Genomic DNA, 54,709 nt, shown 5'->3' with positions numbered 1-54,709 from the left:
CACTCCGGCCGACGCGTTGCGGATCATGGAGCCGCAGCTGCTGCGCTGGCTGTACGCCCGCCGCCGGCCCAACCAGTCCTTCAAGATCGCCTTCGACCAGGAGATCCAGCGGCTGTACGACGAGTGGGACCGCCTGGACGCCAAGGTGGCCGAGGGTTCGGCGCTGCCCGCCGACATCGCCGCGCACTCCCGTGCGGTGCGCACGGCCGCCGGTGACCTGCCGCGCACCCCGCGCCCGCTGCCGTACCGCACGCTGGCCTCGGTCGCCGACATCACCGCCGGCCACGCCGACCAGGCGCTGCGCATCCTCAGCGAGCTGGACCCGGCCGACCCGCTCGGCTCGCTGGACGAGGCCCGGCCCCGGTACGACAAGGCCGAGGCGTGGATCAACACCCACGTCCCGGCCGACCAGCGCACCATCGTGCGCGAGCAGCCGGACACCGAGCTGCTGGCCTCCCTCGACGAGGCGTCGGCGCGGTCGGTACGGCTGCTGCTCGACGGGCTCGCCGACCACTGGTCGCTGGACGGGCTCAGCCACCTCGTCTACGGCGTGCCCAAGGTGCAGGCCGGCTTCCCCGCCGACGCCACGCCCAAGGACCTCCCGCCGGAGATCAAGACCGCCCAGCGGACCTTCTTCGCCCTGCTCTACCGCCTGCTCGTGAGCCGGGACACCGGGCCCCGGCTGCCGACGCTGCTGCTCGCGGTGGGGCAGGAGCGGGTGCGGGCCCTGCTCGGGGAGTAGGGGAGTAAGGGAGTAAGGGAGCAGCACGGGGCGGGGGCCTTCCGCGGAGGGCCCCCTTTCCGCTGCTCAGGCGATGTGGTCCTCCTCCAGTTCCGCGTTGTAGCGGTTGGTGAAGCGGGCGACCATGCGTTTGGCCTCGTCCGGGGGGAGCGCGGTGCCGAACTCGGCCTCCACGTTCTCGCCGAACTCCCGGGGCGTCGGATAGCCGCCGCCGGGCACCGACTTGCGGAAGACCTGGTAGTAGTCGTCCTCGTCCGGCTCGGCGGCCGGGGTGCCGCCGCCCTCGCCCAGCTCGCGGGTGCGGCCCGGCGACACCGGGATGGGGAAGCTGCCGGTCTCCTCCGGGGACGGCTCCAGCGGCGGCGGCTCCTCCTCGTACTGGTCCCGGTACTCCTCCGCCTGCTGCTGCTCCTCGTACCACTGGGCGTACTGCTCGGCCGGGTCGTACTTCGGGTCGTAGCCGCCCTGGTACTCCACCTGGCGCGGGGCCTTGAACCACGGGCTGCTCTCGTCCCCCACCGGCGGCTGCTCGTCCGGGCCGGGCGGTCCGGCGAGCTGGCGGCGCTGCTCGGCGGCCGGGGCGGGCTGCGCCGCCTGGGACGGGGACGGGGACGGGAGCTGCGGGGACTGCTGCTGCGCGGGCGCCGGGGGCAGCAGGGCCGGTTCGATGCCCGCCGCGGCCAGGCCCGAGGGGGCCGTCTCCGCCAGCGGGACGCCGTACTTCGCCAGGCGCAGCGGCATCAGGGACTCGACCGGGGCCTTGCGGCGCCAGGAGCGGCCGAAGCGGGAGCGCAGCCGGGCCTGGTAGACCAGGCGTTCCTGCTCCAGCTTGATGACCTGCTCGTAGGAGCGCAGCTCCCACAGCTTCATCCGGCGCCACAGCAGGAAGGTGGGGAGCGGGGAGAGCAGCCAGCGGGTGAGGCGGACGCCCTCCATGTGCTTGTCGGCGGTGATGTCCGCGATCCGGCCGATCGCGTGCCGGGCGGCCTCCACGGAGACCACGAACAGGATCGGGATCACCGCGTGCATGCCGACGCCCAGCGGGTCCGGCCAGGCCGCCGCGCCGTTGAACGCGATCGTCGCCGCCGTCAGCAGCCACGCCGTCTGGCGCAGCAGCGGGAAGGGTATGCGGATCCAGGTCAGCAGCAGGTCGAGGGCGAGCAGGACGCAGATGCCCGCGTCGATGCCGATCGGGAAGACGTAGCTGAACTTCCCGAAGCCCTTCTGCATGGCCAGGTCCAGCACGGCGGCGTACGAGCCGGCGAAACCGATCCCCGCGATGACGACGGCACCGGAGACGACGACTCCGATGAGAACGCGGTGCATCCGTGTCAGCTGAAGTGGCCCGGCCACCCGTACTCCCCTCCCAGTGCCTGTTGTTGCGCGCTACAGAGTGGCACATGTGTGCGGGCGGGCGGGTGGCCGGTGGGAGAAGGGCGGTTTGTCAGCTCTTGGTCTTCGAGGGCGACGCCGTGCTCTTGGACGGGGCGGCGGAGGTGCTCGCCGAGGCGGTCGCGTCGTTGGCGGCCGACACCGCGGCCACCGCCTCCTTGGCCGCCCGCTTCGCGTCCGTCACCAGGCCCTTGGCGTCCGGGGACGCGTCACCGGCCAGGCCGGCCCCGTTGTAGTCGATGGTGACGACGACGTTCTCGACGCGGGCGACGGCGGTCTGCTGCTTGAAGGTGCCTTCCTTCTTCTTCAGCTGGTACTGCACGATCTGCGCCTCGTCGCCCGCGCCCGCGAAGGGATCCACCTGGACGCTCTTCGCGCCGTCCGCGGCCTGCGCGTCCTTGAGCTGCTTGACCAGGTAGTCGTGCGCCAGGTCGTCGCCCGCGCCGCGCGCGGTGTCGGACTCGAAGCGCAGCAGCGAGACGTTCAGCCAGCGGAACTGCGAGCCCTTGACGCCGTTGTCGTCCAGGCTGTCCCAGGAGCAACTGCCGCGCGTCGCGGTGTCGGAGGACGAGCCCTCCTTGCCGGACTTGGCCTTCGGCACCAGTTCCTTCAGCGTCTTCTTCGCCAGCGCGTCGCACGGCTCCGGCAGTTTCCCGTACGCCGCCGCCCGCACCGTCGGGGACGGGCTCGCGGTCGCCGACGCGGAGGCCGAGGCGCTGTCCCCGGTTTTGGACTTGCCCTCGTCGGAGCCGGAGTCGGAGGAGCAGCCCGCGGCGAACACGATCACGGGGAGGACGGCCGCGCCGGCAAGGACACGGCTCGGACGCTTCGCCTGTCGGTCACGCTGGTCTCGCTGCACTCGTCGCTGCATGGTTCCTTCACTCAGGTCTGGGACGGTCCGGTGGGCCACCGTACGCGGTGCGCACCGCGCGCGGTCCCGCTTCGGACGCTTCACAAACGCGCGGAGCCGGCGCCGAACAGGCGTCAGCCGGCGAGCGAATCGGCCAGCCGGACGGCCAGTTTCCGGGCCTTGTCCTGCATTTCCTTGCTGTCCGGGACGGCCCCGGCCACGGCCGGCTGCTCGGCGTACTCGATGGTCACGATGACGTTCGACGTGCGGAACGCCACAGTCACCGTGCGCCGCTGCGCGGTCGAACCCGAGCTGCTCAGCTCGTCGTCGAGGAACGCCTCGTCGCCCAGTCCGTCCAGCAGCCGGGGCTGGAGATCGGTGGGGGTGGCGTCGGCGGTGGCGTCGGCCGAGGCGTCGGCCGAGGCGTCGGCCGAGGCGGAGTCGGAGGCCGAGGAGGAGGTGGTGGCGGTGGGGGAGGGGGACTTGGAGGCCGACGCGGAGGGGGAGGTGCTCTCCGGGGCCGACTGGGTCTCGGTCTCGGTCGCGGTCGGTTCGGGCAGGTCCGCGGCCTCTTCCTTGTCCGCGAACAGGTCCTCGGCCTGGCTGTCGTCGCTGACCGCGTTGTCGTAGGAGACCACCCGCTCGAAGTCGACGAGCAGATGGTCCGTGGCGTCCGCCGAGTCGACCTTCCAGCCGCAGCCGACCTTGCGGTCATTGTCGTAGGTGGGCGTCGCCTCGCCCTCGTACGCCTTCGCGCGCTGCTCCTCGTCGGTGATCTGCCGGATGCCGGGCAGCAGGGAGTCGAGGGACTCCTCGCCGACCGCCGAGCAGGGCTCCGGGAGGGTGCGGTACCTGCCGGGCTGGGCCGCGGCCGAGGCGGTGCCTGAGCCGCCGGGGTTGGAGTCGTCCGTCGTACCGCCGTCCGAGCCGCCGGTGCAGCCGGCCAGCAGCGCCGCGAGGAGGGCGGCGGCGCCGGATACGTACGCCTTCCGCTGCACGGTCAGGCTCCTCTCGACGGTGGGCCGGGTGATGCGGCCTCCAGTGTCCCCGCTGGTTAATCGCTTGCCGCGCGGGGGTGGGTGCTGGGGACAATGTGTATCGCACGCGCTGCCGCGGACGCCGGTCCGGAATCCCTTTCGTTGTCACTGGCTACGGTTTTGCGCTTTCTGCCTTTTGTCGTTTTCGGGGGAATGGGGACGCTATGTCGTACGTGGAAGTACCGGGCGCGCAGGTGCCGATCCGGATGTGGGCCGACCCGGCGACGGTCGAGGGCGGCGCGATGCAGCAGCTCCGCAACGTCGCCACGCTGCCCTGGATCAAGGGCCTGGCCGTGATGCCGGACGTGCACTACGGCAAGGGCGCGACCGTCGGGTCGGTGATCGCCATGCGGGGCGCGGTGTGCCCGGCGGCGGTGGGGGTGGACATCGGCTGCGGGATGTCGGCGGTACGGACCTCCCTGACCGCGAACGACCTGCCGGGGGACCTGTCCCGGCTGCGGTCGCGGATCGAGCAGGTGATCCCGGTGGGGCGGGGGATGCATGACGAGGCGGTGGATCCGGGGCGGCTGCACGGGTTCCCGACCGGGGGGTGGGGGGAGTTCTGGGGGCGGTTCGACGGGGTCGCGGAGGCGGTCAAGTTCCGTCAGGAGCGGGCCGGGAAGCAGATGGGAACGCTCGGTGGGGGCAATCATTTTGTCGAGGTGTGCACGGATTCGACCGGTGCGGTCTGGCTGATGCTGCACTCCGGGTCCCGGAACATCGGCAAGGAACTGGCCGAGCACCACATCGGCGTCGCCCAGGGGCTGCCGCACAACCAGGGTCTGGTCGACCGCGACCTGGCGGTGTTCGTCGCGGACACGCCGCAGATGGCGGCGTACCGCAACGATCTGTTCTGGGCGCAGGAGTACGCGAAGTACAACCGCTCGATCATGATGGCGCTGCTGAAGGACGTGGTCCGGGGAGAGTTCCGGAAGGCCAAGCCGGTCTTCGAGCAGGAGATCTCGTGCCACCACAACTACGTGGCCGAGGAGCGGTACGAGGGGATGGACCTGCTGGTGACCCGCAAGGGCGCGATCCGCGCGGGCAGCGGGGACTACGGGATCATCCCGGGGTCGATGGGTACCGGGTCGTACATCGTGAAGGGGCTTGGGAACGACAAGTCCTTCAACTCGGCCTCGCACGGCGCCGGCCGGCGGATGAGCCGCAACGCGGCCAAGCGCCGGTTCTCGACCAAGGACCTGGAGGAGCAGACGCGGGGCGTGGAGTGCCGCAAGGACTCCGGCGTCGTGGACGAGATCCCGGGCGCGTACAAGCCGATCGAGCAGGTCATCGACCAGCAGCGGGACCTCGTCGAGGTGGTGGCCAGGCTGAAGCAGGTCGTGTGCGTGAAGGGCTGACGGCCGGCGCGGGTCACACCTCCCGGTGCACCTTGCTGTTCGACGCCTGGGCGCGGGGGCGGACGATCAGCAGGTCGATGTTGACGTGGGCGGGGCGGGTGACCGCCCAGGTGATGGTGTCGGCCACGTCGTCGGCGGTCAGCGGCTCGGCCACGCCCTGGTAGACCTTGGCGGCCTTCTCCGCGTCGCCGGCGAAGCGGGTCAGGGCGAATTCCTCGGTCTTGACCATGCCGGGGGCGATCTCGACGACCCGCACCGGGCGGCCGACGATCTCCAGGCGGAGCGTCTCGGCGAGGACGTGGGCGCCGTGCTTGGCGGCGACGTAGCCGGCGCCGCCCTCGTAGGTGGCGTGGCCGGCGGTGGAGGAGACGACCACGACCGTGCCGTCGCCGCTCGCCTCCAGCTTGGGCAGCAGGGCCTGGGTGAGGTTGAGGGTGCCGATGACGTTCGTCTCGTACATGCGGCGCCAGTCGTCCGGGTCGCCGGTGGCGACCGGGTCGGCGCCGAGGGCTCCGCCGGCGTTGTTGACCAGGACGCCGATGGTCTTGAAGGCCGACGCGAACTCGTCGACGGCGGCGCGGTCGGTGACGTCGAGGGGGTAGGCGGTCGCCTGGTGGCCGGCTGCCCGGATCTCCTCGGCCAGCGCCTCGACGCGGTCCTTGCGGCGGGCGGTGAGGACGACGCGGTGGCCGGCGGCGGCGAGGCGGCGGGCGGTGGCGGCGCCGATGCCGCTGCTGGCTCCCGTGACGATCGCGATGGAAGGCTTGGGAGAGGCGGAGGTCATGCGGGGCTCCTCGGGCGCGGCGGGTTCTGATCAGGATAGAGGGGGCGCTGTTCCGAGGAGGTACCGGTCAGTCGCCCCTCGGGGCGTACATGATCAACGCCATGCCGGCCAGGCAGACCACCGCCCCCGCGATGTCCCAGTGGTCCGGGCGGTAGCCGTCCGCCAGCGCGCCCCACAGGAGTGAGCCGGCCACGAAGACGCCGCCGTACGCGGCGAGGACGCGGCCGAAGGGGGCGTCGGGCTGGAAGGTGGCGACGAAGCCGTACGCGCCGAGGGCCAGGACGCCGCCCGCCATCCACAGCCAGCCGCGGTGTTCGCGTACGCCCTGCCAGACCAGCCAGGCGCCGCCGATCTCCAGGAGCGCGGCGAGGAGGAAGAGGGCGGCGGAGCGGACGATCGGCATGCCCGACAGCATCGCAGCACCCCAGATGCCGGAATAACCGCACGCGGCCCCTCGTTGCAGAGCTATAGTTGAACGGTCAACAACTTGGAGGTTGAGCGACCATGCAGTTCGGCATCTTCACCGTCGGCGATGTCACCCCCGACCCGACCACCGGCCGGACGCCTACCGAGCGCGAGCGCATCAAGGCCATGGTCGCCATCGCGCTGAAGGCCGAGGAGGTCGGCCTGGACGTCTTCGCGACCGGTGAGCACCACAACCCGCCGTTCGTGCCGTCCTCGCCGACCACCATGCTCGGCTACATCGCGGCCCGCACCGAGCGGCTGATCCTCTCCACGTCCACCACTCTGATCACCACCAACGACCCGGTGAAGATCGCCGAGGACTTCGCGATGCTCCAGCACCTGGCCGACGGCCGGATGGACCTGATGATGGGGCGCGGGAACACCGGGCCGGTGTATCCGTGGTTCGGCAAGGACATCCGCGAGGGCATCAACCTCGCCATCGAGAACTACGCCCTGCTGCACCGGCTGTGGCGCGAGGACGTGGTGACCTGGAAGGGCAGGTTCCGCACGCCGCTCCAGCAGTTCACGGCCACGCCGCGGCCGCTGGACGGGGTGCCGCCGTTCGTCTGGCACGGCTCCATCCGCTCCCCGGAGATCGCCGAGCAGGCCGCGTACTACGGCGACGGCTTCTTCCACAACAACATCTTCTGGCCGGCCGACCACACCAAGCAGATGATCGAGCTGTACCGCAACCGGTACGCCCACTACGGGCACGGCACCCCCGAGCAGGCGATCGTCGGGCTCGGCGGGCAGGTGTTCATGCGGAAGAACAGCCAGGACGCGGTGCGCGAGTTCCGGCCGTACTTCGACGTCGCCCCGGTCTACGGGCACGGGCCGTCGCTGGAGGAGTTCACCGCGCAGACCCCGCTGACCGTCGGCTCCCCGCAGCAGGTGATCGAGAAGACCCTCGCGTTCCGCGAGTACGCCGGCGACTACCAGCGCCAGCTGTTCCTGATGGACCACGCCGGACTGCCGCTGAAGACGGTGCTGGAGCAGCTCGACCTGCTCGGCGAGGAGGTCGTGCCGGTGCTGCGCGAGGAGTTCGCCAAGGGGCGGGCGGCCGGTGTGCCGGACGCGCCCACCCACGCGTCCCTGCTCGCCACCGAGGAGAAGGTGATCTCGTCATGAAGCTCGTCGTCGTCTCGGCGGGGCTGAGCGTCCCGTCCTCCACCCGGCTGCTGGGCGACCGGCTGGCCACCGCCGCCGCCTCCGGGGACGCCGCGGCCGACGTCCGGGTGGTCGAGCTGCGCGACCTCGCGGTGCCGATCGCGCACACCTTCACCAGCGGGTTTCCCGAGCCGGAGCTGGCCGATGTGTTCCAGGCGGTGGCCGGGGCGGACGGGCTGATCGTGGTCACGCCGGTGTTCTCCGCGTCGTACAGCGGGCTGTTCAAGTCGTTCTTCGACGCGCTGAGCGTCAACGAACCCGACGCGCTGACCGGCAAGCCGGTGCTGATCGCCGCGACCGGCGGCACCGGTCGGCACTCCCTGGTCCTCGACCACGCGCTGCGGCCGCTGTTCGCCCACCTGAAGGCCGTCGTCGTCCCGACCGGGGTCTACGCCGCTTCCGAGGACTGGGGCGCCGAAGGGCTGGACGCGCGGATCGAGCGGGCCGGGGGTGAGCTGGCGGCGCTGGTGAGCGGGCTGTCGGCCACCGCCCGGCCACGGTCCGGGCGGGACTCGTTCGAGCAGGTCCTGCCGTTCGAGCAGCGGCTGGCCGCACTGCGGGCGGCCGAGTGAGGAAGCGGTAAGAAGCGAGGTCACCGGGGCTAGGGCCTGTCGTTTGGATCAGGACGCAGGGCATCGGCGGCCACTTTTCGACGCCGTGAGCGGGGGCTGGTGCGTGCAGCTGCAAGGCGGAGGAGGGAGTCGACGCGGAGCGTCGGCGAGTGACGACAACGCCGCAGATGCGCGTGCCAGGCCCCGCGTCTGCGGCGTGATCCAAACGACAGGCCCCTAGTGCCCCGGTGCGCCGCGCGGCGGCTTGGCAGACTGGGTGGGTGCCCTCCCAGACAGCTCAGAGCGCCCAGCCGGTCCCGACGCCCCAGACGGTCCTGCTCGCCGAGGACGACCGTGCCATCCGCAACGCCCTGGAACGCGCCCTCACCCTGGAGGGCTACCGGGTCGTCGCGGTCGCCGACGGGGCCGGGGCACTGGCCGAGGCCCACCGCGAGCGGCCCGACGTGCTGGTGCTGGACGTGATGATGCCCGGCGTCGACGGCCTCCAGGTCTGCCGGGCACTGCGCGCCGAGGGCGATCCCACCCCGATCCTGATGCTGACCGCGCTGGTGGAGACCGCCGACCGGATCGCGGGACTGGACGCGGGCGCCGACGACTACGTGGTCAAGCCGTTCGACGTCGAGGAGGTCTTCGCCCGGCTGCGCGCCCTGCTGCGGCGGACGGGCAGCGGCATAGGCCTCAGCGGGGGCGCGGGGGCGGTGAGCGACGCACCGAAGCCCGCGTCCGACGCCCTGACGGCCGTAGGACTGCGGATGGACCCGGGGGCCCGGCGGGCCTGGCGCGGGGAGCGGGAGCTGGAGCTGACCCGGACCGAGTTCGAGCTGCTGGAACTGCTGGTCCGCAACGCCGGCGTGGTCCTCGACCACGCCACCATCTACGACCGCATCTGGGGCTACGACTTCGGCCCCGGCTCCAAGAACCTCGCCGTCTACGTCGGTTATCTGCGCCGCAAGCTCGACGAGCCGGACGCGCCGCCGCTGATCCAGACGGTGCGCGGCGTGGGTTACGTGCTGCGGGAGGGCTGAGCCGTGGCCCAGGACGACCGACCGCGGCCGGTGGCCGTGCGGCGGCCCCGGCTCACCTCGCTGCGGACCACGTTCGCGGTGTCGTTCGCGACCCTCACGGCGGTGGTCACGGTGCTGGTCGGGGTGGTGTCGTACAGCGCCGCCGCCCGGCTGGTGCGGGTCGACCAGGAGACCGTCTTCGACCAGATCGTGCAGGACCTGCGGGACGAGGTCCGACAGCAGCGGATGACACCGGAGGACTTCTCGTCCTCCGCGCCGGGGCACGACATCGTCCGCCCGGCCCGGACGGATGTGCAGGTGCTCGGCGCGGACGGCGCGGTCTGGGACCCGTCCCGGCCCCGGCTGCCGGTGACCGGCGCGGACCGCGAGACGGCCGGGGCCGCGGCGGCCGGGCGGATGGTGCAGCACGAGGACATCGACGTCGGCGACGACGTGTACCGGATCGCGACGGTCGCGCTCGGCGGCGGGCGGGGCGCGGTGCAGGTGGCGCAGGAGTTCAGCGACACCGAGGACCTGCTGCGGGTGCTCCAGCGGCAGTCGCTGATCCTGATGGCGGTGGTGGTGACCCTGGCCGGGCTGTTCGGCTGGTGGCTGGCCCGGCGCATCACCTGGCGCCTGGTGGCGCTGACCTCGGCCGCCGAGGACGTCGCCCGCACCCGCCGGCTCGGCATCCAGGTGCCGGTCAACGGACTCGACGAGGTGGGCCGGCTGGGCCGCGCCTTCGACCGGATGCTGGGCCGGCTCGCCCAGTCGGAGGAGGACCAGCGGCGGCTGGTGCAGGACGCGGGCCATGAACTCCGTACGCCGCTGACCTCCCTGCGGACCAACATCTCGCTGCTGCGCCGGATCGACGAGCTGCCGCCCGCCGCCCGCGAGGAACTGGTCGCGGACCTCGGGCAGGAGGCCCGGGAGCTGACCGACCTGGTCAACGAGCTGGTCGACCTGGCGGCCGGCCAGTCGGACACCGAGCCGCCGCAGCGGGTCGACGTCGCCGAGATCGCCCACGACGCCGCGGCCCTGGCCCGGCGCCGCCTCGGGCGCGAGATCACGGTGCGGGCCTGCGGCGACACCCGTACCGAGGGGCGGCCGGCCATGCTGACCCGGGCGCTGTCCAACCTGGTCGAGAACGCCGCCAAGTTCGATCCGGACGGCGTCGCCCCGATCGAGGTCGTCGTCGCGGGCCCGGCCCGGCCCGGCACCGTCCGCGTCGAGGTCCTGGACCGCGGGCCCGGGATCGCCGACGACGACCTGACCCGGGTCTTCGACCGCTTCTACCGGGCCCCCGCCGCCCGCTCCCGCCCCGGCTCCGGGCTCGGTCTGTCGATCGTGCGGGAGGTGGCCCTGGCGCACGGCGGGGCACCGTTCGCCTACCGGCGGGAGGGGGGCGGGGCGGGGATCGGGTTCACGGTCGGGGGGTGACTGGGGGCTGACTGAGGGCTGACTGGGGGCTGACTGAGGGCTTCGGGGCGAGGGCAGGCGCGGGGCGATGGGGGCGATGGGGGCGGCGGGGGCGACGGAAAGTGAGCTGACTGTCCTGTCTGTTACGGTCCGAACATGCCCCACGGATCCGACCAGCCCGATCATCCCGACGATCCGGTCGTCCCGGCCGATCAGGCCGATCCGGCCGTTCCGGTCGTCCCGGCCGTTCCGGTCGTCCCGGCCGATCCGGTCGGCCTCTGGGAGTGGGACGAGACGCTGTTCGCCGGTGCCGCCGCCTACTACCGGCGCGGGCGGCTCCCGTACGCCCCCGGTCTGGTGGACGTGCTCGCCGGGACGCTGGGGCTCGACGGGCGCGGGCGGCTGCTCGACGTGGGGTGCGGTCCGGGTACCCTCGCGCTGCCGCTGGCGCCGCTGTTCGGGGAGGTCGTCGGGGTGGACCCGGACCCCGGGATGATTGAGGAGGCCGGGCGCGCGGCCGCCGGGCTCGGGGTGGGCGGGAAGACGCGGTGGGTGCGGGCGCGGGCCGAGGAACTGCCCGCGGGGCTCGGCACGTTCACCGTCGCGGTCTTCGCCCAGTCCTTCCACTGGATGGACCGCGACCGGGTGGCGGCCACGGTACGCGACATGCTCCGGCCCGGGGGCGTGCTGCTGCACGTCTCCGACCTGAAGACGGAACCGGAGCCCTTCGGCGCGGAGGGCCTTCCGCACCCCGCCGTGCCGCACGCGGAGATCCGGGAGCTGGTCGCCCGGTATCTCGGGCCGGTCCGGCGGGCCGGGCGGGGCACGCTGCCGCGGGGCACGCCGGGCGGCGAGGCGGAGGTGTTCGCGCGGGCCGGGTTCACCGGGCCCGACCGCCATGTCGTACCCGCCGGGAACGTACTGGAGCGCACGTCGGACGAGGTCGTCGCCGAGGTCTTCTCGATGTCGTTCTCCACGCCGCACCTGTTCGGCCCGCGCCGCGCGGACTTCGAGGCGGACCTGCGCGGGCTGCTGGCGGAGCACTCGGCGCGGGGGCTGTTCGCCGCCCGCGGACCGAGCACCGAGATCTTCGTCTGGCATCCGCCGGTTCCGGCCGGTTGACTTCCGTCTGGCAGCCGGTGCGTCTTCGTCCGGCGCCCGTCCCCTCCCGTCCGTTGACCTTCCCCTTGGGGCAGGCCGCACGATCGTCGTGGCCGGGCACCGCGCCCGGTGGAGGAAGGGGGCAGAGGTGGCCGGTCTGCTGACCATCGGGGCCTTCGCGAAGGCGTCCCGGCTGTCGCCCAAGGCGCTGCGGCTCTACGGCGAACTCGGTCTGCTGGTCCCGGCCCGCGTCGACCCCGGCACCGGCTACCGCCACTACGCCCCGGAGCAGTTGGAGCAGGCCCGGCTGGTCGCCTGGCTCCGCCGGCTCGGCATGCCGCTGGCCCGGGTCCAGGCCGTCGGCGCGCTGCCGGCGGCCGACCCGGAGCGGGCGGTACGCGAACTCGTCGACCGGGCCAACGGGTGCGGCGGCCCCGACAACGTCAGCTGCGTGCTCGCCGACGTCGTGCACGAGGACCTTCCTGACACCCCGTAGGCATCTCGTAGGCACCCGTAAGCACCCGTAGGCACCCGTACGCATTCGGTAGGCACCCGTACGCACCCGTACGCATTCGGTAGGCACCCGTACGCATCCGTACGCACCCCGTTTGATCCGGTGCGGCGCGGACACGCGGAGTCCAGGGATCCGGGGGGCGCCCGCAAGCCGTTCGTCAGTGAAGGGATCAGCCATGCCGGAAGGGAACGCCACGGGACGCGGGCCGCACGAGCGCCCGGCGATGCCGCAGGAGGAGGCGGAGCTGTCGCCGCCGTACCGGTTCCGGCGGCAGCGGCGGCCCGGTATCGAGGCGGAGATGGAGACCCGCCCCCGCTACCTCGCCCCGAACTACCGCGGCTCCGGCAAGCTGACCGGCAAGGTCGCGCTGATCACGGGCGGCGACTCGGGCATCGGCCGCTCGGTGGCCGTGCTCTACGCCCGTGAGGGCGCGGACGTGGCCATCGTGTACCTCCCCGAGGAGCAGCGGGACGCCGACGAGGCGCGGGAAGCGGTGGAGAAGGAGGGCCGTACCTGTCTGCTGCTGCCGGGCGACCTGTGCGACCCGGACTTCTGCGCGGACGCGGTGCGGCGGACGGTGGCGGAGCTGGGCGGGCTGAACGTGCTGGTGCACAACGCCGCGTACCTGAACAGCCAGAACGACCTGTCGGACCTGACCGCCGAGGACTTCGACCGGGTCTTCAAGACGAACGTCTACTCCTACTTCCACCTGGTGATGGCGGCCCTGCCGCACCTCTCGCACGGTGACGCGGTGATCGCCACCGCCTCCGAGGAGGCGCTCAAGGGCAGCGAGATGATGATGGACTACGCCGCCTCGAAGGCCGCCGTGGTCGTCTTCACCAAGTCCATCGCCGCCCACCTGGCCCGGCGCGGGGTCCGCGCCAACGTCGTCTCGCCGGGGCCGACCTGGACCGTGCTCAACGTGGCGGGCCAGCGCTTCCCCGACGACTACCTGACCAACCTGGGCAGCTCCGCCCCGATGGGCCGGGTCGCCCAGCCCGAGGAGGTGGCGCCCGCCTACGTCTACCTGGCCTCGGACGCGGACTCCAGCTTCACGGTCGGCGAGGTGATCGCGGTGACGGGGGGTCTCACGGATACGCGGTGAGCGCGCGGGCCGCCGGCCGCGTCACCGGGGCCAGGGCCGCCCGGTGCGCTGTTCGATGTCGGTGTTGAACCGCTCGAGGTCCGCGACGAACCGGGTCAGCCGGTCGGCGGGCCAGTCGCCGAGGACGTCGGCCAGCCCGGTCACGATGGCGTCCCGGTCGGCGCGCAGCCGGGCGCGGCCCTCGTCGGTGATCCGGAACTTGCGGGCGATGCCGCCGTTGGGGTCCAGCGTGCGTTCCACCAGGCGGTCGCGGAGCAGCGCGGTGGTCTGCCGGGTGAAGGTGGACGGCGCCAGCCCGAACGCCTCGACCAGGTCCGGCACGGACATCGGCCGCTGGCGCCGCCGGGTCGGCAAGTACTTCACCGCCAAGCGGATGACCGCGCTGCGCCCCGGCATGACCCGCCTCGCCGAGGACCTGACGGACGCGATGCTCGCCGCCGGCGCCCCCGCCGACCTGCGGGCGAGCCTCGGCTTCCCGCTCCCCGTCTACGTCATCTGCGACCTGCTCGGCGTCCCCGCCGGCGACCGGGACCGCTTCTCCCACTGGTCCGACACGTTCCTCAGCGTCACCCGCTACACCGCCGACGAGATCCGCACCGCGCACGAGGAGTTCGTCGCCTACATGTCCGGGCACGTCGCCGCCAAGCGCGCCGAACCGTCCGACGACCTCCTCGGCACCCTCATCACCGAAGGCCAGAGTGAGACCGAGGGCGCGGACGAGGACGACGACGGGCTGAGCGACGCCGAACTGGTGGCCACCGGCATGGGTCTGCTGGTCGCCGGCCACGAGACCACCGCCAACATGATCGGCAAGATGGTCGCGATGCTGCTAGTCGACCGCGGCCGCTGGGAACGGCTGCTGGCCGACCCGTCGCTGGTACGCACCGCCGTCGAGGAGTCGCTGCGCTTCGACGCCAACCTCGGCTTCGGCCTGCGGCGCTACGTCGGCGAGGACATCGAGATCGACGGCCGGACCGTGCCCGGGGGCAGCACCGTGGTGTGCAGCATGCCGGCCGCCAACCGGGACGAGCAGGCGTTCACCGGCGCCGCCGACATGGACCTGGCCCGCACCCCCAACCCGCACCTGACCTTCGGCGCGGGCCCGCACTCCTGCCTCGGCCAGGCCCTGGCCCGTACCGAACTCCAGGTCGTCCTGGAGACCCTCCTCACCCGCGTACCCACCCTGCGCCTCGCCGTCCCCGCCCCCGAACTGCGCAAGACGGAGGGCCTGCTGGTCGGCGGCCTGCGCGAAGTCCCGGTCAGCTGGTGACCGGCCACGGCGCCGATCGGCATGTACGCCGGCCACCACCACGACGGTGACCCGGGGCCACCGAGAGTCTGCCGGCGGCGCCGTTCACGGACTGACGGCGGTCAGGGCGTGACGATGGCGAAGTCGGGCACGGGCTGGTCCAGCACCGACAGCAGGGTCCGGAGCATGGCCGGGTCCCCGCTGTGCTCGATGCCGTCGAGGCCGGCCCGGCCCGTCAGCAGGTCCGCCAGCCGGGGCGGCGCGACCAGGCCCCGGTCGGCGTCCTCGAAGTCGCAGAGTTCGGGAGTGGCCGGTTCGGAGGTGGGGGACCGGTCGTCCGCGTCGTTCACATGGGCCTCCTGGACGGGTGGGCGGGCGGTCGGCGCGTCTGCCGTCCATCCTGGCCGGGGCGGCGGGCACCGGCCCGGCGGGCTGGGCCGGGCGGGTGGTGCCGCTCCGCCCGTCCTTACGGAGAGGTGGTCAGCCGGCCGCCTCGTCCGTGCGGCGCGGCGGTCAGCCGGCTGCGGCCGGGCGGGGATCGCCGTGGAAGACCTGCCGGGTGTGCCAGTCGCGGTGCGCGGCGGCGACCGGGCGCACCCCGGGCTGCGGGCCGACGAGCGGGCGGCCCGCGAGGGCTATGACGTGCGTACGGGCGGCGGTGCTGTGGCCGACGAAGCGCTGCGAGACCAGGATGCGGTGATCGTCGCCCACGCCGAGGACCCCCTTGTCGAACAGCTTGTGGTGCAGCGAGCACAGGCACAGCCCGTTCTCGACGTCGTCGGGCCCGTCAAAGGCCCACCAGCGCACATGCGCGGCCTCCAGGCCGACCGGTACCGCGCCGATCCTGCCGTCGTAACCGCAGAAGGCACATTGGTACTCGTAGGCGGTCAGCACTCGTTCCCGCATCCGCGGATCCCGCTGCCTGCGGGCCGGCCGCGCGGGCAGCGGTTCCGTCACTTCCAGGTCCAGGCCGACGGCTTCGCACAGTTCGGTGTGCAGGGAGGGCGGGAAGTGCGTGTCCAGCAGCAGCCGCGCGACCGCGCCGAGCAGCGGCGGTTCGCTCCGCAGTGCCGCGCGCAGCTCCGGCGCGAGCCGGCCGGTGGCCCCGGACGCCCGCAGCTCCCCCGCCCTGCTCCCCGGACTGCCGGTCCCGCGGTCGGTCCGCACCTCCCACACGCCGTCGCTGACGAGGTGGTGAAAGGGATACGCGGGCGTCGTCCGGTTCGGCGGCCCGTACTCGGTCAGCAGCCGCTGGAGATCGCCCTCCACCACGCTGTACCGCAGTCCGTCGTCGACTCCGCCGTCAGGTCTGTCGTCCACTCCGCCGTCGAGTCCGCCGTCGAGTCCGCCGTCGAGTCCGCTTTCCGCGTCCCGCTGGAACCGGCCGAGGGCGTACAGGAGCAGCAGCGGCTTGTGGGGCGCGCGGGTCCCGTTCCTGGTCCATTGCCGCAACGCGGCGATCCGCTCCAGCCAGTCCATGGCGGTTGATCGTAGACGGATGACGGCGAACAGCGGTGCGTCGGCGAAGGGCTGTCGTTCGCCTACTTGTCGAAGGCGGGATGCGGCAGGAGGACGACCTTGCCCAGCGGATGGCCGTGTTCCAGGTGGGCGAAGGCCGCCCGGACCTCGGACAGCGGACAGGTCCGGCTGACCGGCACCTCGATCCGGCCGGTCGCCGCCAGCCCGGCCAGCTCGGTCAGCACCGCCTGGCCGGTGCCCTCGGCACTGCCCCGCGACCGGGTGCCGAGGTCGGCGGCGGCGCGGTGGTCGAGGGTGTTGACCCGGCGGGGCAGCACCCCCAGGGAGAGCGCGATCCGGGGGTAGTCGCCGCCGTGGAAGTCGAGGAAGGCGTGGGCCGTGCCGGCCCCGTCGCCCTCGACCGTCCGGCGGAGGCGTTCGGTGATCCCGCTGCCGTAGCCGACGAGGGTGGCGCCCTGGGACTCCAGCCAGTCCCGGTGCCGGGCGGAGGCGATCGCGACCACGTGTGCCCTGCGCAGGCGCAGGAGTTGGACGGCGAGACTGCCGACCCCGCCGGTGGCCCCGCTGACCACGACGGTCTCGCCGGCCAGCGGGTCGACGCCGGCGATCGCGGCCCAGGCGGTGCTGCCCGCGACGTAGAGGGCGCCGGCGGCGGCCCAGGGCAGAGCGTCGGGCTTGCGGACGAGCTGGTCCTCCGGGACGACGACGTACTCGGCGTGGCTGGAGCGCTCCCAGGACCAGCCGAGGACCGGGTCCCCGGGGGCCCAGCCGGTCACCGCGGCCCCGGTCGCGGTGACGGTGCCGGCCAGATCGCTGCCCTGGCCGGAGGGGAAGACCGCGGGGAACCGCTCGTGCAGGGCCCCGGTGCGGATCTTGGCCTCGCCCGGGTTGATCCCGGCCGCCCGTACCCGGACCAGGACGTCCCGCGGGCCGAGCGGGCGCACGTGGACGTCTTCCACGCCGAGCACGTCGATGTCTCCGTACCGGTGGAAACGTACGGCTTTCACGCGCGTCCCTCCGGCCGGAGCCGGTCGCCGATGAAGGCGGCGACCTGGTTGAGGGCGCGCGCGGCCTCGTCGACCACCGGGGCGAATCCCTGGAAGACGTGCGGCGCCCCGGGGAAGGTCCGCAGGGTGACCGGGACGTCGGCGTGGGCGGCCCGCGCGGCCAGCCGCAGGGCGTCGTCGAGCAGGATCTCCCGGCCGCCGGCCTGGATCAGCAGCGGCGGCAGGCCGCGCAGATCGGCGTGGAGCGGGCTGGCCTGCGGGGTGCGCGGATCCGCGCCGGCGAGGTAGTCGGCGGCCCGGGTCGCAAGGGCCTGCCGGGTGAGCGCCGGATCCGTGTCGGCCCGGGTCGTCATGCTGGCGCCGGACTGGGTGAGGTCCGTCCACGGCGACAGGACGGTGGCGGACGAGGGCTGCGGCAGTCCCGCGTCCCGGACCGCCAGCAGCAGGGCGAGGGCGAGGCCGCCGCCGGCCGACTCGCCGACGACCGCGACCGACCCGGCCGGGGTGCCCTGGTCGAGCAGTGCCCGGTAGGCGGCGAGGACGTCGTCCACGGCGGCCGGGAAGGGATGTTCGGGGGCGAGCCGGTAGTCGACGCAGAGGGCGGTGGCCGCGGTGCGCCGGGCGATCTCGGAGGCCAGGCCGACGCCGGCGGCGGCGGAGCCGAGCGCGTAGGCGCCGCCGTGGAAGTACAGCACGGTGCCGGCGGCCGGCGCGGTGGCGCCGGCCCGCACCTCGACGGCGGGCACCGCGCCCAGCTCGACGGTCCGGGTGCGGACGTCGGCGGGCAGCGGCGCGGAGCCGAGTATCTCGTCGAAGACGCGGCGCATCTTCGGCACGTCGCCGCCCAGGTCCAGCGGTGAGTTCAGCAACAGGTCGGAGATGTGGTCTAGCTGACTGTCAGTCATGTTGTCGTTTCCTTACGGGTCTTTACAGATGTTGCGGCGCGTGGGCGACGTGCAGGACCTCCTCGAAGCCCATCCGCCGGACGAAGTCCGAGCGGGCGTCGAACACCGCGGAGTTGGCCTGCTCGACCAAGGAGCGGGTCAGGTCCACCACACTGCGGAAGGGGCGCTCGCCGAAGGGCAGCGACAGGATCCTGGCGATCTCCTCGGCGACCACCACGGGGTCGGCCCGGGTGCCCGGGGCGAACAGGCCCTCGGTGGCCTCCTCGTTGCGGGCGACCAGCGGGTCCAGGACCCGGTAGCCGGCGCTGACGCCGGCGGCGTCCGCGGGCCGGCCCGCGCTGGGGAAGTGGTCGGTGCCCTGGGTGAAGGCCCCCGGCATGACGATCACCGTCTCGATGCCGAGCGGAGCCACCTCGTAGGAGGTCACCAGGGCCAGCGAGTCCATCGCCGCCTTCGACACGACGTACGGGCCGAGGAACGGCGGCGTGGTCACCGGGATGGTGCTGCCCACGTAGAGGAGGGTGCCGCCGCCCTGCCCGCGCAGGTGCGGCAGCGCGGCGCGGTTGAGCCGCTGGACGCCGAGGGTGTTGACGTCGATCAGGTGGGCGATCTCCTCGGCGCTGAACGCCTCGACATAGCCGGTGACCAGGTGCCCGGCATTGTGGATGACGACGTCCAGTGCTCCGGCGTCGGCGAGTACTTCGGCGACCGCGCGGTCGGCGGACTCCTGGGAGGCGACGTCGAGTTCGACCACGTGCAGGTCGAGCCGCTCGGCCGCGGCCAGGCGGCGCAGCTCCTCGGCGCGGGCGGCGTTGCGGGCGCCGGGGGCGCGCATCGAGGCGTAGACGCGGTGACCGGTCCGGGCGAGGGCCCGCGCGGTCAGGTTGCCGATGCCGGTGGCGGCACCGGTGATGAGTACGGTCGACATGGTGGTTCTCCGATCGAAGAGGGGCCGTGAGGGTGTGCCGTGACGGTGTGCCGTGACGGTGGGCAGGTGGTGCCGCTGTCGCCGTACGGCGATGGCGGGGTCAGGCGATGCCGCCGTTGCTGTACAGCACCTGTCCGTTGATCCACCGGCCGGCCGGGCCGGCCAGGAAGGCGACGGCCTCGGCGATGTCCTCGGGAGTGCCGAGCCGCTCCAGGGGTGCGGCGGCGGCGATCCGGGTGATCAGCTCCTCGCTCTTGCCGTCGAGGAAGAGCGGTGTCGCGGTCGGTCCCGGGGCCACCGCGTTGACGGTGACGTCCCGGCCGCGCAGCTCGCGGGCCAGGATCAGGGTCATGGCCTCCACCGCGCCCTTGGTCGCCGCGTAGCCGCCGTAGCCGGGCTGCTGGAGCCGGGTCACCGAGGTGGAGAAGTTGATCAGCGCACCGCCGGGGCGCAGCCGGCGGGCGGCGAGCCGGGAGACCACGAAGGTCCCGCGGACGTTGACCCGGTGCATCCGGTCGAAGTCGTCCAGCTCCATCTCGGCGAGGGGCGCCAGCAGCATGATCCCCGCGGTGTTCACGACCGCGTCGACGCCGCCGAAGCGTCGTTCCACGGTGTCGAAGAGCCCGGTCATCCCGGCCGGCTCGGCGACGTCGCCGGGCAGGGCCAGCGCCGTGCCGCCCGCCGCGGTGACCGACTCGACGACCGCCTCGGCCCGCGCCGCGCTGCCCGCGTAGTGGACGACGACGGTCATGCCGTCCGCGGCCAGCCGGCGCGCGACCGCGCCGCCGATGCCACCCGAGCCGCCGATCACCACGGCCACCCTGGGCCGACCGGATCCGTTCTGCGACACCGATTCCGCGCCGTTCATGGCTGCTCCTGCGTGTGGGACGTTCCCGGGCGGTCGCCCGGCTCCGGAATCAACCCTCCGCCGCCTGCATTTATTTGTCTAATGAATCATTGAAATGTAAGTTATGCGGATGGTGCATATCGAACGGGTCGACCTCAACCTGCTGGCGCCCCTGGCGGCACTGCTGGAGGAGCGACACGTCTCGCGCGCCGCCGAAGTCGCCGGAATGAGCCAGCCGACGATGAGCCGGGCCCTGGGGCGGCTGCGGCACACGCTCGGCGACGAGCTGCTGGTGCGCACGCCGCGCGGGTACCGGCTCACCCCGCGCGCCGAGCGCGTCCAGCGCCAGCTGCGGGCGGTCCTGCCGCGACTGGAGAGCCTGTTCGCCCCCGAAGGGTTCGACCCCGCCGAGGCCGCCGAGGTCTTCCGGGTGGCGGGGACCGACTTCACCCAGGTCTTCGCGCCCGCGGTGTTTCAGCGGGTCTTCCGTGAGTCGCCGCGCTCCACTCTGCACTTCCGCACCTGGCACGACACCATCTACGAGGATCTCGACCGCGGCGTCGTCGACCTCGTGTTCTTCGCCAGGTCGGGGCCGGCCACCGCACTGCGCACCGAACATCTCCTCGACGACCGGTTCGTGTGCGTGCTCTGCGCGGACCACCCGCTGGCCGCGCAGCCGGACATCGCCCTGCCGCAGTACCTGGACGCCGCCCATGTCGTCGTCGGCACCATCGGCGAACGTCAGACGGCCATCGAGCAACGCCTGGAAGACCTCGGCGAGCACCGCCGGGCCGGACTGACCGTGCCCTACCACTCCCTGGCCCTGCGTTCGGTCCCGGGCACCCGGCTGATCCTCACCCTGCCCGCGCGGCTCCTCGCGGAACAGCCCCCGGATCCCGGCATCCGGATCCTGCCCGCGCCCCCGGAGATCCGCGCCCTGGACTACCGGATGGCCTGGCACCCCCGGCTCGACGGCGACCCGGGACAGCGCTGGCTCCGGGACGCCATCCGCGCCGTCACGGCGGAACTGCCGGAGCCGGGTGCGGAGTTGCCCTGAGGTGGACGGCGGGGCGCCGTCCTGACCAACGTGATTGACGGAGCAGACTCAGCCCCGAAGCTCCCGAAGCTCCTTGACCATGACGGCGAACAACGGCGAGTCGGCGAAGGGCTGCCGTTCGCCCACTTTCTGGTAACCCCACGACTCGTACAGCGCCCGCACCTTCGGATGACCGACCTCGACCAGGAGTACGGCGAGATCCTCGGCGCGTTCCTCCAGCAGCGCGGCGTGCAGCCGCCCGGAGACGCCCTGCTTGCGCCACCGGGGGCGCACCATGATCTCGGATACCGAGTACGTGGCGGTACGGCCGCTGTCCGGTTCGTACCCGCAGTCGCGCCACCACTCCCGTCCGGGCGTGGCCGGGGCACCGTAGGCAAATCCTGTGGGCTCGCCCTCGTCGTACGCCACGACGCAGGTGAACCCCTCCGCACTCGACCAGTGGTCGACGAACCAGTCGAAGCGCTGGTGGAAGGGGTCGTCCATCTGATCGGCATAGGCGTCGGCGTGTACGTCGATGAGCATCTGCCGGAAGCCTTCAGGAAGGTTTCCGTGCTGGAAGTGATGCAGTTCGGTCACGCTCGGCTCCATTCGGTTCGCATGCGGTCTGTCCAGTTTCTTGCGTAGGAGGTGTAGGGGGCCATGGCGAACAGGCCGCGGTGGAAGTCGCCCATGAGCGTGCGCATACGGCCGGGCAGCGGGTCGCCGTCCATGATGGTGAAGACGTCGGTGGCTGAGGCCGTGGCCTGTTCGGCTTCTCCCTGGTGAAGCTGGGTGAGGGCGAGCTGGGCGGTCGCGAGGGCTCTGTTGCGCCGGAAGGCGGTCGGGATCCTGGCCAAGGCTTGGTGTGCCATGGCTTCGGCGTGCGGGTGGCGTCCGCTGTTGAACTGAATGACCGCGCCGAGGTGGTCGAGTTCGGCCTGCCCGTAGAAAGCCGTCCAGCGCGGGCGCTCGCGGTCGACCACTCTGGTGAAGGTGTCCTGGGCCGATCCCAGAGAGCGCAGTCCCGCTCGGCTGTCGCCGAGGGCCGCGTATGCGAGAGCGACGCGGACTCGGCCCAGCGAGTCGAAGAACGGGTCTCGGCGAGCCGCTGACGAGGCTTGTGCGGCCTGAGCCGCCGCGAGTGCTTCGGGCCAATTCCGCCGCTGGTAGGCGAGCATCGCGAGGTTGACCCAGACTCGCATCTCGGTGGGGCCGTCCTGGGACAGGCCGGCGTACGTCGCTGATTCGTTCAGGTAGCTCTGGGCCTGGGTGAGGTTGCGGGCGTCGATGCAGGACCAGGCGGCGATGGTGGTGTACTCGGCGGCCAGTGCGTACAGGGCTCGGCGGACGCGTTCGCCGGCGTTGCGCTGCTGTAGCTCCAGCACCCTGTTGCGGCCCTGGGAGGCGGCCCGCTCCAGTTCGGTGTGTCCGCCTTGGCGGTCGTCGGCTTCGACGAGGGCGTTCATCCCGGCAGCGACCCGGGCCACGTCCGACATGCCGACCGCCCTGCGCTGAGCCACCAAGGGAACCGCGGCGGCCGCGGTCCCGGTCGTTGAGGTGAGGAAAGTGCGACGCCGCACGGGGCCCTCCTGCGGATGTTGCATGGTGCGTGGTGCGCTGAAGCCTAAATCCTCGACGGCAACCGAACACCCGCTCCAAAGCAGCGCACGTGCGTCCAATGGGACGGCGGGAGCTCCCGTTGAGGAGGTTGCGGACGGTGCGGTCGGAGACGTCGCCGGGCCGACCGGTGATCTCTGCCAGCGCGGCGTTCATTCGGCAGGCCAGTTCCTCCTGGGTGAGCCCGAGTTCCTACATCCGGCTCTTGAGGATGGCGTTCGCTCCCATGTGCCCGGCCCCCGCCGCCTGTGGGACGCGGTCGAATCGGCGGTGGCCACCTGGGGGGAGTACGGCGCACCGAACACCGCAGCGTTCGGCGTCACTGCGTTCCGCGATCGGCAGGTGGTCTGGCTCGGGAACCCGAACGGGCCGCAGTGGGGTCTGCCGTCCTGATCCCGTATGTGCCCGTTCCGTTCCACCGCTCGATGACGCGGTACCGGTTCGGCGTTGGCCCGGCCGAGACCGCAGTGCTCCCGTACCGCAAGCATTGCGGACGCCAACGCCAAGCTGGACGATGGCGGCCGGGCACCGAGGTGATCAACGCCGGCGAGCCCATCGCTACGTTGCACGCGTACTCGGTTGTGTCATTACGAACTGGAATCCTCGATGTATTTCGACCGGCCCTTGTCGCCCGCCACCGCTGTTTGAGCCCAGTGCGGATCCGTTCGGCCGCAGGGTTGCCGTGCGAACCTCCCGGAGCCGCCGAACTGCACCGGCGCTGACGTCATGCTTCGAATCCCCAAGCAGCGAGGGACACGGCCAGGACTCACGATCTTCCGCTGAAGCTCAGGAGGTCACGGTCCGCCCCGCGTGCTGGTGCGGATCTCCGGCGCCCGAGTGTGGTCGGCACCGCATGGGCATTGTGGTACCTGCCGCCCGGCAGCGGAGGCTGGGGAAGGTCGCAAGAATCTCATCGCCATGAGAAAAATGGTTCGTGCCTGAATGAGCTGGTGCCGTCCGGTCATGGCCTCACCGGTCGCATACAGCACTGCGGACCGTGCCAGTACGCGCATGACTTCCACAGTTCGGCGCTGCCGCAGTCGCAGACGTAGCAGTTCCGCCTGGAGGATGAGTTCGATTCGGGGAGCGGAATCCGTACGGCTCGCCGATATCGCCTTCATAAGAATGTGCTCGGCACCGGTCTGGTCATTCTGATGGAGGTACCACCGGGCCCATGAGCCTTGTAGCAGGAGAAGTCCGTTGCTGACCTGACCGACTTGCGCAAAGGCGGACTCGGCCATGGACAAATGGTAGGCGGCCTCCGTAGCCGAGCCGTGATCGGTGAGGACTTCCGCCAGGCGTTGGTGGTAGAAACCATGTCGGGTCAGATAACCGTCGGAGAGCTTCTCGCCTTCCACGAAGAGTCGGAGAGCGAGTTGGTGATTTCCGTTGTCTACAGCGATGCGACCGAGGTAGTGCATGGCGCTTGCCGTCGGCTGGGAGACATCAGGATGTCCGTGATGCTGTCTGCCCAGACGCACCGCCAACTCGAAATGGTCGCGGGCGCGTCGCGGATCGGTGTAGTACACGGCCATGCCCGCGGTCGACTCGAGATCGGCTCCGAGTACACCTTGCTGTTGGTCGCCCAGGGCGGCACGGCAGGCGTGCACGTGCTTTCGGGCGCCGCGGTAGTCACTGATGTCCACGTGGAACCGGGCGAGGTGCAGACGCGCAGTGACGTACTCGGCCTGACTCTGAGAATTGGAGACCGCCCGTTCGATGAGATTGAGTCTGACAGGATCCTGGTTTGCCAGACAAGCCTGCAGGCGGGCCGCAGACAGCAGAAGGTACGTGGTCGGGGCACCGCGCTGGGTGAGAACGTCAATGAGCCGAAGAGCGTATTCGAGTAACTCCTCGAAACCGCGGTAGCCGCTCCCCGCACCGATGGTGAGCACGACGTCGAAGGCGAGGTCGAGTAGTGCGTACAGATCGCTGTCGGGCACTGCGGTTGAGAACCCAAGTGCCCCGTCGAGTAGTTGGGCCAATTGCGGAACCTTATCGGTGCGTGAGTAGCGCTCCGGTTCTACGAGGGCCCGCGCGATGAGCAACGGATAACCCTCGGCCGCGACGTCGGCCATGAGGCTCGGCCACTTGAAGGTCTTCTCCTGCTGGGCCGGCATGCTGCTTCACCTGTCGCGGCGGAGGGCGGAGGCGGGGCAGGTGTGCTCGTAGAGGAGGCTGTGGATCGAGTACTTCCGGTTCATGTCGGACGGGCGGAGCAGATTGAGCCGGCAGGCCGAGGAGAGCAGTTCGTCGAAGGACCTCTTGTCCAAGCCGGGACTCATCGCCACGGTCTCGCTCGCCAGGTCCTCGTAAGTCATCGAACCGCCCCGGCCGTTGGCGCAGAAGGCGAACAGCAGACGGAGCGCGTCGTGCGGACTGGAACGCCGGGAGAGCTCGTCCAGAGAACGCTCGAACAACCATCCACGCACGCGCCCGGCCAGCACGGCCTCGTCGGGGAGGGCGGCAAGATCTTCGATTATTCGGGAGAGCGATTTACCGCTCGCCACGTACTGGGAGACGATCAGTTTGATCAGGAACGGATTTCCGTCCGTGATCCGGTAGATCGGCGCCAAGTCGTTGTTTCTCGCCGACTGCAGGTCCGAGTTTCCGCCCCGTGCGGCAAGGCGTGCCAAATCATAGGTGTGCTGTTCTGCCAGCGGGTGCACGGCGATGTTGTGGACGTCGAAATCGTGACGCTCCGAGTTCCAACGTGTTGTCGCGACGATCTTGTGTGGAGGGCGGATCCCCAGGGTTCGGAGCCGTTCCACAACTCGGTCGGCCGCCGCAACAAATTCCAAGTTGTCAATGACGATGAGAACTCGCGATTCACCGAGTTCATTCTTCAGGTGGGAAGTGAACTCGCGTTCCCACAGGGCCTGACTAGGAGATAGTTCGCAGCCGATTTGCACCGCGAGCATGCTAAGGAGGTCATTCCAGTAGATGTGGTTGATCGCCTGAGAGTTCGGATCGTCCGTCGCGAAGCGGGTATTTCGGGCCGAGGCCCAGACGACATGCGTGAAGCATCCTGCGGCCGCCACTCGTGACACGGCGGCAAAGGTGACGGCTGTCTTACCGAGACCGCCGTCACCGTGCACGGCGATCGCCGACGCCGAAGAGGAATGTTCGATCACGCCGGTGAGCCTCTCCACGAGGTCGTCCACGTGGATCAGTTCCTCCTCGCTCAGGAGGACATGGCGGCGCCAGTCAGACGGAGTTCGGCTCTCCTTCGTGGCCACGACGGGGGTTCGCTCCCGTGTCTCCGATACCGCAGAGGTGGCGGTCGGGGCCTCCGCAGTGGGCTCACCCTTGACGGCAAGCGCGGAGGAGGGGCAAGAGGACTCGTTCGCCGCCAGCAGCTTCTGCCGAAGGGCTACGTGCGATCTGTCATCGACCGTCTTCGGCTGGATGATCGTGAAGTGATCTCCTGGCAGAGACCCTGTGTCACGGAAGACGCTCTGTGCCGATGCTTGGGTCACCACATTGTCCTCTGTGCCCGCGAACGCCGTGATCGGAATGGGGCACGTGTCGGGACGCACTTCGGTGGCGTACAGCACTTGATGCACGACAATGCTTTGCGCCTCGGAAACCTGACGGTTCAGAACGTGGAGTTGTCTGCGCTGCGGGTTTCTGTGCAACCAAGTACGGGCCAGCTCCGAGCCGTTGTTCGGACAGGCAAAAAGGACGACCTGTCGAATACGGCTCAGGTTCCCACCGCGGCCCCTGCCGAGCATGCGCTGGAAATACCGCTGAATAATGAGACCGCCCTGGCTGTGTGCGACCAGTGCCAAGGATTCGTACTCCTCGGCAACGGTCGAAAGGTACGTCCCCAAATCGTCGGCGATGTCTTCGTAGGACGGTATGCGTCGCAGCGGGTTGATGGACACCATCGGTGATCTGTAGTTGAAGAACAGTGGGTCGACGAAGCCCAGTCTTGCATCCTCGGCTATTCGCGCTGTGAAATTTTTCCATGTCTCGCCACTGGAGAGGAAGCCGTGAATGAACACCACACCGAGTCTGCCGTTTACCGCCATAGTTGACTCCCCGCTGCGTCACCGCGTGCCCCGACACTATCGAGCGCGCCGCCACGCGTCAGCCGATTCGGCGCCTACTCACTTCCTCTCTGCCCTTCTCCGCCCAACGCCACCGTGTGATCGGCAGTCGGTGGCGTCGGCGGAACACAGGCCGGATGCCCTGCTCGCGGTCACGCACCTGCCGCACGGTCATCCGAGCGTGAGCTGTCCGGCAGGGGCGGAGTCGATGATGTCGGCCTCGCGTATCTCGCTCACGCCGTCGCCCCCGGCTGCTCCGGGGCGATCTCGGCGATCAGGCCCTCGACCAGGCCCTCGACCAGGTCCTTGATCTCGTCCCGGATGGGCCGCACCGCCTCGACGCCCTGGCCGGCCGGGTCGTCCAGCGTCCAGTCCAGGTACCGCTTGCCGGGGAAGACCGGGCAGGTGTCGCCGCAGCCCATCGTGACGCAGACGTCGGATTCCCGTACCGCGGCCACGGTGAGCGGCTTCGGGGCCGCGGCGGAGATGTCGATGCCGACCTCGGCCATCGCCGCGACGGCCGCCGGGTTGACCTCGGTGCCCGGGGCGGAACCGGCGGAGCGGACCTCGACGCGGTCGCCGGCCAGATGGGTCAGCCAGGCGGCGGCCATCTGCGAGCGGCCGGCGTTGTGGACGCAGACGAACAGGACGGACGGCTTGTCGGCCATGATGATCGTTCTCTCTCGTCGTACGGCGGAACCCAGCCGCCCATGACTTCAGCCCTCGCTGGTATCAGCGAGCGGTGATGTGAAAGTATCAGCGCATGCTGACTTCAGTCGATCCTGATGTGATCCGGGTGCTGGGTGATCCGCTCCGCCTGAAGATCGTGACCCTTCTGGCGCGCGAGACGCTCTGCACGACGCACCTGGTCGAGGAGACCGGAGCCAAGCAGACCAACCTGTCCAACCACATGAAGGTGCTGCGCGAGGCCGGGATCGTGGAGACCGAGCCGTGCGGCCGCTACACCTACTACGCGCTCAAGCCCGAGGTCCTGGCCGGCCTGTCCGAGCAGTTCGCCGAACTCGCCGCCTGCGCCCGCACCGCCGCCGAGAACAAGAGGGCCTGTCCGTGACCTCCACCGAGCCCGCCACCTCCGCGCGGACCGGGGGCGGCGACGACTCGATCGTCAAGAAGCTCTCCACCCTCGACCGCTACCTGGCGGCGTGGATCCTCATCGCCATGGCCGTCGGCCTCGGGCTCGGCCGGGCCATTCCGGGACTGAACGACGCGCTGGCGAAGGTGGCGGTCGGCGGTGTCTCCCTGCCGATCGCGCTCGGCCTGCTGATCATGATGTACCCGGTCCTGGCCAAGGTCCGCTACGACCGGCTGGACGCCGTCACCGGCGACCGGAAGCTGATGATCTCCTCCCTGGCCATCAACTGGATCCTCGGGCCCGCGGTGATGTTCGCCCTGGCGTGGATCTTCCTCCCGGACCTGCCCGAGTACCGCACCGGTCTGATCATCGTCGGCCTGGCCCGCTGCATCGCCATGGTGATCATCTGGAACGACCTCGCCTGCGGCGACCGCGAGGCCGCGGCCGTGCTCGTCGCGCTGAACTCGGTTTTCCAGGTCCTGGCGTTCGGTCTGCTGGGCTGGCTCTACCTCGACCTGCTGCCCGGCTGGCTCGGCCTCGGCGACGGAGAGCGCCTGGACGTCTCGATGTGGGAGATCGCCCTGAACGTGGTCATCTTCCTCGGCGTCCCGCTGCTGGCCGGTTTCCTGACCCGCCGGATCGGCGAGCGACGGATGGGCCGCGAGAGCTACGAGCGTGGATTCCTGCCCCGGATCGGCCCCTGGGCGCTGTACGGCCTGCTCTTCACGATCGTCGTCCTCTTCGCCCTCCAGGGGAAGACGATCACCTCGCGCCCTCTGGACGTCGCGCGGATCGCGCTGCCGCTGCTGGTGTACTTCGCGGTGATGTGGTTCGGCACCTTCGCCCTCGGCAAGATGATCGGCCTGTCCTACGACCGCACCGCCACGCTCGCCTTCACGGCGGCCGGCAACAACTTCGAGCTGGCCATCGCGGTCGCCATCGCCACCTTCGGCGTCACCTCGGGGCAGGCGCTCTCCGGCGTGGTCGGCCCGCTGATCGAGGTACCGGTACTGGTGGCACTGGTGTACGTCTCCCTGGCCTGGCGCCGGAAGTTCACCTGGGCGCGGCGGGGGGCATGACGTCCGGGCCGGCGGGGTGCGACGGTCGCCGGGCTTGACCACCGCGCCGAGCACCGCGCTTGACCACCGCGCCGAGCACCGCGCTTGACCACCGGAGTCGCCGTCACCCCCGGGACTCCCCTCATCCCACGGCGAGCAGCGCGCCCATGGCCGCCACCACGGCCGGCGCGACCTGGTAATAGACCCAGGTGCCGCGCCGTTCGGAGGTCAGCAGGCAGGCCTCGCGCAGCTTCTTCAGGTGGTGGGACACGGTCGGCTGGGACACGCCGACGTCGGCGATGTCGCACACGCACGCCTCCCCGTCCGGATGGGAGGCGATCTTGGAGAACAGCCGCAGCCGTACCGGGTCCGACAGTGCCTTGAACATGGCGGCCATCTTCTCCGCGTCCGCCGGGGACAGCTCACCGGCGCTGATCGGCGGGCAGCACGGCGGCGCCAGTTCCCCGGCTGCGGATCTCGCTACGGCTACGCCTACGCCTTCTGACTTCGACATACGTCTATATTGACACTCATCGATACGAGTGCCAAGCTCGACTGTATCGACAGACGTCGAAACAAGAAGCTCCCGGAGGAGACCGACCGCCATGAGCACCCAGCCACTCCCCGTCGTCGTCATCGGAGCCGGCCCCGTCGGACTGGCCGCCGCCGCCCACCTGACCGGACGCGGCATCGAGCCCCTCGTGCTGGAGTCGGGCGGCACCGCCGGCGCGGCCGTTCGCGAGTGGAGCCACGTACGCCTCTTCTCCACCTGGGGCGAAGTCGTCGACCCGGCCGCCGAGAAGCTCCTTGCCCCCACCGGCTGGACCCGGCCCGACCCGGCGACGTACCCGTCCGGCGGGGACTGGGCCGAGCGGTACCTCCAGCCGCTGGCCGACGTCCTCGGAGACCGGGTCCGCACCGGCGCCACCGTCACCGGGGTCTCCCGGGCCGGGCGCGACCGGATCGTCGACGCGGACCGCGAGTCCCAGCCCTTCACCGTGCACGTCGAGTACGCAGACGGCCGCGAGGAGCGCGTCCTCGCCCGCGCCGTGATCGACGCGTCCGGCACCTGGGGTACCCCGGCCCCGGCGGGCGGCGACGGACTGCCCGCGCTCGGCGAGAAGGCGGCGGCCGACCGCGTCACGTACCGCGTCCCGGACGTGACCGACCCGGCCGTACGCGCCCGTTACGCGGGCAGGCGCACGGCCGTCATCGGCACAGGTGCCTCCGCCTTCACCGCGCTCGCCGCACTCGCCGGGCTGGATGAAGACGCCGGTACGAGGGGTACGAGGGCGGTGTGGATCCTGCGCCGGGGCATCTCCGGCGCCACCTTCGGCGGCGGCACCGCCGACCAACTGCCCGCCCGCGGCGCCCTCGGCCGCGCCGCGAAGGCCGCCGTCGACGACGGCCACGCCGACGCCGTGACCGGCTTCCGCACCGAGGCATTCGAACGCGACGGCGACGGCGACGGGCGCCTGGTCCTGGTGGCCGAGGACGGCCGCCGCCTGGCCCCGGTGGACGAGGTGATCGTCCTGACCGGGTTCCGCCCCGACCTGTCCTTCCTCGCCGAGATCCGCCTGAACCTCGACGAACGCCTCCAGGCCCCGGCCGGCCTCGCCCCGCTGATCGACCCCAACCAGCACTCCTGCGGCACCGTCCCGCCGCACGGCCACCGAGAGCTGTCCCACCCCGAACAGGGCATCCACGTGGTCGGCATGAAGTCCTACGGCCGCGCCCCCACCTTCCTCGCGATGACCGGCTACGAGCAGGTCCGCTCCGTCACCGCCGCGCTCGCGGGCGACCTGGACGCCGCGGACCGGCTGGAACTCACCCTGCCCGAAACAGGCGTATGCGGCGGCGCGGGCCTGTTCGACACTCCCGAGACCCAGCAGACCGACGGTGGCGGCTGCTGTGCGGCCCCGGAAGCGCAGCTCGAGACGCTCGGCGCGCCCGCAGCGGGAGGCGCGGCTGCCGAGGAGGGTCCGGCGGGCGGTTGCTGCGGCTCGTGACCAGCCTCAACACCCGCGCTGCCCTGCCTGCCCCCTGCCTGGTGGTGGCCACGGAGGCGCTGCGCGTGAAAGGGCCAGGCCCGCAAGCCCCGCCCACAATCACCAGAACGCCAGGTCAGGGCCACACCAAGCAATAAGCCTGATGCCCCGCCTCATGCAACCGATGGCTGAAGTCCTGCCACTCATGCAGCAGTTGGTACACATTGAACGCATCCCGCGGCCCCCCGCGGTCCGGCACCGTCGACCAGATGAAGGCCGCCGCGCCGACCGCCTCCTCGCCGATGCCGCGCAGCGGGTCGACGACGGTCATCGGGAGCTTCACGACGGCGTAGTCGGGGTGGAGGACGACGAGTTCGAGCGGGGGGACGCGGTGCAGGGGGACGCCCTCGATGCCGGTGAGGACCATGGCGGCCATCGTCTCCGGCTTGATCTTGGTGAACATGCCGTTCATGCCGAGCTCGTCGCCGCCGAGTTCCTCGGGGCGCATGGAGATCGGCACGCGGGCCGCGGTCGCGCCGTCGGGCGCGCCGAAGTACTTGTACGTCACCCCCACCCGACCACCATTCCTGCTCCCGGCCCGCGGCCGGTCGACCCCGCGGTCGAGCCGGTCGGGCTCATTCGGTCCAGCGTGCGCCTGACGTGCCTCGGTCGTTTCCTCCGCCTCGCGTCGGTGCCTGCCCCGGCGGGCGCGCCGAGGACCCAGGTCGTCGGTCCCCTCGCCCAGTCCGCCACCGCGATGCATATCTCCACCCGACTGCTTTTCTAGGACGCGTGGCCCCCGCCGCGCAACCCGATCATCGTGTCAGTGACCTCCCCCACGGCCGCCCGCCGAAACGTGCGGTGAAACATCACCCGCAAGGACCCACGAGGACACCCGCGACGCCCTGCGGCCAGACGGCCGAGCTCCGGTCCCAGTCTTGCAGACGACACGGCTTCGGTAACGGTTGTCCGATCATCGGTGTTCCCGGCCACCCGCCCCGGTCCTCGCGTCCTTCGCCCTGACGGTTCTCCCACCAGCGCCGCCGTCCCCGTCTCCCCGTCGCCCACCCCCGGCGCCCCCCACCCCCTGGCCTACCCTGAAGAGGTCATCCACCCAACCGGAGTCCGAGAAGGTCGGAGAAGTCGCAGGTCATGAGCGAACTGGCATATCCATACGAAGCACCTGCCTCGCAGGCGCTGTTCGACCGTGCCGCGGCCGTCACGCCCGGCGGGGTGAACTCCCCGGTGCGGGCCTTCGGCGCGGTGGGCGGCACGCCGCGGTTCATGGTGTCCGGCAGCGGGCCGTACCTGACCGACGCCGACGGCCGGGAGTACGTGGACCTCGTCTGCTCCTGGGGGCCGATGATCCTCGGGCACGCGCACCCCGAGGTGATCGCCGCCGTGCAGGAGGCGGTCACCCGCGGGACGTCGTTCGGCACGCCCGCCGAGGGTGAGGTCGCGCTCGCCGAGGCGATGGTGGAGCGGGTCGCCCCGCTGGAGCAGGTGCGGCTGGTGTCCAGCGGGACCGAGGCGACGATGTCGGCCATCCGGCTCGCGCGCGGGTTCACCCAGCGCACCAAGGTGATCAAGTTCGCCGGGTGTTACCACGGTCACGTCGACTCGCTGCTCGCCGCCGCCGGCAGCGGGGTCGCGACGTTCGCGCTGCCCGACACCCCGGGCGTCACCGGCGCCCAGGCGAGCGACACCATCGTGCTGCCGTACAACGACCTCGACGCCGTGCACGCCGCCTTCGCCGCCCATCCCGGTGAGATCGCCTGCGTGATCACCGAGGCGTCGCCGGGCAACATGGGCGTCGTACCGCCGCTGCCCGGGTTCAACCAGGGACTGAAGGACGCCTGCGCCGCGAACGGCGCGCTGTTCGTCTCCGACGAGGTGATGACGGGCTTCCGCACCAGCCGGGCCGGTTGGTACGGCGTCGAGGGCGTCGTCCCCGACCTCATGACCTTCGGGAAGGTGATGGGCGGGGGCTTCCCCGCCGCCGCCTTCGGGGGGCGCGCGGACGTCATGGCGCACCTCGCCCCGGCCGGGCCGGTCTACCAGGCCGGCACCCTCTCCGGGAACCCGGTCGCCACCGCCGCCGGCCTCGCCCAGCTCCGCTTGCTCGACGAGGCCGCCTACGACCAGGTCGACGAGACCTCCCGGCAGATCCAGGGGCTGGTCGGCGAGGCGCTGGCCAAGGAGGGGGTCGCGCACCGGATCCAGACCGCCTCCAACATGTTCTCCGTCTTCTTCACCGACCGCCCGGTGCGCGACTACGCGGACGCCAAGGCGCAGGAGTCCTTCCGCTACACCGCCTTCTTCCACTCCCTCCTGGCGAACGGCGTCTACCTGCCGCCGTCCTCCTTCGAGTCCTGGTTCGTGTCCACCGCGCACGACGAGCGGGCCGTGCGGCGGATCGCCGACGCCCTCCCGGCGGCGGCCCGCGCGGCGGCGGAGGCCACGGCATGAGCGACAGCGGCGCGCACGACATCACCGTCGTCCACCTGATGCGGCACGGCGAGGTGGAGAACCCCAGCGGGGTGCTGTACGGCCGCCTCCCCGGCTACCACCTCTCCGAGCTGGGCCGCCGGATGGCCGACCGGGTCGCCGAGCACCTCGCCCCGCGCGATGTGACGTACGTCGTCGCCTCGCCGCTGGAGCGGGCCCAGGAGACGGCGACGCCGATCGCCAAGGAGCACGGCCTCGACCTGGCCACCGACGAGCGGCTCATCGAGGCGGACAACGTCTTCCAGGGCAAGACCTTCGGCATCGGCGACGGCGCGCTGCGCCGGCCCGCCAACTGGAAGCACGTGGTCAACCCGTTCAAGCCGTCCTGGGGCGAGCCGTACGTCGACCAGGTGGTGCGGATGAAGGCGGCGCTGGACACGGCCAAGGACCGGGCCCGCGGGCACGAGGCCGTCGTCGTCAGCCACCAGCTGCCGATCTGGATCGTCCGGTCCTACGTCGAGCGGCGCCGCCTGTGGCACGACCCGCGCAAGCGGCAGTGCACGCTCGCGTCCCTGACCACGTTCACGTACCAGGGCGACCGGATCGTCTCGGTCGGCTACTCCGAGCCGGCCCGCGACCTCGTCCCGGCCCATCTCCTGGCCGGTGCCAAGCCGGTGAAGGGGCAGCAGGGCAAGGCGTACGGGGCCTGAAAGACGGGGCATCGTGATTCGTTACCTTCGTTACGGTATTCGCACGTAGTTCCGGAACCCGCACGTTCGTCGCGTCCTCTCACAGGGTGACCACAGAGAACGCGACGAACGACGAACGGGGCCGCGATGCCTACCTCCACCACCCCTGGACCAGCCCGTACCTTCTCCCGGCGGGGCGCGCTCGGTCTCGGCGCGGGCGCCGCGGCGGCCGTCGGGCTGACGGGCTGCGGCGGCTCGCTGCCGGCGGACGGGCTCACGCCCCGGGCCGCCGCACCCAGCGCGAAGCCCACCGTGAGCGCCCGCCCGCTCGGCGACGGCTCCACGGAGTACACCGGCAGGCAGCCGCACCAGCCGAAGGCGGCCGAGCCGCTGGCGCCGGGGCAGACGCCGCCGCAGTTCGTCGTCTTCTCCTGGGACGGGGCCGGCGAGGTCGGCAACGGGCTCTTCCCGCGCTTCCTGGACCTCGCCGAGGAGCACGACGCGCACATGACCTTCTTCCTCTCCGGCCTCTACCTCCTGCCCGAGTCGAAGAAGCGGCGCTACGACCCGCCGAACAACCAGCGCGGCGCCTCCGACATCGGCTACCTCACCGACGCCCACATCAAGGAGACGCTGAAGAACGTCCGGCGGGCCTGGCTGGCCGGGCACGAGATCGGCACCCACTTCAACGGGCACTTCTGCGCCGGGTCCGGCTCGGTCGCCAACTGGACCTCCGCGCAGTGGCGCAGCGAGATCGACCAGGCGAAGAAGTTCGTCACCGAGTGGCGGACCAACACCGGGTGGACGGACCTGCCCGCCCTGCCCTTCGACTACGAGAAGGAACTCGTCGGCGGCCGCGCGCCCTGCCTGCTCGGCCAGCAGAACCTGCTGCCCACCGCCCGCGAGCTGGGCTGGCGCTACGACGCCTCCTCGCCGGGCGGGCAACAGGTGTGGCCGCGCAAGCGCGACGGGATCTGGGACCTTCCGCTCCAGCAGATACCTTTCCCCGGTCACTCGTTCGAGGTCCTGGCGATGGACTACAACATGCTCGCCAACCAGTCGGTCAACTCCACCAAGGCGCCGCCCGCCAACTACCCGGGCTGGCGCGAGCAGGCCACCCAGTCCTACATCGCCGGCTTCCAGCGGGCCTACGAGACCAACCGGGCGCCCTTCTTCGTCGGCAACCACTTCGAGGAGTGGAACGGCGGCCTCTACATGGACGCCGTGGAGCAGGCCCTCAAGCACATCGCCCGGGAGAAGGAGAAGGGCGGGGACATCCGGCTGGTCTCCTTCCGGCAGTTCACCGACTGGCTGGACGCCCAGCGGCCCGAGGTCCTGGACCAGCTGCGCACTTTGGCGGTCGGCAGCGCGCCGGCCGGCGGCTGGAAGACCTTCCTGAGCGCCCCGCCGCCCACGGTCTGAGGTGGGATTTCGTGCCCGTCAGGGGGGTGCGCAAGATCCTCGGAACGGACATGCGAAACTTTTCACATGAGTGCCGCCAGCCGCGCCCCCCAGCGCTCGAACCGCACCACCGCCCGCGTCCGCCGCCGCGCCGCCCTGGCCGCCGGCGGGGTCGCCGGCGCGCTGCTCGTGACCGCGTGCGGCTCCGGCGGGACCTCGGGCGGCGGCGGTGACACCAACTACATCACCGGCGCGGACGGCATCGCCGCGGTCGACCGGGGCGACCGCGCGGCCGTCCCCGACCTCTCCGGCAAGACCGTGGACGGCGACCAGCTCGACATCGACGACTACAAGGGGAAGGTCGTCGTCCTCAACGTCTGGGGCTCCTGGTGCCCGCCCTGCCGCGCCGAGGCCAAGAACTTCGAGACGGTCTACCAGGACGTCAAGGACCAGGGCGTCCAGTTCGTCGGCATCAACACCCGCGACACCTCCACCGGCCCGGCGAAGGCGTTCGAGGAGGAGTTCGGGGTCAGCTACCCGAGCCTGTACGACCCCACCGGCAAGCTGATGCTCCGCTTCGCCAAGGGCACCCTCAACCCGCAGGCCATCCCCTCCACCCTGGTCATAGACCGCGACGGGAAGATCGCCGCGCGCACCCTCCAGGCACTCAGCGAGGAAAAGCTGCGCAAGATGCTCAAGCCGGTCCTGGCGGAGAAGTGACGGGTGCAGTGACGTGACCTCAGCGGCCACCCTCGCCACCCTCGCCGCCGACCCCGGCGAGACCGTACGCAGCGGCGCCCTGCTGCTCGCCCTGCCGATCGCCCTCCTCGGCGGCCTGGTCTCCTTCTTCTCGCCCTGCGTCCTGCCCCTGGTGCCCGGCTACCTCTCCTACGTGACCGGGGTCACCGGCAGCGACCTGGCCGACGCCCGGCGCGGCCGGATGGCCCTCGGCGCCTCCCTGTTCGTGCTGGGCTTCACGGCCGTGTTCGTCTCCGGCGGCGCGCTGTTCGGGTTCTTCGGACAGACCCTCCAGGAGGAGCGTTCCGTCCTCACCAAGGTGCTCGGCGTCCTCATGGTCGTCCTGGGCGTCTTCTTCATGGGCCTGATGCCCTGGCTCACCCAGCGCGAGTACCGCATCCACCAGCGGCCCGCCACCGGCCTGGTCGGCGCTCCGCTGCTCGGCGCGCTGTTCGGCATCGGCTGGACACCGTGCATCGGCCCCACCCTCGCCTCGGTCCTCGCGCTCTCCTCCGACCAGGCCAGCGCGGGGCGCGGCGCCATACTGACCGTGGCCTACTGCCTCGGCCTCGGCGTGCCGTTCGTGCTCGCCGCGGTCGCCTTCCGCAAGGCGCTGGGCGCCTTCGGCTGGGTCAAGCGCCACTATGTCTGGGTGATGCGGATCGGCGGCGTCATGATGATCGCCACCGGGCTGCTGCTGCTCACCGGCGCCTGGGACAGCATCGTGCAGCAGATGCAGACCTGGTCCAACGGCTTCACTGTAGGGATCTGACGCGATGAGCAAGACGACCACCGACGACACCCGGAAGGCCGGTGAGGACCAGGAGCTGGGCGCCGCCGGTTCCCAGCTGTCCACCGCGCCCAAGGAAGACGCGCCGAACCTGCCGGCCATGGGCGTCATCGGCTGGGCCCGCTGGTTCTGGCGGCAGCTCACCTCGATGCGGGTCGCGCTGCTGCTCCTGCTGCTGCTGTCGCTGGGCGCGATCCCCGGCTCGCTGATCCCGCAGACCGGCGTCGACGCCACCAAGGTCGACCAGTTCTACCAGGACCACACCACCCTCGCGCCGGTCTACGAGAAGCTCGGCCTGTTCCACGTCTACAGCTCGGTGTGGTTCTCGGCGATCTACATCCTGCTGTTCGTCTCCCTCATCGGCTGCATCATCCCGCGCACCTGGCAGTTCGTCGGCCAGCTCCGCGGCCGCCCGCCCCGGGCCCCGCGCCGCCTGACCCGGCTGCCCGCGTACACCACCTGGCGCACCGGGGCCGCCCCCGAGGAGGTCCGCGAGGCCGCGCTGAAGCTGCTGAAGAAGCGCCGCTTCCGGGCCGACCTGGACGGCGACGCGGTGGCGGCCGAGAAGGGCTATCTGCGGGAGGTCGGCAACCTCGCCTTCCACATCGCGCTGATCGTGATGCTGATCGCCTTCGGCTGGGGCCAGCTGTTCAAGTACGAGGGCAACAAGCTGGTCCTGGAGGGCGACGGCTTCTCCAACACGCTCACCCAGTACGACGACTTCAAGTCCGGCAACCTGTGGTCGCAGGACGACCTGGCCCCGTTCAGCTTCACCCTGAAGGACTTCAAGGGCACCTACGAGACCTCCGGCCCCAACAAGGGCACCCCGCGCACGTACGAGGCGAGGATCACGTACAGCGTGGGCGCCTACGGCAAGGAGAAGTCGACCACCGTCAAGGTCAACGAGCCGCTGGAGATCGACGGTTCCAAGGTCTACCTGGTCAGCCACGGCTACGCGCCGATCGTCACCGTGCGGGACGCCGACGGCAACGTGGTCGTGGACCACGAGGCGTACGCCCTGCTGCCGCTGGACGCCAACGTCACCTCCTCCGGCGCCATCAAGGTGATGGACGGCTACCGCAACGCCAAGGGCGTCAAGGAGCAGCTCGGCTTCAACGCGTTCTTCCTGCCGACCTACGGCGGCAAGGGCTCCACGATGCTCTCCGCCTTCCCCGGCCTGCTCAACCCGATGCTCGCGCTCTCCGCCTACCACGGCGACCTCGGCGTGGACTCCGGCATCCCGCAGAGCGTCTACCAGCTCGACGACACGAACCTGAAGAAGTTCAAGGACGCCAACGGCGACCTCTACAAGAAGCAGCTCACCGTCGGCCAGACCATGAAACTGCCCGGCGGCAACGGCTCGGTCACCTTCGACGGCATCCAGGAGTGGGCCGGCTTCCAGGTCACCGCGCAGCCCGGCAGCGGCTGGGCGCTCGGCGGCGCGATCGTCGCCATCTTCGGCCTGGCCGGCTCCCTGTTCATCCAGCGCCGCCGGGTGTGGGTGCGGGCGGTGGCAGGCCCCGACGGCGGCACCGTCGTCGAGCTGGCCGGCCTCGGCCGCAGCGAGTCCGCGAAGCTTCCCGAGGAACTCGGCGACCTGGCCGGGGTCCTGTACGACACGTTCCCTGAACCCACCGCCGAATCCACTCCCGAGAGGGCTGAGCAGAAGTGACTCTCGCCGACGCGACCCAGCTGGCCGCAGCGACCAACGAGAACCTCGCGAACACCAGCAACACGCTGATCTACTCCGCGATGGCGGTCTACACCCTGGCCTTCTTCGCCTACATCGCCGAGTGGATCTTCGGCAGCCGCAGCAAGGTTGGCCGTACCGCCGCCGCGCTCACCACGCGGGGCGCGGCCGCTCCCGCGGTCACCGTGCAGAAGGCGGGCGGGACCGCCGTACTGGAACGTCCCAAGGTCGTCGTCCGGGCCGCCGCCGGCGCCCGTGACGTCCCCGACGGGCCCGGCGCGGCGGGCGGCACCGAGAAGGGCGACCTGTACGGCCGGATCGCCATCTCGCTCACCATCCTCGGCTTCCTGATCGAGTTGGGCGGCGTACTCACTCGCGCGCTCTCGGTGCGGCGGGCGCCGTGGGGCAACATGTACGAGTTCAACATCACCTTCTCGACAGTCGCCGTCGGCGTGTACCTGACGCTGCTGCTGCTCAAGAAGAACGTCCGCTGGCTCGGCCTGCCGCTGGTCACCACGGTCCTGCTCGACCTCGGCCTCGCCGTCACCGTCCTCTACACGGCCAGCGACCAGCTCGTCCCCGCCCTGCACTCGTACTGGCTGTACATCCACGTCTCCACGGCGATCCTGTGCGGCGCGGTCTTCTACGTCGGCGCGGTCTCGACCATCCTGTACCTGTTCAAGGACTCCTACGAGAACAAGATCGCGTCCGGCGGCACCCCGGGCCGCTTCGCCAACTCCGTCCTGGACCGCCTGCCCTCGGCCTCCTCCCTCGACAAGTTCGGCTACCGCGTCAACGCCGCCGTCTTCCCGCTGTGGACGTTCACGATCATCGCGGGCGCCATCTGGGCGGGCGACGCCTGGGGCCGCTACTGGGGCTGGGACCCCAAGGAGACCTGGGCCTTCATCACCTGGGTCGCCTACGCCTGCTACCTGCACGCCCGCGCCACGGCCGGCTGGAAGGGCCGCAAGGCCGCCTACCTGGCCCTGATCGCCTTCGGCTGCTGGCTGTTCAACTACTACGGCGTCAACATCTTCGTCACCGGCAAGCACTCCTACGCGGGGGTGTAGCCGCCCGGACTGTCGCGCCCGCTACTGGGCGCCCAGGAGCTGAAGGATCGCGGTCACCGCGTCTCTGATCTGGGTGCCCACCGTCCCGGCGGCCGTGGCGACGAGGGCGATGTCCATCAGGGCGCGTCGGCGGTCCTGGAACGGGACCACGGCGTCGGGATCGAGGACGGGCAGGGAAGTGTCGATCGTCCGGGCGTCCGCGGCGGACACCTGCGCGCGCAGGGCGGGCAACTGCTCCGTCAACGCGCGGATGGCATCCCGCTGTTCGGGGCTCAGGGCGGCCGGAACCGTGTTCTTCACCATGCCGGTGTTGCCCGTTCCGCCGTACATGTTCACATTGTCGCCGCTGATGTGAAAGCTGTCGCCGCTCATGTCTTCCCCATCCCCACGTTGCCCGTTCCGCCGTACATGTTGACGTTGTCGCCGAAGTGGTAGTTCCTGGGATTGATGGCCAGTGTCTCGACCCGCACCACCAGTTCGGTCCCCGGGTTCTCGATCGAGTGCACGACGTGACCGACGAGCTGATGGAGGTGTTGAGTGTCCCTGCTGGTCACCAGGGCTGTCGACGCGCCGGACGTCTCGATGGCCAGCACCCAGTGCGAGGCCGCGCTCAGTACGTTCACCAACTCCACCAGGCAGTAGGACACCGCCAGGATGGCGCAGACCACGACGAAGCCGGCGGTCAGGAAGTCGGCGAGCTCGCCAAGAAGCAGCAGTGCGGCGCCGGCCACCAGGATGATCCCGACGCGCTTGAAGAAGAGCATGGTGGCCGCACCGCGCTGCGGGACGAGCAGGAACGTGTACACACGGGTGACGTTCGCGACCGGGTACGCCGCTCCGCCGACCCACAGCACCCGCTTGCCTACGCGCAGTTCGACGCCGCCTTCCAGGTGCGGGGGCAACCTCGGCGGGGTGGGCGCCACGTTGTGCCAGGGCCGGTCGCCACTGGACGCCTTGGAACGCGGGGCCGGCGGTCGCGGTGGCCGCTCCGGTATCTCCGGTATCCCGGGTCTCTCCCGACTCTCGGATCTTTCGGGTTGCTCCATGTCCCATCCCCCTGGGGTAGGTGGTGCCCGTCACCGGCGACGAAGCATACTGAGGCAGAGGCGGACAGCACCATGTTCTTTCCAGGCGCTGTGCGGCTGGGCGACCATGGGCTGGTTCACGCGCCGATGTCCTCGTTCCACAGTTCGGGGTGCCGCTGTAAGAAGTCGCGCATCATCTCCGTACAGTCGGCGTCGTCCAGCAGCACGATCTCCACGCCGTGCTCGGCCAGCCAGTCGTGCCCGCCGTGGAAGGTGACGGCTTCCCCGATCACCACCCGTGAGATCCCGAACTGCCGCACCAGCCCCGAGCAGTACCAGCACGGGGACAACGTCGTCACCATCGTCGTCCCCCGGTACGTTCGCTGCCGCCCCGCCGCCCGGAACGCCGCCGTCTCCGCGTGCGTGGCCGGGTCGGCGTCCTGGACCCGCCGGTTGCGGCCGCGCCCGAGCAGCGTGCCGTCCGCCCCGTAGAGCGCGGCCCCGATCGGAATCCCGCCCTCCGCGAGCCCCGCGCGGGCCTCTTCGACGGCGGTGGTCAGCCACCCGCGTGCCGTTTCCTGATCCATGCTCATGCCGTCAACTGTGCCGTGTTCCCGCCTTCGATGCCGGTCGAGAACGGGTACGGGGACGTCGGTCACCATGCCGATGGCCGAACGGTCGTTGGCGGCCCGGACCCCGGCACTCAGCCGCTCCTCCGAAGTGGCCGGCCGCACCGCCGCCGGATCGGCCTCCCACTCGCGGCCCCCGCCGACCGGGCGGAGCATCAGATAAGCGCCCAGGCGGTCCCGGTACTCCCCGACCATGCGCCGACGCGGATCGTAGAGCAGCGCTCCCAGTTCCATGCCATTCCCTCTCGTCACTCTGTGTGTAATAAGCGTTGCGCAGGGGAATCATGGGGAGCAATGCTTGCCGCGTGACACTCGGGCACTGGCACGGCGGGGGAGGGGCTGGGGTGAGTCGGCGCAACGCGGAGGGTGCGGCCTCGGGAGCCAGTACGGCGGCGGTGTTCGGCGAGGTGCTCCGGCATTTCCGGGAGGCGGCGGGCCTGACGCAAACCGAGCTGGCGAGGCGCATCCCCTGCGACCGGTCGCATGTCGCGCGGGTGGAGTCGGGTACGCGGGTACCTCAGGACACGTTCGCGCGCACGTGCGACGCGTTGCTGGGCACGGGCGGGGTGCTGCTGAAGCTGTGGGGGCGGATCGACTGGTATCCGCAGGTGGAGCATCCGGATTGGTTCCGGCGCCGGGCTGAGATGGATGCGGTGGCGGTTTCCCTTCGGGAGTATCAAGAGCGGCTCATTCCGGGGTTGTTGCAGACGGAGCGCTACGCGACGGCGCTGTTCGCCCGCGTCGCGGACGGCGAGGAACTGCGGGAACGCGTCCGGGCCCGGCTCAGTCGACAGCAGCGCTTCCTGTCCGAGGGCGGCCCCTCGTACTTCGCGGTCCTGGACGAGAGCTGCCTGCGGAACGTGGTGGGCGACGCGGAGGTCATGCGAGACCAGTGCGCGGCTCTGCTGGAGGCCGGACACCGCGCCAACATCCGTGTCCAGGTCGCCCCCGCGCGTTACGCGCGGTTGCTGCGGCCCAATGTGTCCATGTCGCTCATCGAACTCCCTGGGGGCGAGCGATGGGTGTACTCGGAGTCGTTGGACCGGGGCCACTTCTCCTGCGATCCAGCCGTCTATGCGCAGCACGCCCATACCTATGATGTGCTCAGAGCAGATGTCATGTCGGCCAGTGAGTCTTCCGCTTTCATCGGCGACGCGTTGGAGGGATACGGGCACCATGGGCAGCCACGAAGTCAGCGCGACGGCTTGGATCAAGAGCAGCTACAGCGGAGAGAACGGCGGCAACTGCGTCGAGGCGGCCCCCGGATTCATGGACACCGTTCCCGTCCGTGACAGCAAGAACCCGGACGGCCCCGTCCTCCTGCTGAACCGTTCCGCCTGGGTGAAATTTATCGCTGGCCTGCGCTGACGCACCGGGACGCGGATTTCCGCGTTGCGGTGTCGCGGGCGACTACCCATAAAGGACTCTCGGGGAATAAAGAACCCACCAAGCCCCACCCTTCCCGCCCACGGCGCGGCATCACTCGGGTGGGTGAATGTCGGCGGTCTGGCTGGCTTTTCGATGCCCAACTCCCGCACGCTCAGGGCAACGAGACCGCAGACATGCGTCGGCCCCCGCCGGGACTAACGATCCCACTGCGAGGGCCTGACCACCGAGGAAGTAGGAGCTTCCCGATGGGTACCACCGACCTTACCGTGCTCCCGCGCCCCGGGGGAGTAATTCACGACAATGTCCGCCACACCGCGAACTTCACGGTGGTCGGCAACCACCTCGCCCAGCACCCGGAGTTGTCACTGCTGGCCATCGGACTGGGCCTGCACATCCAGTCGTTGCCCGCCGGACGGCACGTCGACATCAAGACCCTCACCGCCCGTTTCAAGGAGGGCGCGACCCGTATCTCCGCCGCCCTGCGCGAACTGGAGACCCACGGCTACCTGCGCCGGGAGCGCGAACGCACCCCGAGGGGCCGCATCGTCACCCGGACCGTCTCCTGCAACAACCCCGCAGCGGCAGCCGCGCGCCGGCACCGCCGCCCGGCCCCGGAACGACGACACACGCCCCGGAAACCGAAGAAGCGCGCTCTGCCCGCCGTACCGCAGCCGAGTTGCGAGGCCCCGGCACTGCTCCAGCAGGCCACCGATCTCATCGCGGGACTGCGCCACCACGACTCCCGTCTCCTCCTCTCCGCCTGCGACACGGCCCACTTGGCCCCGGGCGTCGCCGCCTGGCTGGAACGGGACGTCACGCCCGCCGCCGTACGCCACGCCCTGGCCGACGGGCTGCCACCCGAGGGCGTACGCCGCCCGGCCGCCCTGCTGGCCCACCGCCTGACGGCGCTGCTGCCACCTCCGCCCCCGTTCCGCGCCCCGGCCGCACCACCGCCGGTGATTCACCCCCTGAGCAACTGCGACGGCTGCGACCGCGGCATCCGCGCCGCAGAACCCGGCACCCGCTGCCGCGACTGCCGGTCCACCCAGCACCACTGATCCAAGACAAGGAACCTCATGGTCAGCCCGCCTCACGAGGCGATGCACCGCATCTTCCAGCATGACCCGGGGCTGTTCAGCCGGGTCTCGCGCTATCTCGGCGTGGAGATTCCCACGCCCGTCAGCGCGACCGTCCTGCCGACCGACCTCACCGAGACCGGTCCCGTCGAACGCCGCGTGGACACGCTCCTGCGCTTCGAGACGGCCGACCAGGGCCCCTTCCTCCTGGCCGTCGAGGCCCAGGGCAAGAAGGACCCGGACAAGCCCGCGAGCTGGGCGTACTACGTGTCGTACCTGTGGACGAAGTACCGGGTGCCGACGGCTCTGCTCGTGGTGTGCCAGGACCACGCCACGGCGAAGTGGGCTCAGCGGGCTGTGAGCAGCGGGCCGCTGCAACTGCCCACTCTCACGTTGCAGCCCGTGGTCGCCGGTCCGCACAACATGCCCGTGATCACTGACCCGGAAGAGGCCCGCGCCGACCTGTTCCTGGCCAGCCTGGCGGCTATTACGCACGCTGCCGACACGGCCGTCAATGCGATACTGAAGACGCTGTCCACAGCGTTGCGGGACGTGCCCGAAGACATCCTGGAACCGATCGTCGAATTCACCGCACAGGGCCTGGGCAACCGCCCGGCCAAGCAACTTTGGAGGAACCTGGTGGCCGTGGACCTCTCCTTCTACAAGTCCTACATCTCGGAAGAGATCCGGGACGAAGGCCGTGCCCAACAAGGTGCCGCTGACGTCCTGCTCGTCCTGGAGCAGCGTGGGCTCGACGTCTCGGACGACGTCCGAGGCCGAGTGACCGGATGCGCCGACCCCGAGATCCTCCGCCGCTGGCTCACCCGGGCCGTGACTGCCCCCACCGCCGAGACGATCTTCGAGGAGGAGTAGGTCGGGCGGGTGTTCGACTGGCCTCTATGCTGGGCCTCCCGCATAGAGGCCGGTCGTACGCCAGGAGGCATGTGTGTCAGCGCTGGAGCCGGACGATCCGCGCTCTGTCGGGGAGTACCAGTTGGTGGGACGGCTGGGCGCGGGCGGCATGGGGCGGGTCTACCTCGGCCGGTCGCCCGGCGGACGCCTCGTCGCGGTCAAGGTGGTGCACGAGGGGCTGGTGCGGCGGCCGGAGTTCCGGGACCGGTTCCGGCGCGAGGTGCAGGCCGCCCGGATGGTCAGCGGCGCCTTCACCGCCCCCGTCATCGACGCCGATCCGGACGCGCCGCTGCCGTATCTGGTGACCAGCTACATCGCCGGGCCGTCGCTGGAGCAGGCGGTGGCCGAGCGGGGGCCGTTCGACAGCAGGGCGGCGACCGCGCTCGCCGCCGGTCTCGCCGAGGCACTGCGGTCGATCCACGCCGCCCACCTCGTGCACCGCGACCTCAAGCCGTCCAACGTGCTGCTCGCCGAGGACGGCCCCAGGGTGATCGACTTCGGGATCGTGCGCAGCGTCGAGGGCGACTCACTGACCGAGCCGGGGCAGATGGCGGGCTCGCCGGGGTTCATGTCTCCCGAGCAGGTCAACGGGGCCGAGGTGACCCCGGCCAGTGACGTCTTCTGTCTCGGCGCGGTGCTGGCCTTCGCGGCGACCGGGCAGAACCCGTTCGGCGGCGGACCGACCCCCGCCCTCCTCTACCGCGTCGTGCACAACGCCCCCGACGTCGGTGCCATCGCCGACCCGGCGCTGCGCGCCCTCCTCGCCGACTGTCTGGCCAAGGACCCGGCCCGCCGGCCGACCCCGCGCGAGATCCTGACGCGGATCGGCCCGCAGGGGGGAGCGGGGGCGACCGTCCTCTCGTATCCGCAGCCGCAGCCGTACCCGGCGGGGCAGCACCAACCGACCCTGCTCGCCCCGCCACCGGCCGCCCCGCCACCACCGGTACCGGTCGTTCCCGCGCATGGCCGCCGGGCGTTCCTCTTCTCCGGCGCCGGGGTGCTGGCCGTGGCGGCCGTCGGCACCGGGTTCTGGCTCAATCGGTCGTCGGCCACCGGGAGTACGGAGGGCGCCGCCGCCTCTCCCTCGCCCAGTCCGTCCGCCTCCGCGTCGAAGGCATCGAAGCCGTTCGGACACTGGCCCCTCGACGAGACGTCCGGAACGGTCGTACGGGACACCGCCGGCGGCAACAACGGCACCGCGACCGGCGTCACCTGGGGGACCAGTACTGACGGCGGGGCCCTGTTCGACGGGACCAGCAGTCAGATCATCACCTCGGGGCCGGCGTTGCAGACCGGAGCGGGCCATGGCTTCACCGTCGCCGCGTGGGTCCGGCTCACCGCCGTGCCGGGTACCTTCGCGACCGCCGTCAGTCAGGACGCCGACGAGGCCAGCGGCTTCTACCTCCAGTACTCCAGTGCCGAGAAGCGCTGGGCCTTCGCCCGCCCCGATGTGCGGGCCGTCAGCAGCACGGTGCCCGCGGTGGGTGTGTGGACCCATCTGACGGGGGTCTGCGAGGGGCCGGACCGCAGGCTGCGGCTGTATGTCAACGGCGTCCAGGAGGCGGTCGTCGAGGACACCAACCCGATCGCCGCGAACGGCCCCCTGGCCATCGGCAGAGCCTCCTACGGCAATCAGCCCGTCGACTTCTTCCCCGGGCTCATCCGGGAGGTACAGGTCTTCGACCGGGCACTCGGCCCGGAGCAGGTCAGGACGCTTCCGCGCTGAGGGACGTCCCGTAAATGATCTACGGGTGCTGGCCGGCATGCTCGTCCGCCGGGTAGGTCGGCGATGTCGAGGTTCAGTTCTGGTTCACCGGCCAGACTGCAGCCGGGTCGCAGTGGGCCGGGCAAGCCAGCAGATAGACCTCGTTGCCGAGGAAGAGCCCGTAGGCATCAACACTGATGCTGTGGGGCTGCTCTGGTTGGCCCGGGTAGACGGCGAATTCCATACCCTCCGGCACTTGGCACAGGTGCACCAGATCGGCGCCGCACGCGCACCGGTAGAACTCGGGGGCTTGCGCCCAGGACGGCGTACCGCCCACTTTGAATGTCTGGGCTCCCAGCCCTCGCGCGTTGAGGTTGTCCACGAAGGGGCGCAGGGTCAGTGGTAGGGCGCACAGGGATGGTTCGGAATCCGCCGCCGGAAGTGTTGCGTGGCGCTGGAGCAGCAGGCTCCAGAACGGACCCGGATAGGGCGGCTGTGGAGCGTCCCAGTACCGGGGCACGAGTCGGCCGCCAGTCAAATGCGGGTCGGATGCGTCGTTGTGCGCGCGGCAGTGAAAGACCAACAGGTGATCTCCGCCGAAAGGTTCCAGGTCCAAGGGGATGTCGAGCTGGAAGAACAGCGCCATCCGCTCGCCGCAGAAACACTCCGGCCACTCCTGGTCCTCGTCGAGGAACGGCCAGCCGCCCACCGAGTTCCGCGTCGGCCGGGTCAGAGGCTCAGTTCCGACCTCGATCGCGTGCGCAGGCAGCCCCGCGCGCATATCCCGCACATTGGGTTCGACCATCCGCTCACTCTAAGGACCGCCCGATGGCTGCTGGCCGCGGGCGGGATGATCTTGGTGAACGTCGTCAGCCCGGGGCCCACGGACACGCCGGCCATCACGCAACTGGCTCCGACCGAGGAGGAACGGAGCGCGTTCTTCGCGAAGATGGGCGCCGGAACCCCCATGACACGGGCCGGCACCCCGGAGGAGGTCGCCGCCGTGATCGCGTTCGTCGCCTCGGACGCGGCCTCGCACGTCAATGGAGCCGACTACCAGGTCGACGGCGGATACGGCCAAGTCTGACCGGTGGGCGACGGTTCGCCCGCGCGGACCCGTTCGCGGACCCGTTCGACGAGGAAGCGTCTGCCGTGGACCGCAGTATGGGGGACGGACTCGACGCCGTGGACGTGACCGTCGCGGTCTGCGCCTCCTCGGTACCACCGGGCCGGACGACCCCGGGGCGTGCGCGAGAAGGCTCCTGGACCTGTTCACCGACAGCCTCGCGGCCCCCGCTGGGTGACACCAGGGCGCCCGCACGGCCGCCTAGTCGCTCTTCGGGTCCTCGTCCTTCTCTTCCTTCTCTTCCTTGCGGGGCTTGTCCTCGTCGAGGGACTTCAGGAACTCCGGATTGTCGTCCGGGGCGACCCACTGGCCCCGGCCGCCGCCGGCCTGGAAGCGGCCCGGTCCGGTCGCCGGCTGCCGCTTCTTCCCCGCGATGATCCACGAGATCGAGCCGGCCAGCGGGAAGAGGAGGACGAGGATCGCCCACAGGGGCTTCGGCATGTGCCGGACGTCCTCGTCCTTCGTGCTGATGCAGTCGATGAACGCGTAGACGCTCAACGCCAGTGGCACGAGGAACATCAGCACCCGCAGCATGGGGCCTCTCCAGCGAAAGCGGTGGGCGGTACGGGGTCAGCGTATCGGCTCGGGGATACTGGACGGCATGGCTTACGACGATCTTCGCTCCCTGCTCAGGGCACTGGAACGCGAGGGCGACCTCAAGCGTGTCAAGGCCGAGGTCGACCCCCACCTGGAGGTCGGGGAGATCGTCGACCGGGTGAACAAGGCCGGCGGTCCCGCCCTGCTGTTCGAGAACGTCAAGGGCTCCGACCTGCCGCTGGCGATGAACGTCTTCGGTACCGACCGCCGGCTGCTGAAGGCGCTGGGCCTCAAGTCGTACGAGGACATCTCGGACAAGATCGGCGGGCTGCTGCGGCCCGAGCTGCCGCACGGGTTCGTCGGGGTGCGCGAGGCGTTCGGCAAGCTCGGCGCGATGACCCACGTACCGCCGAAGAAGGTCAAAGAGGCGCCGGTGCAGGAGGTGGTGCTCACCGGGGACGACGTCGATCTCGACCGGCTGCCCGCGCTCTTCACCTGGCCGAAGGACGGCGGCTCCTTCTTCAACCTGGGGCTCACCCACACGAAGGACCCCGAGACCGGCATCCGCAACCTCGGCCTCTACCGCCTCCAGCGCCACGACAAGCGCACCATCGGCATGCACTGGCAGATCCACAAGGACAGCCGGAATCATTACGCGGTCGCGGCCCGGCGCGGTGAGCGGCTGCCGGTCGCGATCGCCTTCGGGTGTCCGCCGGCCGTGACGTACGCCTCCACCGCCCCGCTGCCCGGGGACATCGACGAGTACCTGTTCGCCGGGTTCCTCCAGGGCAGGCGGATCGAGATGGTCGACTGCAAGACGGTGCCGCTCCAGGTGCCCGCGCAGGCGGAGGTCGTCATCGAGGGCTGGCTGGAGCCCGGCGAGACGCTGCCCGAAGGGCCGTTCGGCGACCACACCGGGTTCTACACCCCGCAGGAACCGTTCCCCGCGCTGACCATCGACTGCGTGACGACGCGGAAGCGGCCGCTGCTCCAGTCGATCGTGGTGGGCCGCCCGCCGACCGAGGACGGGCCGCTGGGGCGGGCCACCGAGCGCTTCTTCCTGCCGCTGCTGAAGATCATCGTGCCGGACATCGTGGACTACCACCTCCCGGAGGCGGGCGGCTTCCACAACTGTGCGATCGTGTCGATCGACAAGAAGTACCCCAAACACGCCCAGAAGGTGATGCACGCCATCTGGGGCGCGCACATGATGTCCCTGACCAAGCTGATCGTGATCGTGGACTCCGACTGCGACGTCCACGATCTGCACGAGGTCGCCTGGCGGGCCCTCGGCAACACGGACTACGCCCGGGACCTGACGGTCGCGGAGGGTCCGGTGGATCATCTTGATCACGCCTCCTACCAGCAGTTCTGGGGCGGCAAGGCGGGCATCGACGCCACGAGGAAGTGGCCCGAGGAGGGGTACACCCGCGACGGGGGCTGGCCGGACATGGTGCTGTCCGACCCGGATACGGCGGCGAAGGTCGACCGCCGCTGGAAGGAGTACGGACTGTGACGTCGGCTTCCGCCGCGCTGCCGCAGCAGCCGGGGCGCACCAAGGCGTTCCTGCGCCTGGTGATGATCGAGCACTCGGTGTTCGCGCTGCCCTTCGCCTACATCGCCGCGCTGACCGCGATGTTCCTCATGGACGGGAACATCCACTGGGGCCGGCTGCTCCTGGTGACCATCTGCATGGTGGGTCTGCGCACCTTCGCGATGGCCGTCAACCGGATCATCGACCGCGAGATCGACGCCCGGAACCCGCGCACCGCCCACCGCGAACTGGTCACCGGCGCGATGTCGGTCAAGCACGCCTGGACCGGTGCGATCGTCGCCGTGGTGGTCTTCCTGGGCTCGGCGGCGCTGCTCAACCCGCTCTGCCTCGCCCTCGCGCCCATCGCGGTGATCCCGATGGTGGTGTACCCGTACGGCAAGCGGTTCACGAACTTCCCGCAGGCCATCCTCGGTCTCGCGCAGGCGATGGGGCCGATCGGCGGCTGGCTGGCGATCACCGGTGAGTGGTCCTGGGACGCGGTGATCCTCGGCCTCGCGGTCGGCATCTGGATCGGCGGCTTCGACCTGATCTACGCCTGCCAGGACGTCGAGACCGACCGGAAGGTCGGCGTCCGCTCGGTCCCGGCCCGGTTCGGCATCCCAGCCGCGATCTGGGGCGCGCGCGGCTGCCACACCGTGACCACGGCCCTGTTCGTCTGGTACGCGCTGGCCACCGACGCCGGTGCCTTCTTCTGGCTGGGCCTGCTGATCGTCGCGGGCGCGTTCGGCTACGAGCACACCATCGTGCGCCCCACCGACCTGTCCCGCCTGAACCGGGCGTTCTTCAGCGTCAACGGGTTCATCGGGATCGCCCTGTTCGTGTGCGCGCTGCTGGATCTGCTGGTGCGGGGGCTGACCGTCTGAGGGCTCACCGTATGAGCGCGCGGGGCTGAGCGGGCCGGCGTCGGAACACGAACGCCGCCCCCACCCCCGCCGCCAGCCCGATCAGGTGTCCCTGCCAGCTGACGCCCGACTGGGTCGGGGCCAGGCCGGCGAGGAGGGAGCCGCCCCAGACGGCGGCCACCAGGAGGCCGGCCAGGATGCCCAGGGGGCGGCGCTCGGTGAAGCCGCTGACCAGCAGGTAGCCGAAGAGGCCGAAGATCAGGCCGGAGGCACCGGCGGTGTTGGTGCCCGAGGGGGATATCAGCCAGACGCCCAGCCCGTCCGCCACGACGATCAGCGCGCAGAGCGCGAGGAACCGGCGGATCCCGCCGAGCGCGGCGAGGAAGCCGAGGACCAGCAGCGGCACGGTGTTGGCGGCCACATGGGCGAAGCCGAAGTGGATGAACGCGGCCGGGACCACGTCCACCAGCTCCGCCGCGGTGCGCGGCACGATGCCGAAGCGGTCCAGCGCGTGACCGCTGACCGCGTCGGCCGCTTCCAGCAGCCACAGCAGCGCGATCCAGCCCGCCATCAGCTGGGCGGCGGCCTTCGCCCGGTCGCCGCGCGACCACTGCGGCCGCCCGCGCACCCCCGGTGCCGTACCCGCCATGTCAGCCCCCCGCCACTCGCCCGTCCCTTCCTGTGAACGCCCCGCCCCCTCGCCCGGTTCCCACCCGGCGGCTGCCTATAGGCTCGGTCCCGTGAACCCAGTCAAGCCAGGAGAGACGGCGCGTACGCCTTGGATCGTAGGGGTGTCAGGTGCCTCCGGCACTCCGTATGCCGCCTCGGTCCTGCGGGCCCTGCTCGCCGCCGGCGAGAGCGTCGACCTGGTGGTCAGCCGGGCCTCGCGGCTCACCCTGCTCGACGAGACCGGCATCTCCTTCCGGGACGCCCACTGGCGGGACGACCTGCGGGAATGGCTCGCCCGCGGCGCCGACGGCAAGCCGGACACCTTCGCCGTCGACCTCGACGCGGTGCGGTACTGGAACGCGGGCGACCTGGCCGCCGGGCCGTCCTCCGGCTCGTACCCCGCCAAGGGGATGCTCATCGTGCCCGCCTCCACGGCGTGCGTCGCCGGGGTCGCGCTCGGGCTGTCCAAGGACCTGTTGCAGCGGGCGGCGAGCGTCACCCTGAAGGAGGGGCGCCGACTGGTCGTGTCCGTCCGCGAGACGCCGCTGAACGGGACGACCCTGCGGCATCTGGTCGCCCTGGACGACGCGGGCGCCGCCGTCGTCCCCGCCTCGCCGGCCTTCTACGCGGGCGCCACCCACATCCAGGACCTGGTGGACTTCGTGGCCGGCCGGGTTCTCGACGCGGCGGGCGTACCGCACGGGCTGTACCGCCGCTGGGCGGGCGAGCTGGGCAGCGCGTCCCGTACCACCACCTCTTGAACCCCTGTACTTGAGAACTCCGCACGAATCACATATCGGAAGGCTTCGATCCATGGACGCGGTGGACAGGCAGCTCATCCAGGCCCTGCGGGAGAACGGCCGGGCCTCCTACGCCGAGCTGGGGCGCCTCGTCGGCCTGTCGGGACCCAGCGTCACCGACCGCATCAACCGCCTGGAGGCGGCCGGCGTCATCACCGGCTACCGGGCCACGGTGGACGCCGCCTCACTGGGCCTCGGCGCCGTCGCCCTGATCGGCATCTCGCTCTCCGACGCGGCCGACCACGAGGACGTCGCCCAGCGGCTGAAGGAACTGCGGGAGATCGAGGACTGCTGGTTCATCGCCGGCGACGACTCCTACATGCTCAAGGTGCGCGCCACCGACGTGGACGGCCTCGAGCGGATCATCCGCCGGCTGTCCGGCACCAAGGGCGTCTCCCGCACCCGTACCACCGTCGTGCTCTCCACCAAGTGGGAGAACCGGGTGGGTGAGCTGCCGGACGAGGTGTAGTCGTACGGGTGCAGTCGTACGGCAGGCGTACCGTTGGTCGAGTTGTCGGAGAAAGGTGTGGGTGTGGGTATGGACGTCGGGCTCAAGCGCGAGCTGGAGGAGAAGGTCCGTTCCGGTGAGCGGCTGACCCGCGAGGACGGCATCGCGCTGTACGAGTCGGACGACCTCGCCTGGCTCGGCGGCCTCGCGCACGAGGTGCGGACCCGGAAGAACGGCGACGTCGTCCACTTCAACGTCAACCGGCACCTCAACATGACCAACGTGTGCACGGCGTCCTGCGCCTACTGCTCCTTCCAGCGCAAGCCGGGCGAGAAGGACGCGTACACGATGCGCATCGAGGAGGCGGTGAAGCTCGCCAAGGAGATGGAGGGCGAGAACCTCACCGAGCTGCACATCGTCAACGGGCTGCACCCGAACCTGCCGTGGCGCTACTACCCGCGCTCGCTGCGGGAGCTGAAGGCGGCGCTGCCGAATGTCTCGCTGAAGGCGTTCACCGCCACCGAGATCCACCACTTCGAGACCATCTCCGGGATGAGCGCGAGCGACATCCTCGACGAGCTGATCGACGCGGGTCTTGAATCCCTCACCGGCGGCGGCGCGGAGATCTTCGACTGGGAGGTGCGGCAGCACATCGTCGACCACCGCACCCACTGGGAGGACTGGTCGCGCATCCACCGGCTGGCGCACGAGAAGGGGCTGAAGACCCCGTGCACCATGCTCTACGGCCACATCGAGGAGCCCCGGCACCGGGTCGACCACGTCCTGCGGCTGCGCGAACTCCAGGACGAGACCGGCGGCTTCCAGGTCTTCATCCCGCTGCGCTACCAGCACGACTTCGTCGACCTGAAGGACGGCAAGGTCAGAAACCGGCTCCAGGCGCGGACCCAGATGGCTACGGGCGCGGAGGCGCTGAAGACCTTCGCGGTGTCGCGGCTGCTGTTCGACAACGTGCCGCACGTGAAGGTGTTCTGGGTCATGCACGGGGTGCAGACCGCGCAGCTCGCGCTCCAGCACGGGGCGGACGACATGGACGGGTCGGTGGTCGAGTACAAGATCACGCACGACGCGGACGACTTCGGCACGCCGAACAAGCTGACCCGGGAGGATCTGCTCGACCTGATCCGCGACGCCGGGTTCCGGCCGGTGGAGCGGAACACCCGGTACGAGATCATCCGGGAGTTCGAGGGGCCTGACGCGGGGCGCCGGGATGCGCCGCAGCCGATGCGGGTGTGAGCTTTCGTCGCCGGATGCGGATGCGGATGCGGATGCGGATGCGGATGCGGGTGCGTCGTGGCTGGTCGCGCAGTTCCCCGCGCCCCTCTCAGGGGCGTGCGGTGGACGTGCCTCCAGGGGCGCGACGGCGGGTACCCGGCCCGCATGTCAGCACCCGAGGACGAATACACCGCCGACCCCTTCGTGCCGGACCACGGCGGCCTGACCGCGCTGCGCGAGGCCGCCGCCGGCTGCCGCGGCTGCCCCCTGCACCAGGACGCCACCCAGACGGTCTTCGGCCGGGGAAACCCGCACGCCCGCGTGCTGCTCGTCGGGGAGCAGCCCGGCGACCAGGAGGACCGGCAGGGCAAGCCCTTCGTCGGGCCCGCCGGCCAGCTGCTCGACCGGGCGCTGGACGAAGCCGGCCTCGACCCCGCGGACGCGTACGTCACCAACGCCGTCAAGCACTTCAAGTTCACCCGGGCCGAGCCCCGCAAGCGCCGTATCCACAAGGCGCCCACCCTGCGGGAGGCGGCCGCCTGCGGCCCCTGGCTCGCCGCCGAGCTGGCGCTGGTCGAACCCGAGCTGATCGTCGTGCTCGGCGCCACCGCCGGCAAGGCGCTGCTCGGCTCCTCGTTCCGGGTCACACGGGTGCGCGGCACGGTGCTGGAGGAGGAGATCCACGGCCGGCCGGAGCGGCTGCTGCCGACCGTGCACCCCTCGGCGGTGCTGCGCGCGGATGACCGGGAGGGCGCGTACCAGGGGCTGGTCTCGGACCTGACGGTGGCGGCACGAACGCTGAAGTAATAGTTACTATTCATCCGTGCCTCTTACTTTCACTCTCGACCCGGCCGTCACCCCCGACCTGCGCGACGGTGTCCTCGACCTGTGGACGGACGTGTCCAACGCGGGCGGCTCCGTCGGGTTCGTGCCGCCGGTGACGCGGGAGACGATCCGGCCCGAGCTGGTCAAGCACCTGGTGGCCATGGCGGAGGGGCGGACCCGGCTGCTGGTCGGCCGCGACGCGGAGGGGCGGGTCGCCGCCACCGCGTTCCTCTCCCGCAACACCCACCGGCTGATGACCCACTGGCTGTGGCTCTACACGGTGATGGTGCACCCCCGGTATCAAGGACAGGGGTACGGCCGCGATCTGCTGGCCGCCGCCGCG

Annotated in this window: 56 protein-coding genes and 3 pseudogenes (2 of these 59 only partly in view); 34 read left to right on the top strand and 25 right to left on the bottom strand. The window is 70.7% G+C overall.

Going from position 1 to position 54,709, the window contains the following annotated elements:
- Window positions 1–742, top strand: partial view of a lysine--tRNA ligase gene (gene lysS, locus ACTT8P_RS04765; RefSeq protein ID WP_442830244.1) — the final stretch only. 1,001 nt of this gene lie to the left of the window's left edge; 742 of the gene's 1,743 nt are visible here — the last part of the coding sequence; its start codon lies off the left edge, out of view; its stop codon occupies window positions 740–742.
- A 66-nt stretch (window positions 743–808) separates the two neighbouring features.
- Here lysS and ACTT8P_RS04760 read toward each other — a convergent pair whose 3' ends face one another.
- The 3 genes from ACTT8P_RS04760 to ACTT8P_RS04750 form a co-directional block, all read right to left on the bottom strand.
- Complete coding sequence (locus tag ACTT8P_RS04760; RefSeq protein WP_442830243.1) at window positions 809–2,095, bottom strand: DUF2637 domain-containing protein; 1,287 nt, start codon at window positions 2,093–2,095, stop codon at window positions 809–811.
- Window positions 2,096–2,186: 91 nt separating this feature from the next.
- Window positions 2,187–3,005, bottom strand: coding sequence for a DUF3558 family protein (locus ACTT8P_RS04755; protein WP_442830242.1), 819 nt, complete (start codon window positions 3,003–3,005; stop codon window positions 2,187–2,189).
- 113 nt (window positions 3,006–3,118) lie between these two features.
- Window positions 3,119–3,982 carry a DUF3558 domain-containing protein gene (locus ACTT8P_RS04750; protein ID WP_442830241.1) on the bottom strand — a complete coding sequence of 288 codons (864 nt, stop codon included), beginning with the start codon at window positions 3,980–3,982 and terminating at the stop codon, window positions 3,119–3,121.
- Between the two features lie 203 nt (window positions 3,983–4,185).
- Between ACTT8P_RS04750 and ACTT8P_RS04745 the strand changes: the two genes are divergently transcribed.
- Window positions 4,186–5,379, top strand: a complete 1,194-nt coding sequence (locus tag ACTT8P_RS04745; protein WP_442830240.1) for an RtcB family protein — start codon at window positions 4,186–4,188, stop codon at window positions 5,377–5,379.
- A 13-nt stretch (window positions 5,380–5,392) separates the two neighbouring features.
- Here the strand turns inward: ACTT8P_RS04745 and ACTT8P_RS04740 are convergent, their stop codons facing one another.
- Together ACTT8P_RS04740 and ACTT8P_RS04735 are read right to left on the bottom strand one after the other, a co-directional pair.
- Entirely contained in the window at window positions 5,393–6,163 is a 771-nt protein-coding gene (locus ACTT8P_RS04740; protein WP_442830239.1) for an SDR family NAD(P)-dependent oxidoreductase, read from the bottom strand.
- Between the two features lie 67 nt (window positions 6,164–6,230).
- Window positions 6,231–6,566 carry a YnfA family protein gene (locus tag ACTT8P_RS04735; protein WP_442830238.1) on the bottom strand — a complete coding sequence of 112 codons (336 nt, stop codon included), beginning with the start codon at window positions 6,564–6,566 and terminating at the stop codon, window positions 6,231–6,233.
- 101 nt (window positions 6,567–6,667) lie between these two features.
- On the opposite strand from ACTT8P_RS04735, the gene ACTT8P_RS04730 reads away from it, so the two are divergent.
- The 7 genes and pseudogenes from ACTT8P_RS04730 (at window position 6,668) to ACTT8P_RS04700 (ending at window position 13,510) form a co-directional block, all read left to right on the top strand.
- Window positions 6,668–7,756 carry an LLM class flavin-dependent oxidoreductase gene (locus tag ACTT8P_RS04730; protein ID WP_442830237.1) on the top strand — a complete coding sequence of 363 codons (1,089 nt, stop codon included), beginning with the start codon at window positions 6,668–6,670 and terminating at the stop codon, window positions 7,754–7,756.
- Window positions 7,753–8,367, top strand: coding sequence for an FMN reductase (locus ACTT8P_RS04725; RefSeq protein WP_442830236.1), 615 nt, complete (start codon window positions 7,753–7,755; stop codon window positions 8,365–8,367). Before ACTT8P_RS04730 ends, ACTT8P_RS04725 begins: the two co-directional genes overlap by 4 nt.
- A gap of 260 nt (window positions 8,368–8,627) precedes the next feature.
- Entirely contained in the window at window positions 8,628–9,392 is a 765-nt protein-coding gene (locus tag ACTT8P_RS04720) for a response regulator transcription factor (RefSeq protein ID WP_442830235.1), read from the top strand.
- A gap of 3 nt (window positions 9,393–9,395) precedes the next feature.
- On the top strand, window positions 9,396–10,811 hold the full coding sequence (locus tag ACTT8P_RS04715; protein WP_442830234.1) for an ATP-binding protein: 1,416 nt from the start codon (window positions 9,396–9,398) through the stop codon (window positions 10,809–10,811).
- A 135-nt stretch (window positions 10,812–10,946) separates the two neighbouring features.
- The gene (locus ACTT8P_RS04710) at window positions 10,947–11,912 is read left to right on the top strand and encodes a class I SAM-dependent methyltransferase (protein ID WP_442830233.1); all 966 of its coding nucleotides are present in this window, start codon (window positions 10,947–10,949) and stop codon (window positions 11,910–11,912) included.
- Between the two features lie 127 nt (window positions 11,913–12,039).
- Window positions 12,040–12,291: pseudogene (locus ACTT8P_RS04705) on the top strand (MerR family transcriptional regulator); the annotation flags it as partial.
- Window positions 12,292–12,580: 289 nt separating this feature from the next.
- A complete protein-coding gene (locus ACTT8P_RS04700) occupies window positions 12,581–13,510 on the top strand; it encodes an SDR family oxidoreductase (protein ID WP_442830232.1) in 930 nt (309 codons plus the stop codon).
- Window positions 13,511–13,531: 21 nt separating this feature from the next.
- Here ACTT8P_RS04700 and ACTT8P_RS04695 read toward each other — a convergent pair whose 3' ends face one another.
- A complete protein-coding gene (locus ACTT8P_RS04695) occupies window positions 13,532–13,837 on the bottom strand; it encodes a MarR family winged helix-turn-helix transcriptional regulator (protein ID WP_442830262.1) in 306 nt (101 codons plus the stop codon).
- Here ACTT8P_RS04695 and ACTT8P_RS04690 point away from each other — a divergent pair.
- Window positions 13,755–14,780: pseudogene (locus tag ACTT8P_RS04690) on the top strand (cytochrome P450); the annotation flags it as partial. The gene ACTT8P_RS04695 and the pseudogene ACTT8P_RS04690 overlap by 83 nt on opposite strands.
- A gap of 101 nt (window positions 14,781–14,881) precedes the next feature.
- Here the strand turns inward: ACTT8P_RS04690 and ACTT8P_RS04685 are convergent.
- The 6 genes from ACTT8P_RS04685 to ACTT8P_RS04660 all read right to left on the bottom strand — a co-directional run bounded on the left by ACTT8P_RS04685 (window position 14,882) and on the right by ACTT8P_RS04660 (window position 19,946).
- Window positions 14,882–15,109, bottom strand: coding sequence for an alkyl sulfatase C-terminal domain-containing protein (locus tag ACTT8P_RS04685; RefSeq protein WP_442830231.1), 228 nt, complete (start codon window positions 15,107–15,109; stop codon window positions 14,882–14,884).
- Window positions 15,110–15,272: 163 nt separating this feature from the next.
- On the bottom strand, window positions 15,273–16,238 hold the full coding sequence (locus tag ACTT8P_RS04680) for a phosphorothioated DNA-binding restriction endonuclease (RefSeq protein ID WP_442830230.1): 966 nt from the start codon (window positions 16,236–16,238) through the stop codon (window positions 15,273–15,275).
- A gap of 62 nt (window positions 16,239–16,300) precedes the next feature.
- On the bottom strand, window positions 16,301–17,245 hold the full coding sequence (locus ACTT8P_RS04675; protein ID WP_442830229.1) for an NADP-dependent oxidoreductase: 945 nt from the start codon (window positions 17,243–17,245) through the stop codon (window positions 16,301–16,303).
- On the bottom strand, window positions 17,242–18,150 hold the full coding sequence (locus tag ACTT8P_RS04670) for an alpha/beta hydrolase (protein WP_442830228.1): 909 nt from the start codon (window positions 18,148–18,150) through the stop codon (window positions 17,242–17,244). The genes ACTT8P_RS04675 and ACTT8P_RS04670 overlap by 4 nt, the downstream gene beginning before the upstream one ends.
- Before the next feature lie 22 nt (window positions 18,151–18,172).
- Window positions 18,173–19,078 (bottom strand): SDR family NAD(P)-dependent oxidoreductase, encoded by a 906-nt coding sequence (locus ACTT8P_RS04665; RefSeq protein ID WP_442830227.1) that lies wholly within the window; start codon window positions 19,076–19,078, stop codon window positions 18,173–18,175.
- A 100-nt stretch (window positions 19,079–19,178) separates the two neighbouring features.
- Entirely contained in the window at window positions 19,179–19,946 is a 768-nt protein-coding gene (locus ACTT8P_RS04660) for an SDR family oxidoreductase (RefSeq protein ID WP_442830226.1), read from the bottom strand.
- Between the two features lie 109 nt (window positions 19,947–20,055).
- Between ACTT8P_RS04660 and ACTT8P_RS04655 the strand changes: the two genes are divergently transcribed.
- Window positions 20,056–20,982: a LysR family transcriptional regulator gene (locus ACTT8P_RS04655; RefSeq protein WP_442830225.1), complete on the top strand. Its 927-nt coding sequence runs from the start codon at window positions 20,056–20,058 to the stop codon at window positions 20,980–20,982.
- Window positions 20,983–21,030: 48 nt separating this feature from the next.
- Here ACTT8P_RS04655 and ACTT8P_RS04650 read toward each other — a convergent pair whose 3' ends face one another.
- The 5 genes from ACTT8P_RS04650 to ACTT8P_RS04630 form a co-directional block, all read right to left on the bottom strand.
- Window positions 21,031–21,570 carry a GNAT family N-acetyltransferase gene (locus ACTT8P_RS04650; RefSeq protein WP_442830224.1) on the bottom strand — a complete coding sequence of 180 codons (540 nt, stop codon included), beginning with the start codon at window positions 21,568–21,570 and terminating at the stop codon, window positions 21,031–21,033.
- The gene (locus tag ACTT8P_RS04645; RefSeq protein ID WP_442830223.1) at window positions 21,555–22,457 is read right to left on the bottom strand and encodes an XRE family transcriptional regulator; all 903 of its coding nucleotides are present in this window, start codon (window positions 22,455–22,457) and stop codon (window positions 21,555–21,557) included. The genes ACTT8P_RS04650 and ACTT8P_RS04645 overlap by 16 nt, the downstream gene beginning before the upstream one ends.
- Before the next feature lie 915 nt (window positions 22,458–23,372).
- Window positions 23,373–24,698, bottom strand: a complete 1,326-nt coding sequence (locus ACTT8P_RS04640; RefSeq protein WP_442830222.1) for a tetratricopeptide repeat protein — start codon at window positions 24,696–24,698, stop codon at window positions 23,373–23,375.
- Window positions 24,699–24,704: 6 nt separating this feature from the next.
- Window positions 24,705–26,612 carry an esterase/lipase family protein gene (locus ACTT8P_RS04635; protein WP_442830221.1) on the bottom strand — a complete coding sequence of 636 codons (1,908 nt, stop codon included), beginning with the start codon at window positions 26,610–26,612 and terminating at the stop codon, window positions 24,705–24,707.
- Window positions 26,613–26,863: 251 nt separating this feature from the next.
- Entirely contained in the window at window positions 26,864–27,298 is a 435-nt protein-coding gene (locus ACTT8P_RS04630; RefSeq protein WP_442830220.1) for an arsenate reductase ArsC, read from the bottom strand.
- A 95-nt stretch (window positions 27,299–27,393) separates the two neighbouring features.
- Between ACTT8P_RS04630 and ACTT8P_RS04625 the strand changes: the two genes are divergently transcribed.
- Both ACTT8P_RS04625 and arsB read left to right on the top strand, forming a co-directional pair.
- Window positions 27,394–27,702: an ArsR/SmtB family transcription factor gene (locus ACTT8P_RS04625; RefSeq protein ID WP_442830219.1), complete on the top strand. Its 309-nt coding sequence runs from the start codon at window positions 27,394–27,396 to the stop codon at window positions 27,700–27,702.
- Entirely contained in the window at window positions 27,699–28,802 is a 1,104-nt protein-coding gene (arsB, locus tag ACTT8P_RS04620; protein WP_442830218.1) for an ACR3 family arsenite efflux transporter, read from the top strand. Before ACTT8P_RS04625 ends, arsB begins: the two co-directional genes overlap by 4 nt.
- Window positions 28,803–28,923: 121 nt before the next feature.
- Here arsB and ACTT8P_RS04615 read toward each other — a convergent pair whose 3' ends face one another.
- Window positions 28,924–29,295: an ArsR/SmtB family transcription factor gene (locus ACTT8P_RS04615; RefSeq protein ID WP_442830217.1), complete on the bottom strand. Its 372-nt coding sequence runs from the start codon at window positions 29,293–29,295 to the stop codon at window positions 28,924–28,926.
- A gap of 91 nt (window positions 29,296–29,386) precedes the next feature.
- On the opposite strand from ACTT8P_RS04615, the gene ACTT8P_RS04610 reads away from it, so the two are divergent.
- Window positions 29,387–30,790, top strand: a complete 1,404-nt coding sequence (locus tag ACTT8P_RS04610) for an NAD(P)-binding domain-containing protein (RefSeq protein ID WP_442830216.1) — start codon at window positions 29,387–29,389, stop codon at window positions 30,788–30,790.
- Window positions 30,791–30,905: 115 nt separating this feature from the next.
- Here the strand turns inward: ACTT8P_RS04610 and ACTT8P_RS04605 are convergent, their stop codons facing one another.
- Entirely contained in the window at window positions 30,906–31,343 is a 438-nt protein-coding gene (locus tag ACTT8P_RS04605; protein WP_320783167.1) for a hypothetical protein, read from the bottom strand.
- 578 nt (window positions 31,344–31,921) lie between these two features.
- Between ACTT8P_RS04605 and hemL the strand changes: the two genes are divergently transcribed.
- The 7 genes from hemL (at window position 31,922) to ccsB (ending at window position 39,595) form a co-directional block, all read left to right on the top strand.
- Window positions 31,922–33,238 carry a glutamate-1-semialdehyde 2,1-aminomutase gene (hemL, locus tag ACTT8P_RS04600; RefSeq protein ID WP_442830215.1) on the top strand — a complete coding sequence of 439 codons (1,317 nt, stop codon included), beginning with the start codon at window positions 31,922–31,924 and terminating at the stop codon, window positions 33,236–33,238.
- Window positions 33,235–33,927, top strand: a complete 693-nt coding sequence (locus tag ACTT8P_RS04595; RefSeq protein ID WP_442830214.1) for a histidine phosphatase family protein — start codon at window positions 33,235–33,237, stop codon at window positions 33,925–33,927. Before hemL ends, ACTT8P_RS04595 begins: the two co-directional genes overlap by 4 nt.
- Before the next feature lie 126 nt (window positions 33,928–34,053).
- On the top strand, window positions 34,054–35,328 hold the full coding sequence (locus ACTT8P_RS04590) for a hypothetical protein (protein WP_442830213.1): 1,275 nt from the start codon (window positions 34,054–34,056) through the stop codon (window positions 35,326–35,328).
- A gap of 66 nt (window positions 35,329–35,394) precedes the next feature.
- A complete protein-coding gene (locus tag ACTT8P_RS04585; RefSeq protein WP_442830212.1) occupies window positions 35,395–36,027 on the top strand; it encodes a TlpA family protein disulfide reductase in 633 nt (210 codons plus the stop codon).
- Window positions 36,028–36,040: 13 nt separating this feature from the next.
- The gene (locus ACTT8P_RS04580; protein WP_442830211.1) at window positions 36,041–36,817 is read left to right on the top strand and encodes a cytochrome c biogenesis CcdA family protein; all 777 of its coding nucleotides are present in this window, start codon (window positions 36,041–36,043) and stop codon (window positions 36,815–36,817) included.
- Window positions 36,818–36,821: 4 nt separating this feature from the next.
- Window positions 36,822–38,507, top strand: a complete 1,686-nt coding sequence (gene resB / locus ACTT8P_RS04575) for a cytochrome c biogenesis protein ResB (RefSeq protein ID WP_442830210.1) — start codon at window positions 36,822–36,824, stop codon at window positions 38,505–38,507.
- Entirely contained in the window at window positions 38,504–39,595 is a 1,092-nt protein-coding gene (ccsB, locus tag ACTT8P_RS04570; protein WP_442830209.1) for a c-type cytochrome biogenesis protein CcsB, read from the top strand. The genes resB and ccsB overlap by 4 nt, the downstream gene beginning before the upstream one ends.
- Before the next feature lie 21 nt (window positions 39,596–39,616).
- Here ccsB and ACTT8P_RS04565 read toward each other — a convergent pair whose 3' ends face one another.
- From ACTT8P_RS04565 to ACTT8P_RS04555, 3 genes are all read right to left on the bottom strand, one after another.
- Complete coding sequence (locus ACTT8P_RS04565) at window positions 39,617–39,967, bottom strand: hypothetical protein (protein WP_442830208.1); 351 nt, start codon at window positions 39,965–39,967, stop codon at window positions 39,617–39,619.
- Entirely contained in the window at window positions 39,964–40,497 is a 534-nt protein-coding gene (locus ACTT8P_RS04560; RefSeq protein ID WP_442830207.1) for a DUF6232 family protein, read from the bottom strand. The genes ACTT8P_RS04565 and ACTT8P_RS04560 overlap by 4 nt, the downstream gene beginning before the upstream one ends.
- A gap of 260 nt (window positions 40,498–40,757) precedes the next feature.
- Entirely contained in the window at window positions 40,758–41,207 is a 450-nt protein-coding gene (locus ACTT8P_RS04555) for a nucleoside deaminase (RefSeq protein ID WP_442830261.1), read from the bottom strand.
- 386 nt (window positions 41,208–41,593) lie between these two features.
- Between ACTT8P_RS04555 and ACTT8P_RS04550 the strand changes: the two genes are divergently transcribed.
- The 5 genes and pseudogenes from ACTT8P_RS04550 to ACTT8P_RS04530 all read left to right on the top strand — a co-directional run bounded on the left by ACTT8P_RS04550 (window position 41,594) and on the right by ACTT8P_RS04530 (window position 46,352).
- Window positions 41,594–42,541 (top strand): helix-turn-helix domain-containing protein, encoded by a 948-nt coding sequence (locus ACTT8P_RS04550; RefSeq protein ID WP_442830206.1) that lies wholly within the window; start codon window positions 41,594–41,596, stop codon window positions 42,539–42,541.
- Window positions 42,513–42,617 (top strand): annotated as a pseudogene (locus tag ACTT8P_RS04545) (DUF397 domain-containing protein); the annotation flags it as partial. The gene ACTT8P_RS04550 and the pseudogene ACTT8P_RS04545, both read left to right, overlap by 29 nt.
- Window positions 42,618–42,883: 266 nt before the next feature.
- Window positions 42,884–43,696, top strand: a complete 813-nt coding sequence (locus tag ACTT8P_RS04540) for a helix-turn-helix domain-containing protein (RefSeq protein WP_442830205.1) — start codon at window positions 42,884–42,886, stop codon at window positions 43,694–43,696.
- An 18-nt stretch (window positions 43,697–43,714) separates the two neighbouring features.
- Window positions 43,715–44,587 (top strand): hypothetical protein, encoded by an 873-nt coding sequence (locus tag ACTT8P_RS04535; RefSeq protein ID WP_442830204.1) that lies wholly within the window; start codon window positions 43,715–43,717, stop codon window positions 44,585–44,587.
- Between the two features lie 73 nt (window positions 44,588–44,660).
- Window positions 44,661–46,352, top strand: a complete 1,692-nt coding sequence (locus tag ACTT8P_RS04530; RefSeq protein ID WP_442830203.1) for a protein kinase domain-containing protein — start codon at window positions 44,661–44,663, stop codon at window positions 46,350–46,352.
- 73 nt (window positions 46,353–46,425) lie between these two features.
- Here ACTT8P_RS04530 and ACTT8P_RS04525 read toward each other — a convergent pair whose 3' ends face one another.
- Window positions 46,426–47,136, bottom strand: a complete 711-nt coding sequence (locus tag ACTT8P_RS04525) for a hypothetical protein (RefSeq protein ID WP_442830202.1) — start codon at window positions 47,134–47,136, stop codon at window positions 46,426–46,428.
- A 54-nt stretch (window positions 47,137–47,190) separates the two neighbouring features.
- On the opposite strand from ACTT8P_RS04525, the gene ACTT8P_RS04520 reads away from it, so the two are divergent.
- The gene (locus ACTT8P_RS04520; RefSeq protein WP_442830201.1) at window positions 47,191–47,418 is read left to right on the top strand and encodes an SDR family oxidoreductase; all 228 of its coding nucleotides are present in this window, start codon (window positions 47,191–47,193) and stop codon (window positions 47,416–47,418) included.
- Window positions 47,419–47,658: 240 nt separating this feature from the next.
- Here the strand turns inward: ACTT8P_RS04520 and ACTT8P_RS04515 are convergent, their stop codons facing one another.
- The gene (locus ACTT8P_RS04515) at window positions 47,659–47,991 is read right to left on the bottom strand and encodes a PLD nuclease N-terminal domain-containing protein (protein ID WP_442830200.1); all 333 of its coding nucleotides are present in this window, start codon (window positions 47,989–47,991) and stop codon (window positions 47,659–47,661) included.
- A gap of 67 nt (window positions 47,992–48,058) precedes the next feature.
- Between ACTT8P_RS04515 and ACTT8P_RS04510 the strand changes: the two genes are divergently transcribed.
- Both ACTT8P_RS04510 and mqnP read left to right on the top strand, forming a co-directional pair.
- Window positions 48,059–49,510, top strand: coding sequence for a menaquinone biosynthesis decarboxylase (locus tag ACTT8P_RS04510; protein WP_442830199.1), 1,452 nt, complete (start codon window positions 48,059–48,061; stop codon window positions 49,508–49,510).
- The gene (gene mqnP / locus ACTT8P_RS04505) at window positions 49,507–50,412 is read left to right on the top strand and encodes a menaquinone biosynthesis prenyltransferase MqnP (protein ID WP_442830198.1); all 906 of its coding nucleotides are present in this window, start codon (window positions 49,507–49,509) and stop codon (window positions 50,410–50,412) included. The genes ACTT8P_RS04510 and mqnP overlap by 4 nt, the downstream gene beginning before the upstream one ends.
- A gap of 4 nt (window positions 50,413–50,416) precedes the next feature.
- Here the strand turns inward: mqnP and ACTT8P_RS04500 are convergent, their stop codons facing one another.
- Window positions 50,417–51,040 carry a rhomboid family intramembrane serine protease gene (locus ACTT8P_RS04500; RefSeq protein WP_442830197.1) on the bottom strand — a complete coding sequence of 208 codons (624 nt, stop codon included), beginning with the start codon at window positions 51,038–51,040 and terminating at the stop codon, window positions 50,417–50,419.
- A 91-nt stretch (window positions 51,041–51,131) separates the two neighbouring features.
- Here ACTT8P_RS04500 and ACTT8P_RS04495 point away from each other — a divergent pair, with 91 nt between their 5' ends.
- The 5 genes from ACTT8P_RS04495 to ACTT8P_RS04475 form a co-directional block, all read left to right on the top strand.
- Window positions 51,132–51,821, top strand: a complete 690-nt coding sequence (locus ACTT8P_RS04495; protein WP_442830196.1) for a UbiX family flavin prenyltransferase — start codon at window positions 51,132–51,134, stop codon at window positions 51,819–51,821.
- A 52-nt stretch (window positions 51,822–51,873) separates the two neighbouring features.
- Window positions 51,874–52,329, top strand: a complete 456-nt coding sequence (locus tag ACTT8P_RS04490) for an Lrp/AsnC family transcriptional regulator (protein ID WP_189423099.1) — start codon at window positions 51,874–51,876, stop codon at window positions 52,327–52,329.
- A 69-nt stretch (window positions 52,330–52,398) separates the two neighbouring features.
- Complete coding sequence (mqnE, locus tag ACTT8P_RS04485; RefSeq protein ID WP_442830195.1) at window positions 52,399–53,562, top strand: aminofutalosine synthase MqnE; 1,164 nt, start codon at window positions 52,399–52,401, stop codon at window positions 53,560–53,562.
- Between the two features lie 144 nt (window positions 53,563–53,706).
- Window positions 53,707–54,348, top strand: coding sequence for a UdgX family uracil-DNA binding protein (locus tag ACTT8P_RS04480; RefSeq protein WP_442830194.1), 642 nt, complete (start codon window positions 53,707–53,709; stop codon window positions 54,346–54,348).
- 16 nt (window positions 54,349–54,364) lie between these two features.
- Window positions 54,365–54,709: the 5' portion of a GNAT family N-acetyltransferase gene (locus tag ACTT8P_RS04475; RefSeq protein ID WP_442830193.1), read on the top strand. Its footprint extends 180 nt past the window's final position; only the first 345 of its 525 coding nucleotides appear in the window; the start codon lies at window positions 54,365–54,367; the stop codon falls past the right edge of the window.

Source organism: Streptomyces sp. JW3 (assembly GCF_052216785.1).
Taxonomy (GTDB): Bacteria; Actinomycetota; Actinomycetes; order Streptomycetales; family Streptomycetaceae; genus Streptomyces.
Note: the sequence above shows the minus strand (reverse complement) of the source record. Positions and strands in the feature narration are given on the sequence as shown.

What these genes read in the sequence shown, in the direction of transcription:
- ACTT8P_RS04755 (WP_442830242.1), bottom strand. Translation starts at nt 3,005, where the DNA reads ATGCAGCGACGAGTGCAGCGAGACCAGCGTGACCGACAGGCGAAGCGT.
- ACTT8P_RS04745 (WP_442830240.1), top strand. Translation starts at nt 4,186, where the DNA reads ATGTCGTACGTGGAAGTACCGGGCGCGCAGGTGCCGATCCGGATGTGG.
- ACTT8P_RS04740 (WP_442830239.1), bottom strand. Translation starts at nt 6,163, where the DNA reads ATGACCTCCGCCTCTCCCAAGCCTTCCATCGCGATCGTCACGGGAGCC.
- ACTT8P_RS04735 (WP_442830238.1), bottom strand. Translation starts at nt 6,566, where the DNA reads ATGCCGATCGTCCGCTCCGCCGCCCTCTTCCTCCTCGCCGCGCTCCTG.
- ACTT8P_RS04730 (WP_442830237.1), top strand. Translation starts at nt 6,668, where the DNA reads ATGCAGTTCGGCATCTTCACCGTCGGCGATGTCACCCCCGACCCGACC.
- ACTT8P_RS04725 (WP_442830236.1), top strand. Translation starts at nt 7,753, where the DNA reads ATGAAGCTCGTCGTCGTCTCGGCGGGGCTGAGCGTCCCGTCCTCCACC.
- ACTT8P_RS04710 (WP_442830233.1), top strand. Translation starts at nt 10,947, where the DNA reads ATGCCCCACGGATCCGACCAGCCCGATCATCCCGACGATCCGGTCGTC.
- ACTT8P_RS04700 (WP_442830232.1), top strand. Translation starts at nt 12,581, where the DNA reads ATGCCGGAAGGGAACGCCACGGGACGCGGGCCGCACGAGCGCCCGGCG.
- ACTT8P_RS04695 (WP_442830262.1), bottom strand. Translation starts at nt 13,837, where the DNA reads ATGTCCGTGCCGGACCTGGTCGAGGCGTTCGGGCTGGCGCCGTCCACC.
- ACTT8P_RS04680 (WP_442830230.1), bottom strand. Translation starts at nt 16,238, where the DNA reads ATGGACTGGCTGGAGCGGATCGCCGCGTTGCGGCAATGGACCAGGAAC.
- ACTT8P_RS04670 (WP_442830228.1), bottom strand. Translation starts at nt 18,150, where the DNA reads ATGACTGACAGTCAGCTAGACCACATCTCCGACCTGTTGCTGAACTCA.
- ACTT8P_RS04665 (WP_442830227.1), bottom strand. Translation starts at nt 19,078, where the DNA reads ATGTCGACCGTACTCATCACCGGTGCCGCCACCGGCATCGGCAACCTG.
- ACTT8P_RS04660 (WP_442830226.1), bottom strand. Translation starts at nt 19,946, where the DNA reads ATGAACGGCGCGGAATCGGTGTCGCAGAACGGATCCGGTCGGCCCAGG.
- ACTT8P_RS04655 (WP_442830225.1), top strand. Translation starts at nt 20,056, where the DNA reads ATGGTGCATATCGAACGGGTCGACCTCAACCTGCTGGCGCCCCTGGCG.
- ACTT8P_RS04650 (WP_442830224.1), bottom strand. Translation starts at nt 21,570, where the DNA reads ATGGAGCCGAGCGTGACCGAACTGCATCACTTCCAGCACGGAAACCTT.
- ACTT8P_RS04645 (WP_442830223.1), bottom strand. Translation starts at nt 22,457, where the DNA reads ATGTCGGACGTGGCCCGGGTCGCTGCCGGGATGAACGCCCTCGTCGAA.
- ACTT8P_RS04640 (WP_442830222.1), bottom strand. Translation starts at nt 24,698, where the DNA reads ATGCCGGCCCAGCAGGAGAAGACCTTCAAGTGGCCGAGCCTCATGGCC.
- ACTT8P_RS04635 (WP_442830221.1), bottom strand. Translation starts at nt 26,612, where the DNA reads ATGGCGGTAAACGGCAGACTCGGTGTGGTGTTCATTCACGGCTTCCTC.
- ACTT8P_RS04630 (WP_442830220.1), bottom strand. Translation starts at nt 27,298, where the DNA reads ATGGCCGACAAGCCGTCCGTCCTGTTCGTCTGCGTCCACAACGCCGGC.
- ACTT8P_RS04625 (WP_442830219.1), top strand. Translation starts at nt 27,394, where the DNA reads ATGCTGACTTCAGTCGATCCTGATGTGATCCGGGTGCTGGGTGATCCG.
- ACTT8P_RS04615 (WP_442830217.1), bottom strand. Translation starts at nt 29,295, where the DNA reads ATGTCGAAGTCAGAAGGCGTAGGCGTAGCCGTAGCGAGATCCGCAGCC.
- ACTT8P_RS04610 (WP_442830216.1), top strand. Translation starts at nt 29,387, where the DNA reads ATGAGCACCCAGCCACTCCCCGTCGTCGTCATCGGAGCCGGCCCCGTC.
- hemL (WP_442830215.1), top strand. Translation starts at nt 31,922, where the DNA reads ATGAGCGAACTGGCATATCCATACGAAGCACCTGCCTCGCAGGCGCTG.
- ACTT8P_RS04595 (WP_442830214.1), top strand. Translation starts at nt 33,235, where the DNA reads ATGAGCGACAGCGGCGCGCACGACATCACCGTCGTCCACCTGATGCGG.
- ACTT8P_RS04590 (WP_442830213.1), top strand. Translation starts at nt 34,054, where the DNA reads ATGCCTACCTCCACCACCCCTGGACCAGCCCGTACCTTCTCCCGGCGG.
- ACTT8P_RS04585 (WP_442830212.1), top strand. Translation starts at nt 35,395, where the DNA reads ATGAGTGCCGCCAGCCGCGCCCCCCAGCGCTCGAACCGCACCACCGCC.
- resB (WP_442830210.1), top strand. Translation starts at nt 36,822, where the DNA reads ATGAGCAAGACGACCACCGACGACACCCGGAAGGCCGGTGAGGACCAG.
- ACTT8P_RS04565 (WP_442830208.1), bottom strand. Translation starts at nt 39,967, where the DNA reads ATGAGCGGCGACAGCTTTCACATCAGCGGCGACAATGTGAACATGTAC.
- ACTT8P_RS04555 (WP_442830261.1), bottom strand. Translation starts at nt 41,207, where the DNA reads ATGGATCAGGAAACGGCACGCGGGTGGCTGACCACCGCCGTCGAAGAG.
- ACTT8P_RS04540 (WP_442830205.1), top strand. Translation starts at nt 42,884, where the DNA reads ATGGGTACCACCGACCTTACCGTGCTCCCGCGCCCCGGGGGAGTAATT.
- ACTT8P_RS04535 (WP_442830204.1), top strand. Translation starts at nt 43,715, where the DNA reads ATGGTCAGCCCGCCTCACGAGGCGATGCACCGCATCTTCCAGCATGAC.
- ACTT8P_RS04525 (WP_442830202.1), bottom strand. Translation starts at nt 47,136, where the DNA reads ATGGTCGAACCCAATGTGCGGGATATGCGCGCGGGGCTGCCTGCGCAC.
- ACTT8P_RS04515 (WP_442830200.1), bottom strand. Translation starts at nt 47,991, where the DNA reads ATGCTGCGGGTGCTGATGTTCCTCGTGCCACTGGCGTTGAGCGTCTAC.
- ACTT8P_RS04510 (WP_442830199.1), top strand. Translation starts at nt 48,059, where the DNA reads ATGGCTTACGACGATCTTCGCTCCCTGCTCAGGGCACTGGAACGCGAG.
- ACTT8P_RS04500 (WP_442830197.1), bottom strand. Translation starts at nt 51,040, where the DNA reads ATGGCGGGTACGGCACCGGGGGTGCGCGGGCGGCCGCAGTGGTCGCGC.
- ACTT8P_RS04490 (WP_189423099.1), top strand. Translation starts at nt 51,874, where the DNA reads ATGGACGCGGTGGACAGGCAGCTCATCCAGGCCCTGCGGGAGAACGGC.
- mqnE (WP_442830195.1), top strand. Translation starts at nt 52,399, where the DNA reads ATGGACGTCGGGCTCAAGCGCGAGCTGGAGGAGAAGGTCCGTTCCGGT.
- ACTT8P_RS04480 (WP_442830194.1), top strand. Translation starts at nt 53,707, where the DNA reads ATGTCAGCACCCGAGGACGAATACACCGCCGACCCCTTCGTGCCGGAC.